Annotated in this window: 46 protein-coding genes and 2 pseudogenes; 21 read left to right on the forward strand and 27 right to left on the reverse strand. The window is 54.7% G+C overall.

Annotated elements, in window-relative coordinates; genetic code table 11:
* The first annotated feature begins 156 nt into the window (after positions 1-156).
* The 3 genes and pseudogenes from PEH01S_RS23285 (at position 157) to PEH01S_RS35555 (ending at position 1,837) form a co-directional block, all read left to right on the forward strand.
* On the forward strand, positions 157-609 hold the full coding sequence (locus PEH01S_RS23285) for a MarR family winged helix-turn-helix transcriptional regulator (RefSeq protein WP_246063046.1): 453 nt from the start codon (positions 157-159) through the stop codon (positions 607-609).
* A gap of 114 nt (positions 610-723) precedes the next feature.
* Positions 724-1,410, forward strand: a pseudogene (locus PEH01S_RS35550) (MFS transporter); the annotation flags it as partial.
* 121 nt (positions 1,411-1,531) lie between these two features.
* On the forward strand, positions 1,532-1,837 hold the full coding sequence (locus tag PEH01S_RS35555; RefSeq protein ID WP_246063050.1) for an MFS transporter: 306 nt from the start codon (positions 1,532-1,534) through the stop codon (positions 1,835-1,837).
* A gap of 94 nt (positions 1,838-1,931) precedes the next feature.
* Here the strand turns inward: PEH01S_RS35555 and PEH01S_RS23295 are convergent, their stop codons facing one another.
* Positions 1,932-3,524, reverse strand: a complete 1,593-nt coding sequence (locus PEH01S_RS23295; protein WP_164827999.1) for a copper amine oxidase N-terminal domain-containing protein — start codon at positions 3,522-3,524, stop codon at positions 1,932-1,934.
* A 172-nt stretch (positions 3,525-3,696) separates the two neighbouring features.
* Here PEH01S_RS23295 and PEH01S_RS23300 point away from each other — a divergent pair, with 172 nt between their 5' ends.
* The 3 genes from PEH01S_RS23300 to PEH01S_RS23310 all read left to right on the forward strand — a co-directional run bounded on the left by PEH01S_RS23300 (position 3,697) and on the right by PEH01S_RS23310 (position 5,437).
* A complete protein-coding gene (locus tag PEH01S_RS23300; RefSeq protein WP_025849591.1) occupies positions 3,697-4,155 on the forward strand; it encodes a cupredoxin domain-containing protein in 459 nt (152 codons plus the stop codon).
* An 89-nt stretch (positions 4,156-4,244) separates the two neighbouring features.
* On the forward strand, positions 4,245-4,559 hold the full coding sequence (locus tag PEH01S_RS23305) for a dehydrogenase (protein WP_127488327.1): 315 nt from the start codon (positions 4,245-4,247) through the stop codon (positions 4,557-4,559).
* A 107-nt stretch (positions 4,560-4,666) separates the two neighbouring features.
* Complete coding sequence (locus PEH01S_RS23310; RefSeq protein ID WP_127488329.1) at positions 4,667-5,437, forward strand: substrate-binding periplasmic protein; 771 nt, start codon at positions 4,667-4,669, stop codon at positions 5,435-5,437.
* Between the two features lie 30 nt (positions 5,438-5,467).
* Here PEH01S_RS23310 and PEH01S_RS23315 read toward each other — a convergent pair whose 3' ends face one another.
* The 3 genes from PEH01S_RS23315 to PEH01S_RS23325 all read right to left on the reverse strand — a co-directional run bounded on the left by PEH01S_RS23315 (position 5,468) and on the right by PEH01S_RS23325 (position 8,581).
* Complete coding sequence (locus tag PEH01S_RS23315) at positions 5,468-6,139, reverse strand: Rossmann-fold NAD(P)-binding domain-containing protein (RefSeq protein ID WP_025849588.1); 672 nt, start codon at positions 6,137-6,139, stop codon at positions 5,468-5,470.
* 87 nt (positions 6,140-6,226) lie between these two features.
* Entirely contained in the window at positions 6,227-6,853 is a 627-nt protein-coding gene (locus tag PEH01S_RS23320) for a DUF3298 and DUF4163 domain-containing protein (RefSeq protein ID WP_127488330.1), read from the reverse strand.
* A 108-nt stretch (positions 6,854-6,961) separates the two neighbouring features.
* Complete coding sequence (locus PEH01S_RS23325) at positions 6,962-8,581, reverse strand: sensor domain-containing diguanylate cyclase (protein WP_025849586.1); 1,620 nt, start codon at positions 8,579-8,581, stop codon at positions 6,962-6,964.
* 135 nt (positions 8,582-8,716) lie between these two features.
* Between PEH01S_RS23325 and PEH01S_RS23330 the strand changes: the two genes are divergently transcribed.
* Entirely contained in the window at positions 8,717-9,478 is a 762-nt protein-coding gene (locus PEH01S_RS23330; protein WP_025849585.1) for a sulfite exporter TauE/SafE family protein, read from the forward strand.
* Positions 9,479-9,569: 91 nt separating this feature from the next.
* Here the strand turns inward: PEH01S_RS23330 and PEH01S_RS23335 are convergent, their stop codons facing one another.
* Positions 9,570-9,860 carry a hypothetical protein gene (locus PEH01S_RS23335; protein ID WP_025849584.1) on the reverse strand — a complete coding sequence of 97 codons (291 nt, stop codon included), beginning with the start codon at positions 9,858-9,860 and terminating at the stop codon, positions 9,570-9,572.
* 159 nt (positions 9,861-10,019) lie between these two features.
* On the opposite strand from PEH01S_RS23335, the gene PEH01S_RS23340 reads away from it, so the two are divergent.
* Together PEH01S_RS23340 and PEH01S_RS23345 are read left to right on the forward strand one after the other, a co-directional pair.
* The gene (locus tag PEH01S_RS23340; RefSeq protein WP_025849583.1) at positions 10,020-10,610 is read left to right on the forward strand and encodes a TetR/AcrR family transcriptional regulator; all 591 of its coding nucleotides are present in this window, start codon (positions 10,020-10,022) and stop codon (positions 10,608-10,610) included.
* Between the two features lie 16 nt (positions 10,611-10,626).
* Complete coding sequence (locus PEH01S_RS23345; protein ID WP_025849582.1) at positions 10,627-10,941, forward strand: DMT family transporter; 315 nt, start codon at positions 10,627-10,629, stop codon at positions 10,939-10,941.
* 85 nt (positions 10,942-11,026) lie between these two features.
* Here the strand turns inward: PEH01S_RS23345 and yyaC are convergent, their stop codons facing one another.
* Positions 11,027-11,587, reverse strand: a complete 561-nt coding sequence (yyaC, locus tag PEH01S_RS23350; RefSeq protein ID WP_127488334.1) for a spore protease YyaC — start codon at positions 11,585-11,587, stop codon at positions 11,027-11,029.
* A 157-nt stretch (positions 11,588-11,744) separates the two neighbouring features.
* On the opposite strand from yyaC, the gene PEH01S_RS23355 reads away from it, so the two are divergent.
* A complete protein-coding gene (locus tag PEH01S_RS23355) occupies positions 11,745-12,977 on the forward strand; it encodes a glycosyltransferase (RefSeq protein WP_127488380.1) in 1,233 nt (410 codons plus the stop codon).
* Positions 12,978-13,036: 59 nt separating this feature from the next.
* Positions 13,037-13,732, forward strand: coding sequence for a copper homeostasis protein CutC (locus PEH01S_RS23360; RefSeq protein ID WP_127488336.1), 696 nt, complete (start codon positions 13,037-13,039; stop codon positions 13,730-13,732).
* A 99-nt stretch (positions 13,733-13,831) separates the two neighbouring features.
* Here the strand turns inward: PEH01S_RS23360 and PEH01S_RS23365 are convergent, their stop codons facing one another.
* From PEH01S_RS23365 to PEH01S_RS23385, 5 genes are all read right to left on the reverse strand, one after another.
* The gene (locus PEH01S_RS23365; protein WP_025849578.1) at positions 13,832-14,251 is read right to left on the reverse strand and encodes an SMI1/KNR4 family protein; all 420 of its coding nucleotides are present in this window, start codon (positions 14,249-14,251) and stop codon (positions 13,832-13,834) included.
* A gap of 219 nt (positions 14,252-14,470) precedes the next feature.
* Positions 14,471-14,911: an SMI1/KNR4 family protein gene (locus PEH01S_RS23370; RefSeq protein WP_127488340.1), complete on the reverse strand. Its 441-nt coding sequence runs from the start codon at positions 14,909-14,911 to the stop codon at positions 14,471-14,473.
* Positions 14,912-14,974: 63 nt separating this feature from the next.
* Positions 14,975-15,526: a hypothetical protein gene (locus PEH01S_RS23375; RefSeq protein ID WP_127488342.1), complete on the reverse strand. Its 552-nt coding sequence runs from the start codon at positions 15,524-15,526 to the stop codon at positions 14,975-14,977.
* Positions 15,527-15,963: 437 nt separating this feature from the next.
* A complete protein-coding gene (locus tag PEH01S_RS23380; protein ID WP_127488344.1) occupies positions 15,964-16,530 on the reverse strand; it encodes a hypothetical protein in 567 nt (188 codons plus the stop codon).
* 3 nt (positions 16,531-16,533) lie between these two features.
* The gene (locus PEH01S_RS23385; RefSeq protein WP_127488346.1) at positions 16,534-17,319 is read right to left on the reverse strand and encodes a barstar family protein; all 786 of its coding nucleotides are present in this window, start codon (positions 17,317-17,319) and stop codon (positions 16,534-16,536) included.
* 443 nt (positions 17,320-17,762) lie between these two features.
* Between PEH01S_RS23385 and PEH01S_RS23390 the strand changes: the two genes are divergently transcribed.
* Positions 17,763-18,467: a hypothetical protein gene (locus tag PEH01S_RS23390; protein ID WP_025849455.1), complete on the forward strand. Its 705-nt coding sequence runs from the start codon at positions 17,763-17,765 to the stop codon at positions 18,465-18,467.
* Between the two features lie 124 nt (positions 18,468-18,591).
* Positions 18,592-19,764, forward strand: a complete 1,173-nt coding sequence (locus tag PEH01S_RS23395) for a TolB family protein (protein ID WP_127488349.1) — start codon at positions 18,592-18,594, stop codon at positions 19,762-19,764.
* A gap of 101 nt (positions 19,765-19,865) precedes the next feature.
* On the opposite strand, the gene PEH01S_RS23400 is transcribed toward PEH01S_RS23395, so the two are convergent.
* The 7 genes from PEH01S_RS23400 to PEH01S_RS34735 all read right to left on the reverse strand — a co-directional run bounded on the left by PEH01S_RS23400 (position 19,866) and on the right by PEH01S_RS34735 (position 29,598).
* Positions 19,866-20,693, reverse strand: coding sequence for a carbohydrate ABC transporter permease (locus PEH01S_RS23400; RefSeq protein ID WP_127488351.1), 828 nt, complete (start codon positions 20,691-20,693; stop codon positions 19,866-19,868).
* Positions 20,694-20,711: 18 nt separating this feature from the next.
* Entirely contained in the window at positions 20,712-21,593 is an 882-nt protein-coding gene (locus PEH01S_RS23405; RefSeq protein ID WP_025849452.1) for a carbohydrate ABC transporter permease, read from the reverse strand.
* 589 nt (positions 21,594-22,182) lie between these two features.
* On the reverse strand, positions 22,183-23,511 hold the full coding sequence (locus PEH01S_RS23410; RefSeq protein ID WP_025849451.1) for an ABC transporter substrate-binding protein: 1,329 nt from the start codon (positions 23,509-23,511) through the stop codon (positions 22,183-22,185).
* A 197-nt stretch (positions 23,512-23,708) separates the two neighbouring features.
* Positions 23,709-25,316 carry a response regulator gene (locus PEH01S_RS23415; RefSeq protein WP_164828001.1) on the reverse strand — a complete coding sequence of 536 codons (1,608 nt, stop codon included), beginning with the start codon at positions 25,314-25,316 and terminating at the stop codon, positions 23,709-23,711.
* The gene (locus tag PEH01S_RS23420; RefSeq protein ID WP_246063048.1) at positions 25,291-27,108 is read right to left on the reverse strand and encodes a sensor histidine kinase; all 1,818 of its coding nucleotides are present in this window, start codon (positions 27,106-27,108) and stop codon (positions 25,291-25,293) included. The genes PEH01S_RS23415 and PEH01S_RS23420 overlap by 26 nt, the downstream gene beginning before the upstream one ends.
* A gap of 102 nt (positions 27,109-27,210) precedes the next feature.
* Positions 27,211-29,187 carry an alpha-amylase family protein gene (locus PEH01S_RS23425; protein WP_127488355.1) on the reverse strand — a complete coding sequence of 659 codons (1,977 nt, stop codon included), beginning with the start codon at positions 29,185-29,187 and terminating at the stop codon, positions 27,211-27,213.
* A 246-nt stretch (positions 29,188-29,433) separates the two neighbouring features.
* A complete protein-coding gene (locus PEH01S_RS34735; protein ID WP_164828003.1) occupies positions 29,434-29,598 on the reverse strand; it encodes a hypothetical protein in 165 nt (54 codons plus the stop codon).
* 139 nt (positions 29,599-29,737) lie between these two features.
* Here PEH01S_RS34735 and PEH01S_RS23430 point away from each other — a divergent pair, with 139 nt between their 5' ends.
* The gene (locus PEH01S_RS23430) at positions 29,738-30,601 is read left to right on the forward strand and encodes a helix-turn-helix domain-containing protein (RefSeq protein WP_127488357.1); all 864 of its coding nucleotides are present in this window, start codon (positions 29,738-29,740) and stop codon (positions 30,599-30,601) included.
* Here PEH01S_RS23430 and PEH01S_RS23435 read toward each other — a convergent pair.
* Positions 30,549-31,235, reverse strand: a complete 687-nt coding sequence (locus PEH01S_RS23435; RefSeq protein WP_127488359.1) for a zinc dependent phospholipase C family protein — start codon at positions 31,233-31,235, stop codon at positions 30,549-30,551. The two genes, PEH01S_RS23430 and PEH01S_RS23435, sit on opposite strands and share 53 nt — an antisense overlap.
* Before the next feature lie 614 nt (positions 31,236-31,849).
* On the opposite strand from PEH01S_RS23435, the gene PEH01S_RS23440 reads away from it, so the two are divergent.
* Positions 31,850-32,809: an ABC transporter ATP-binding protein gene (locus tag PEH01S_RS23440; RefSeq protein ID WP_407669475.1), complete on the forward strand. Its 960-nt coding sequence runs from the start codon at positions 31,850-31,852 to the stop codon at positions 32,807-32,809.
* Entirely contained in the window at positions 32,802-33,746 is a 945-nt protein-coding gene (locus tag PEH01S_RS23445; RefSeq protein ID WP_025849444.1) for an ABC transporter permease, read from the forward strand. The genes PEH01S_RS23440 and PEH01S_RS23445 overlap by 8 nt, the downstream gene beginning before the upstream one ends.
* Before the next feature lie 59 nt (positions 33,747-33,805).
* Here the strand turns inward: PEH01S_RS23445 and PEH01S_RS23450 are convergent, their stop codons facing one another.
* The 7 genes from PEH01S_RS23450 to thyA form a co-directional block, all read right to left on the reverse strand.
* Positions 33,806-34,651 carry an FtsW/RodA/SpoVE family cell cycle protein gene (locus tag PEH01S_RS23450; protein WP_246063052.1) on the reverse strand — a complete coding sequence of 282 codons (846 nt, stop codon included), beginning with the start codon at positions 34,649-34,651 and terminating at the stop codon, positions 33,806-33,808.
* Positions 34,618-35,124, reverse strand: a complete 507-nt coding sequence (locus PEH01S_RS23455; RefSeq protein WP_127488365.1) for a permease prefix domain 1-containing protein — start codon at positions 35,122-35,124, stop codon at positions 34,618-34,620. Before PEH01S_RS23455 ends, PEH01S_RS23450 begins: the two co-directional genes overlap by 34 nt.
* Positions 35,121-35,453, reverse strand: a complete 333-nt coding sequence (locus tag PEH01S_RS23460) for a PadR family transcriptional regulator (RefSeq protein WP_127488367.1) — start codon at positions 35,451-35,453, stop codon at positions 35,121-35,123. Before PEH01S_RS23460 ends, PEH01S_RS23455 begins: the two co-directional genes overlap by 4 nt.
* 122 nt (positions 35,454-35,575) lie before the next feature.
* A complete protein-coding gene (locus PEH01S_RS23465; protein WP_127488369.1) occupies positions 35,576-36,553 on the reverse strand; it encodes a LacI family DNA-binding transcriptional regulator in 978 nt (325 codons plus the stop codon).
* Positions 36,554-36,835: 282 nt separating this feature from the next.
* Positions 36,836-37,153 carry a hypothetical protein gene (locus tag PEH01S_RS23470; RefSeq protein ID WP_025849440.1) on the reverse strand — a complete coding sequence of 106 codons (318 nt, stop codon included), beginning with the start codon at positions 37,151-37,153 and terminating at the stop codon, positions 36,836-36,838.
* A gap of 96 nt (positions 37,154-37,249) precedes the next feature.
* Positions 37,250-37,756, reverse strand: a complete 507-nt coding sequence (locus tag PEH01S_RS23475) for a dihydrofolate reductase (protein ID WP_127488371.1) — start codon at positions 37,754-37,756, stop codon at positions 37,250-37,252.
* A gap of 82 nt (positions 37,757-37,838) precedes the next feature.
* The gene (gene thyA / locus PEH01S_RS23480) at positions 37,839-38,633 is read right to left on the reverse strand and encodes a thymidylate synthase (protein ID WP_127488373.1); all 795 of its coding nucleotides are present in this window, start codon (positions 38,631-38,633) and stop codon (positions 37,839-37,841) included.
* A gap of 157 nt (positions 38,634-38,790) precedes the next feature.
* Between thyA and PEH01S_RS23485 the strand changes: the two genes are divergently transcribed.
* Positions 38,791-40,974: a 5'-nucleotidase C-terminal domain-containing protein gene (locus PEH01S_RS23485; RefSeq protein ID WP_025849437.1), complete on the forward strand. Its 2,184-nt coding sequence runs from the start codon at positions 38,791-38,793 to the stop codon at positions 40,972-40,974.
* A gap of 52 nt (positions 40,975-41,026) precedes the next feature.
* On the opposite strand, the gene PEH01S_RS23490 is transcribed toward PEH01S_RS23485, so the two are convergent.
* Positions 41,027-43,315, reverse strand: coding sequence for a putative bifunctional diguanylate cyclase/phosphodiesterase (locus tag PEH01S_RS23490; RefSeq protein WP_127488375.1), 2,289 nt, complete (start codon positions 43,313-43,315; stop codon positions 41,027-41,029).
* A 308-nt stretch (positions 43,316-43,623) separates the two neighbouring features.
* Between PEH01S_RS23490 and PEH01S_RS23495 the strand changes: the two genes are divergently transcribed.
* The 4 genes and pseudogenes from PEH01S_RS23495 to PEH01S_RS35170 all read left to right on the forward strand — a co-directional run.
* Positions 43,624-44,442: a Cof-type HAD-IIB family hydrolase gene (locus tag PEH01S_RS23495; RefSeq protein ID WP_127488377.1), complete on the forward strand. Its 819-nt coding sequence runs from the start codon at positions 43,624-43,626 to the stop codon at positions 44,440-44,442.
* Between the two features lie 253 nt (positions 44,443-44,695).
* Positions 44,696-46,105 (forward strand): hypothetical protein, encoded by a 1,410-nt coding sequence (locus tag PEH01S_RS23500; protein ID WP_127488378.1) that lies wholly within the window; start codon positions 44,696-44,698, stop codon positions 46,103-46,105.
* Between the two features lie 185 nt (positions 46,106-46,290).
* On the forward strand, positions 46,291-46,713 hold the full coding sequence (locus tag PEH01S_RS23505) for a hypothetical protein (protein WP_246063049.1): 423 nt from the start codon (positions 46,291-46,293) through the stop codon (positions 46,711-46,713).
* 154 nt (positions 46,714-46,867) lie between these two features.
* Positions 46,868-47,083: pseudogene (locus tag PEH01S_RS35170) on the forward strand (hypothetical protein); the annotation flags it as partial.

Raw genomic sequence — 47,083 nt, forward strand, 5'->3', positions numbered from 1 at the left:
CCAAGCCTGTAGCGGACTTTCACCGCCAAGTTATCGCCCATGCCGGGCGCACAACAACAGGTTTCGACACGGACGTTGCTCCGTTTGTCGAAACCTGTTTACTTTTTTACATGTCAGACTTATAATTGTTGTGACAATTAATTCAAAATAAAGGAAGTGCTGCGATTGAATCCTAACCTGCACGAATGGTCGATCGGCTTTATCATCGGCCAAACGCACCGGAAGATGCTGAACGTTTTGACCTCGCGGCTGAAAGAGCACGACATGACGCCGGAGCAGTTTTCGGTGCTGTGCCGCTTGCACGAATCGGATGGCATCAGCCAGAAAGAAATCGCCGACCGCACGGTGAAGGATCAGCCCACGACCGCCCGCATCCTGGACTGCCTGATCCGCAAAGAGCTGGTCCGCAAGCAAATGAGCGAGACGGACCGAAGATCGTTTCTCGTCTATCTGACGGAGCAAGGCCGGCATAAGCTCCAAGTGCTTATGCCGATCGAACGGCAAACGCTCGAAGCTATTTTTTCTTGGATGTCCGAATCCGAGCTCGAAGCCTTCAGACAGGCTCATCTGCGGCTGATCGCCCATCTGGATACTCTACTGAACCCTTAAGACTAGGAGAACCGCTTCATGAAGGAACAACAAGGCATCCCCGCTTCAAAATTATGGACCCGGGACTTCGTCCTGCTTACGGTCAGCAATTTATTTTTGTATCTGAATCTGCAAATGATCACTCCGGCGCTGCCCGCCTACGTCACCGAACGGTTCGGGGCGGGCCAGTGGACCGTCAGTCTGGTCATCAGTCTGTTCGCTTTAGCGGCCATCGTCACCCGGATTTTCGCCGGCGCCTGGCTTAAACGCGGACGGACCGCTCTTATTCTGCTGCTCGGCCTGACCGTCTATATGCTGGCAACGGCGAGTTATTATGCCGCCGGAACGCTGGCTTTATTTCTGCTTATCCGCATTTTGTACGGCATCGGATTCGGCGTGTCCAGCACGGCGTTCGGCACGCTGGTGTCCGACATCATTCCGATCCGGCGGATGGGCGAAGGGATGGGCTACTTCGGCCTGTCGACGAGCCTGTCGATGTCGGCCGCGCCGGTCATCGGGCTGTGGCTGCTCGGCAGCTACGGAATCGGCACGCTGATCCTCGTCTCGTCGCTGCTGGCGATCCTGATCATCCCGCTGTCGCTGCTGATCCGAAGCACCCCGGCTGCTCCTAAGCCGGCGAGCGCTCCTTCCCCGGCCGCTGCTCCGGATACGCGCGGGACATACAAACAGGTGGCGCTGCCCTGCTTTCTGAACATGCTGCTTTCGATTACGTACGGGGGCTTGATCAGCTACCTCGCGCTGTTCGGCAAAGAGGTGCATATCGGGAACGTCGGCTGGTTCTTCCTTTGCAACGCCGGGGCGGTACTGCTCGTTCGCCCGGTCGCCGGCAAAATTTTCGATAAAAAAGGCCATATCGCCGTTCTGCCCCCCGGGCGCGCTCATGGTGGCCGTCGGACTCGTCCTGCTGTCGTATACATCCAGCATGGCCGGACTTCTTGCCTCGGCGTTATGCTACGGCATCGGCTACGGCATTTTGCAGCCTTCGCTGCAAGCCTGGACCGTGAAGCAGGTAAGTCCGGAAATGCGCGGTACGGCGAACGGAACGTTCTACAACTCGATCGATCTCGGGATCGCGCTCGGCTCCCTGCTTCTGGGCGGCATCGCTTCGGGGACAAGCTATTCCACGATGTATCTGCTGTCGGCGCTGGCGATGCTTCTGTTTCTGGCCATCTACGTCTCGGGTACGCTGGTCAAAGGCAAACCCCCGGCCGCTGCGCTGCGCAAATAATGGATTACTGCGGCCACCTGCAAAAAAGGATCGCCTTCCTATTCGGCCAACAGCCGGGAGGGCAATCCTTCTTTTTTTCATGCTTGCCTGTAAGTCAGGAATGTTCTTGGGCGGTCGTCGTCAAACGAATCGAACCGTCGTCCTTGCCAAGCTCCGCTTTCCAGCCCGTCGCTTCGCCGAGAACGCCAATCGGCACCATGACGCGCCCGTCCTGCATGACGGTCGGAGCCTCTCCGGCCGATTTCACCCTCCCGTTGACCTCCGCTTGACCGGAGCCAAGCGGGAACGACGCCTGATGGCCGTCCCAAGCCAAACGCGTTGTGCTCGTCGCCGCGTCCCACGTCACCGTAGCGCCGACGGCTTCTGCGACAACCCGCAGCGGAATATAGACGACGCCCTCTTGAAGCACGGGAGAGACGTCCATACGGATCGTCCTGTCGTTCACGGTCAGTTCCGTTTCGCCGATTTGCATCGTTACGGTTTTCCGTACGAATGCCGGAGCGTCCGGGAACCGGTCGGGATACTGCTCCGAGATTCCCTGCGCCAACAGGTCGGCTATCGTGAACATTTGGGCGTAGGCTTCCTCCATAGTGGCATAAGCGGCTGCGTGCCCGCCCAGTATAGCATGGTCCACGGCCATCGCCATTTGCCCGGTCATCGCGTTCAGAGCGTTCAGCAGCTCCGGCCTGCTCCCATGCTGCGGGTTCGCTTCCGCGAAAAATTGCGCCAGCTCCGCCTGAGCCTTCTCCAGCTTGCCCGCTGCGGTTGTCCGCGCCGACTCGTCTGTGGATGCGGCGGCCTTCGCGTAATCCAAGATGCAGCGGGTACGGGAGGTCCATCCCGTATAAAACGACGCGCCGGCCTTCTCTCCGTACACGGAAGCGATGGCGGCCGCCAGATCCTCCGCGTTCCGATTCAGCGCCGCAGCCGCCTGGTCGAAGTCGCTTGCGCCGTCGATGCCTTTCTGCATCGCAACTACGGCTGTCAGCGCATGCTCGCCAAGCAAGCGGCCGAGCGCCGAGCGCAGATCGGCCTTCCGGGTCTTCATGCCGGACGCGTCGTATCGGTCCGGCGCTTGCGCAGCCATGCCCGCCGCCAGCAGATCGGCGCTCGCCACCGCGTGGGCGTAAGCTTCGCGCCTATGTTGATACGCTGCCGCGTAATCTTTGCCCGCGTAAGCATCGAACGCTTGGAGCAGCAGTTCGGTATGCCGCTTCACTCCTTCTTCCAGTCCCGCTGCTCCCAGATCCGGAAGGAGCCTCGCCCAAAACAGCGTCTGCTCCTTGGCGTAGGCCTCCAAGCCTTTCGCCGCCTGCGTCCGTGCCGTTTCGTCGCCTTCCGCAGCGGCTTGCGCATAGTTCAGCAAAGCCTCGATAGGCGACGACCAGAGCGGCTCAAAGGCTTTGACCGCCTCTTCCCCGTACGCCAACCGCAGCGCGTCTGCCAGCCGTTCGGTATTTTTCCCGAGCAGCGCAGCGGCTTGTTCGTGATCGGCCGCGCCGTCGTAACGTTTTTGCATCGCCATCACAGCCAATAACGCATGCTCGCCAAGCAGAGCTTCCAGTTGAACCCGCAGCTCTGCCGCGGCCTCTCGCGCCGATACGGCTTGTGCGCCTGCCGCGCACGGTATGAGCAGAACGAGGCACAGCCCCAGCAGTGCCGCCAGCCTGGCTTTCCAACGCTTCATGGATCGTCCTCTCCCCCCGGTGTAATTTTCAGATTGCTGCGACGGAATATATGGCGTTCTTTTCCAGCTAAGAACCTTTACCCGGCGCTTCCCGGTTTGAAACCGATCCGGCATGTTCAGACAAGCATCCGAATATACTCGTAGAAACGATCCGAAACCGAAGGGGATGCCGATGACCAAGGTATATGTGCTGAGCCAAAAGGGACTGAAGGGATTGAAAATCGGAGCCGCCGCCGTCCTGCTGGCCGGTGCCGCGCTGCTCTTCTGGGAACGCGAAACGATTCGGGCCGCGATGAGCCCTTCCGGACCCGAACGGACGATCCAGCTTGTGACCGGGGAGTTCAAATCGACGACATCGGACGGCAAAACGATCGAAGCTTACCGCTGGGACCCGGGAACGATCTACATGAAGAAAGGCGAGCGCATCCGGCTCAGCATCTACGGTGTCAACGGCGCCAGCCATCCTTTTATTATCGAAGGCCTTAATATTAAAGGGGAGGTAAAAAAAGGAAAGGAAACCGTCGTTTCCTTTCGCGCCGCCAAACCGGGCGTGTACCGGATCATCTGCCTGACCCATCCCGACATGGCGCACAACGGACCGATGGTCGGCTACCTGGTCATCGACGAGTAGACGCCTCCCTTTTTCAAAAAACATCGTCGCCAGTACCCGCCCGCTCTTCTTCCGCATAGCATAATGGCAGGAAGGAGATGCCGCTATCGATGAATCCAGCAAAACAAATGAAGCATAACCGGCCTTACCCGTCCGCCCGGCAAATTCGCCGCACCTGCAGCCGGGAGCTGTACCGCGCCCGCAAAAAGCTGGGACGTTACGTCCCTCAGCAAGCGGTAGAGCAGGCGGAGGAGCTGTATTACAAGAAGGTGCTGCTGAACCTGCCTTATATTGTGGAGCATGCGGACAACCGCAAGGTGCTCGCGGATTGGTTCGACGAGAATGTCTGCGGCGAAATAGCCGCCTTGTGGGAAGTGGAATCGGACGCTTTGGCCAAAGCGTTCCGGGACTCGTTCGGGGGCTGACGCCAAGCGGGCCCCTCTTTTTTTATCCGCCCCGCCGCCGGATTGCATAACCGTCCCACGGAAGACAAACACTACCTTTGTTTACCTGAAAAGGAGGTACGAAGGCAATGAATGTCGCAATTCGCAGCGCACGGGGAATCGGGCTGCTGGCCGTCCTTTTGACGCTCCTGATCGCGGGATGCGGCGAGGAGAAGCCGGTCAAAGTCGGCATAGAAAGCAACTTCCGCCCGTTCACGTATACGGAGAATGGAGAAAACAAGGGGTTTGAGGTGGAGCTGTGGAAAGCGATCGCGCAAAAAGCGAACTTGCAATACGAGCTGGTTCCGATGTCGCAGGGGGAGCTGAGCAAGGCCGTGAAATCCGGCAAAGTGGACATGGCCATCGCGGGGATGACCGTCAACAAAGCGCGCAAGGATAACTTCGCTTTTTCCGATCCGTATTTTCAGACCGGACTGGTGCTGCTTACCGCTTCGGACAACGAGGAGATTAAGAGCAAGGACGATCTGAAGGGAAAAGTCATAGGGACCAAAAGCGGCTCGACCTCTTACATTTATGCCGGCGGAATCCAAGGCACCAAGGAGGTCCGGGGCTATCCCGATATCTCGGATGCCTACACCGATTTGAAACATAAAAAGCTGGACGCGGTCATTTTCGACGAGCGCAACGTCCATCATTTCCTGCAAAACGACGGGGAAGGCAAAGTGAAGATGGTCGGGGAAGTGCTTAACAAAGAAAGCTACGCCGTTGTCGCCAAAAAGAAAAACAAGCATCTCGGGAGAATCAACGGCGCGATCGAAGCCCTCGCCAAAGACGGGACCTACGAGGCGCTATACGTGAAGTGGTTCGGAAGCAAGCCCAAGAAGCTGCCGGGCCAGTAGTCCTTTCAGGCCGCGATCTGCGGCCTTTTCTCATTGGTAACCGGAAGCCAACGCTTCGATCCGGTCCGACGGGTACACATGGGTCCCCGGGGCGCCGCGGAGCGCCGCTTCGAGCATGCCCTTGGCCACCGTTCGCGCGGCGATCGGCTTATACGGTCGCAGCGGCCCGCGCATGGCAAAGCCGGCGACCCGGGACAGAAGCGCGGCCATGCGCTCCCCGAAGCGGACCTCTTCCCGCTCGCCGAGCAGCAGCGAAGGACGGAAAATATGCAGGGACGGCAGTCCGAGCGCTCTGAGCCCGTCTTCGGTTTCGCCTTTGACCCGGCTGTAGAAAAAGACCGACTGCTTGTCCGCTCCGATGGCCGTGACGATCAGAAATTGCGCGGCGCCCGAAGCGGACGCCAGCCGTCCGAGCTCCATCGGATAGCCGTAATCGACCTTGCGGAACTGCTCCCGCGTCTTCGCTTTCTTGATCGTCGTCCCGAGAGCGCAGAATACGTCGGCGCCCTCGAAGCCGACAGCCGACTCGTCAGCCAGACGGTCGAAGGAAATGACGCGCTGTTCGAGCTTCGGATGCCGGATTCCCGAGCCGGTCCGGACCAGCGTGACCACCCGGTCGTAAGCGGGGTGATCCAGAAGCAAGCTTACCAGCTCGCGCCCGACAAGACCTGTGCTTCCTGCGACGATGGCTTGCTTGGCCATAGTTTCGCCTCGCTTTCCTAAGGTTATCGAGTTGCTGCAAAAAAAGCCGGCGTCCTCCCGTCAGCGCGCCGGCATCCTGAGCACCGTTCAACGGTTGGCCAGCAAGCCGACCGGACCGTTCGGATCGAGAATGTCCGCGACTTCCGCAAAAGGGATTTCAAAGGTCGGAAAACCGTAGGCATACGGCGTATATTCGTACAATTGAAAATAGATCCCGATGGCGCGGTCCGTCAAATAAAAATCTTGATCGGGACGGATCGAACGGAATTCCGCGATCATCGGAATATCCTGCTCCTTGAACCTGCGGCGGATGATGGCCGACAGCCGGCGGACATAATCGCTTCCCGGCTTGAACAAGTCCTTTAATTGATACTCCGTACCGTCCCTCAAATGAAACGTCTGCGAGCTCTGGTAGGTGATGCCGTGCGCCGCTCCCTTAGCATACCCGTAAACGTCGTAAAGCAAGCTGAGCAGGCCGTTTTTATGCAGCTTGACCTTATAGCTGCCCGATACCGTTTTGGTCGGATCCTGCACGTAGCCCTGCTTGCGGATGAGCTTGTAAATGGCGTCCAGAATCGAATGATTGACGATTTGCTGAACAAGCCGGTTTTGAAGTCCCGTCACCTGCGGATATTTCACGTCAAGCCTGGGCTTCGCCAAACGGCGGGTCACGATGCGCTCCCGCCTTGCCCGCTCATAGTCCTCCCATTCCACTGCGTCACTGCCTCCTTAAGCGCCTTAAAGGCGGATGACCCCAGTATATGCAGGCTGCCGCCCGGAGGTGAAAGGCAGGTCCCCGTTCCTTAGCGCAGCGGCATCCGATCAGCCGTCCCTCGACGGACCGGATTCCCATTCGACCCGGTCACGGCCGTGCTGCTTGGCCCGGTATAACGCTTTGTCCCCTTCTTCGATCATTTGCTCCAGCAGCAGTCTCGCGTCCTTCCCTTCGGCGGGACCCGTACACGCTGCGCCGCCGATGCTTACCGTCAGCGCGATGCGTACGCCTTCCGCTTCATAAGGCTCCGCAGCTACGGCCCGGCGGATCGCCTCCGCCAAGGCTCTGGCCTGCACGTCGCCCAAGCGCAGCGCAAGCACCATAAATTCCTCGCCCCCGTACCGGGCAGCCAATTCGTCGCCTCCCGTCTGCCTCTGCAGCACGCCCGCCACATGCCGCAGCACCCGGTCTCCGACCAAATGGCCGTACGTATCGTTGACCTGCTTGAAATAATCGATGTCGATTAACAGCACCGAGCAGGGGTTCCCCCCTTCCAAGGCCCGCAGCAGCCGATGGCTGCCGTTCTGCATCATATACCGGCGGTTGTACAGTTCGGTGAGCGGATCGATCATCGCCGACTCCTCCAGCAGCTTGACTGTCGTTTTCAGCTTACGGCTCATCAGGTTGTACGTATCGCACAGCTCCTGAAGCTCGGCAGGGGCATGCTTGAAGACGGCCGGGTCGATTCGGTATCCGTATTGCCCTTCCTTGATGATCCGGGTGCCCTGCCGTAAAAATTCAAGCGGTCGTTCGATCCGCCGCGTGAGGATGACGATCCCGCTGAAGCTTAGAATCAGCGTGGCCAGCGTTATGGCGATGAAAACGAACATCAGCCCGTACAAATTCGCGTACAGCTCCTTCTTGCTCACTTCGCCCACCAGCAGCCAGCGATGGCCGGCGATCCATTGGTACGAACCGAACACGGTGTCTCCCTTGTAGTTGGCATACGCCTCCTTCGAGACCGACTGCACCGCTGCCCGGCGCGTAATGTCCGTCGTAATCCGCGACGGACTCGAGCCTCCGTCGCCGATAAAGCGCGGCTTCGTTACCGGTACGCCGACACGGTCAAGGAGATAGAAATCCGCCGTTTCCCCGGAATGCAGGGAACCCACTACACGCTGAATCGTCTCCAGCTTGACCGAGCCGAGCAGAAGCCCGGTCCATCGTCCCGCTTTGTCATAAGTAGGTGCAGAGAACATAATGACCGGGGTGCCGGTTGCTTTTCCGATGATCACATCCGACATCGACGCTTTGCCCTGCATCGCAGCCCAATAGTAATCGCGCTCGTTGACTTGGATGCCCGTAGCCGAATAAGTATCCACTTCCGTGATACCGTCTACGTTTACATAAGATAGCGAAGCGAATTCTCTCTGCAGCAGTGTGAAATCGCGGAACATTTTCTCCATCAAGGGCTTGTTCAGCGTTCTGACTGCGTCATCCTCGGTAAGCAGACGCATGTCCAATGCCCGCTCCTGCACCCACCGGTCGATGAACAACGTCTGCAGACTCAGCTTGTCCGACAAATTGCGCAGCGCCTCCGCCTCGGTTTCCCGCTGGTATACGATATAAAAGGCGATGTTGATCGAAAGCCCGAGCATGAGAATGGCCAGCGCAATCCATAGACGAAAACGCTGCTTCACCGTCCGGGGCCGCATGAAGCGAATCATGAACCCTCTCCTCTCCCAAGTAATGCCGCCAAGAATTTAAGATTGTACAAACCTGTAATTTTTTTTATACTTTAGAATGCGTTCATTTCGGTCCGCAAGTATATGACTTGACGTCGTAAGGAGAAATTGCCCGTGTTGGAACTGCCCTCATTCGATATGATCTTGTTTCTCGTTATTGTCGGGTTCGCCGCCGCCTTCATCGACTCCGTCGTCGGAGGAGGAGGATTGATAGCGGTTCCCGCGCTGATGTTTACCGGACTTCCGACCAATATGGTGCTCGGAACGAATAAACTGGGGGGAACGTTATCCTCGTTAACAAGCACCGTCTCCTTTTTATTTTCCGGCAAAATTAACGGCAAGCTGGTGCTGGCTCTGTTTCCTCTGTCCTTGGTCGGATCGGCTCTCGGCACGTATACGATCCATCTGGTGCCCTCCACCTTCTTGAAGCCGCTGGTGGTCGGTCTTCTGATCGTCATTCTCATCTATACGCTGCTTAAAAAAAATTGGGACGGTACGGGACAGCAGGTCCGGTTCACGTTCGTCCGCGGGCTCGCGACGGCGGTATGCGCGTTCGCTTTGGGCTTTTACGACGGATTTTTCGGACCCGGCGCCGGTTCGTTCCTGCTTTTTCTATTTCTGATGCTGGGATTTGATTTCGTTGGCGCGTCGGCCAATGCCAAGGTGCTCAATTTCGCCAGCAACATCGCTTCCTTGGTGTCGTTCTTCTGGTTAAAGTCGGTGCATCTCGGCTACGGTTTGCCGATGGGCCTGGCCATGATTGCAGGCTCCATCGTCGGCTCGCAGGTTGCCATCCGCAAAGGCTCCAAGTACGTGAAGCCGCTGTTTATCGGAATTACCGCCATATTGATCGGCAAGCAAATCTGGGATATGCTATAAACGCCGCAGAGAGGTCGTTACGCCTGAGGAAAACAGGCTTGCGACCTCTCTGCATAGCATTCGACACTTTTCTTCCAAATCCCTTTTTTTCTCATCCGCCAAAGACCATGCAGGTTGACAGATGATCCGTCGGCCATATTTGCTTCTTCTGATTGCTGGCCAGCTCGGCATACGGATCGCGGACCACATGCGGATCGCTCACCGGACGAAGGTCCTCCCATACGCACTCGACACCTTTCCCGCTCGCCTCCCCCGCATACATGCGGCAGCCGCTGCAAAAAGCTTGTTTCTGTTCTTCATCCAGCTTCACGACTCTATTCCGCAGACAGCAGTATACCCGGCCGTCCGGATCGCTTAAATTGACATGTCTCACTTCGCGCACGTGCATGCTCCTTTCCATTGAACGCTAAAAAAGTAATACCCATTATATATGCGGACGAACCGGGATATGTGTAATTTTTTTTGCAGAAGGTTGCCGCGGAAAGAAAGTTGATCTATAATGAGCTTAACCTAATTATCGTTAGTTAGGAAGGTGTAGTCAATGACAGTTAACAAAATTAAGGCCTCCGCGCTGCGGCTCTTCTCGCAGAACAGCTACGACGCAGTGCCGCTATCGGAAATCGCCAAGGAAGTTGGGATCAAGACACCTTCGCTCTACGCGCATTTCAAGAGCAAGGAAGAGTTATTCCTGGCCGTATACGACGATTGTCTGGCCGAGCACGCCTCCCGTGTCCGGCAATTGACCGATCGGCTGACCGGACTCGGCACGGAGCACAAGCTGCGGACGATTCTGCTTGACGTGTGCCGCACCTACTTGCTTAGCGAGGAGTATGCGACCTTTCTCAAACGGACGATGCTGTTTCCGCCGAATGCGCTGCAGGAAGTGCTGCGCGAGCGGTTTGCCGCATCGGAAGAGCAGCTTACCGGGCTGCTGCGGAAGGTTTTTGAGGAAGGCATGGCCTCCGGCGTACTGCGCCGCGAGCGTTCCGAGGATTTGATCGCCTCGTTCTACTGCCTGCTGGACGGTTCGTTCCTGCAGCAGTTCTATTACCGGCCCGACGACTGGGAGCATCGGCTGCAGGCCGTTTGGGGAATCTACTGGAAAGGCATTGCGGAAGACAGAACATCCTAGATGGGAGCGATTTATTATGGCATGGGTTTATTTGACGATTGCAGGAATTATGGAGGTCGTATGGGCGCTCGGCTTAAAATATACGCAAGGCTGGACCCGGTTTTGGCCGAGTGTCGTAACGGTCGCAGGGATGATTGTCAGCTTTTATTTTCTCTCTCAAGCGCTCAAGACGCTGCCGATCGGCACGGCTTACGCGATATGGACCGGCATCGGCGCGTTAGGCACGGTGATTGTGGGGATGTTTTTTCTGGGCGAGCCGCGCGATCTGCTGCGTGTTCTCTTCCTGCTGTGCATCGTCGGCGGCATCGTCGGATTGAAGGTAACGGCATAATCTCATGCGACACACGCCAGACGGCAAAAGAGCCGCTGCTCCGAGAACGGAGCGGCGGCTCTTTTGCTGCGGGGCGGGCTCTGTGTTATGCCTCTTCCCTGATCTGCGGACAAACTGCTTCCTCCGGCGGGAATACGCTGCGGATCGCCGCGACGACTTCTCGGGCCATGTTCATGACGCGGAATAAGGAGGTGCTTTGCAGGATCGCGTATTTTTGCCCCGCATCGACATTGACGATCCCGGCAATCGAATAGTCGCCGACGTGCGGAAGCTGCTTGCCGACCGACTTGCCCGGCTCCAGCGGGCGGTTGGACACCTGATACCAGGCTAAGGAGGCGGCCTGGCCGAGGCAGGCGTCGATCGCAATCACGGTTTTCCCCTGCGGAATTTCAATCAGCCGCTCCCGCATGTTGCTTGCATCGAACGGATGGGCAAGCGTACCGACGACATGCGGATACCCCGCTTCCTGCAGCATCGTGCCGGCCAGCGGTCCGAGGGCGTCGCCCGTCGAGCGGTCGGTGCCGATGCACAGAAACACCAAGTCTTCCGCCGTCAGGCCGCGCGTTCGAATCATACGCAGAAAATCGGGCAGCTCGGCAGCCTTCAGCTTCTTGCGGAATAACGGCTGCGCCTGCTCATTCGTCATTGCGTTTCCCCTTTCCGTTGTTTTTTATATAGTAGCATACTGCATAGGAATACCGCTTTCAATATTTGTTCGAACAGCGCGAGACATGCTATAATTCGGACAAAGCAAGGTGAGCGCAAATACAGCTCAGAACCGGCGGAAGGCAGGGATCAACCCGATGGGGGTCATGGACATATGGGCGCTGGCGGCGCTTGCCTACTGGCTGTTCATGCTGTGGGACACGCTGCGGGCGCGGCAGTGGATGCTGAAGCTTCCCCGCTCGGAGCCGGGACAAGCGGGATGGAGAACGGGCAGAACTCCTCAGGACGGCAAAGAATCCGAAGCGCCTCTCGTCTCGATTATTATCGCGGCGAAGGAAGAGGAATCGTCCATCGTCGAAACGGTGAAGCATCTGCTCGGACAAACGTACCCCCGGATCGAAATCATCGCCGTGAACGACCGGTCGCAGGATACGACCGGACGCAAGCTGGACGAGCTGCGGCGGTGGTCCGAGGGGCGGGCCGGCATCGCGGTGCCGCTGCGGGTCATTCACATTACGTCGCTGCCATCCGGCTGGCTTGGCAAAAATCATGCGCTGTATCAAGGCTACTTACAGGCGCGGGGCAAATATTTGCTGTTTACGGACGCCGATGTGCAGTTCGAGCCGCAAACGGTAGAGGATGCGGTCCGCTTCCTGCAGGAGCAGCAGGCGGATCATGTCACGCTGGCCCCCCGGATGCTTGTCCGCGGCTTATGGCTTCGAACGTTCGTGCAATTTTTCTTTTTTACGCTCAGTCTGTACATCCGCCCGTGGCGGGGGAACGATGATTTCCAGCACCGTCACGGGATGGGAATCGGCGCCTTCAATCTGCTCACAAGACAGGCGTACGAGCGGATCGGCACGCACCGTGCCATCGCGCTGCGGCCGGACGACGATCTTCAGCTCGGCCGCAGGGTCAAGGAAGCCCGGCTCCGGCAGCGGCTCGCTTCCGGCGCGGAGCACATTGCCGTCGAATGGTATGCAAGCCTTGGCGAGGCCATTCGCGGCCTGGAGAAAAACTTGTTCTCGGGCTTCGGCTACCGGTTAAGCTTCGCGGCTCTCGGCGTGCTCGGCCAGCTTGCGCTGTTCTTGTTCCCGTGGGCGGGCATGCTGCTTCTGTCCGGCCCGGCGGCCTGGGGATTCGCTCTGTCGGTCGCGCTGATGCTCGCCGTCTATTTTCTGCTGATCCGCTCGATCACCGGAGAAGGCGGATTCGAGGCGCTGCTGATGCCGCTGACCGTCGTTCTGTTATGCTATATCGTCGCCCGTTCGGTCTGGCTGACCCTGAAGCAGGGCGGGATTTATTGGAGGGGCACCTTCTATTCCTTGAAGGAGCTCAGGCGCATGAAAGCCCGCGATCATTCCGATTGATTCGCGCTTGTTTTTCCGATCCGCATATTTTCCAATTTATATAAAAGGAGCTTGTCAACATGATCTTGGAAGTCATTGCCACGAGCGTGGCCGATGCAATTATTGCCGAAAAAAACGGAGCGGGACGAATCGAGCTCATTTCCGGCATCTGCGAAGGCGGCGTAACTCCAAGCTGCGGACTCATCGAACAAGTTGTCGCTTCGGTCAGCATTCCCGTCAATGTCATGATTCGCCCGCACAGCAATTCGTTCTGTTACGACGAGTGGGACCTCGAAACGATGCTGACGGATATTCGGACGGCGCGGCGTCTGGGCGCCGCCGGAATCGTGACCGGCTGTTTGACGCCGGAGCGCAATGTGGATACGGATCTGCTCGAGAAGCTTCTGGCCGAGGTCGGCGAAATGTCGGTTACCTTTCACCGGGCGATCGACGAGACGGACGATCTGGAGGGCACGCTGCACGTGCTCGCCCAATATCCGCAAATCCACCGGGTGCTGACGTCCGGCGGCAAGCCAAGCGTGCTGGACGCCCGCGACGAGATTATCCGGCTGCAGGCCGCCGAGTTGTCGCGGCCGATCGCCATTCTCGCAGGCAGCGGACTTAACCTCCAATCGCTGGCTTCGTTTATTCAGGATACCGGCGTGCGAGAGGTCCATATGGGCACCGGCGTGCGCCGCGGGAACCGCGCGCAGGATACGGTCGATCCCGAGCTCGTACGGGCGGCGGCGGATATCGTCGCAGGATTTTCCAAGTAAGAGCGCTTCATTCTATGCATCACAGCCGTGCGGCACAAGCCGGACGGCTGCTTCATGTTGTAAATCTTCAAGGCGGCGAATGGCATAATAAATATTACCCTAACTATTTGAAAATCTCTCAATTAAAAACGAAAGAAAATCATCATACTCTTGGGCACCAACACCCTCACCTTGTTCCCAGTCAACAACTGGACACTCACCGTTTACTATTCTGGAGGTATCCAGGCAATATACACCAGCACCATAGTTCTCAATGACAACAAATTCTTCAGGTAATCCATAACCACGCCAATCAACGGTTTCTCTAACACATGTTGGAATTTCCCTCAATCCGCCACCAAAAATCTCTACGCCTATAACTCCGCCAGTTCCATATTCCCGCAAGAACCATTTGTAGCTATCTGGCAATTTCACATTTAACATTTCTTCAATGTTAGATATTTTAGCGTCATCCAAAGCTCCAACAAAAAAACTTTTTTTAGCATTTTTAATTAGCTCAACAACTTGGTTTGTGTTCACAGTGTATATCTCCTAATCTTTTATGGTTTTCCCTCTACTGCCTGTACATGTTTATCATTTTCCTTTTCCTCCTTTGATTTTGGGCATACAAAAATGGCTCATTCCTCCTCATTGTTCAAGTTGGAATAAGCCATTGGAAGTTTATCAAACGTGTTTTCAGTGTTTGGTTTGTTGGTTGTATTATACAATCCTGCTTCTAAAATGTAAATCCGGGATTTTTTAAGGATTCTTTAATCCTTCAATAAATATTTTAAAACTCTCTGAAATCTCAAAAGTATTCTCATCTTCACTTGACTGCTCAAAATGAAATACATGATCCCAATAATAAACTCCTTTAAACTCTGGATCGGTTATTAGCACAATTTTCCCCGAGCCTGGATCATCACCTATTACAATGCTATTTGAAAATAAATCGTCCTTGTATTCATCATACCACTTTACTAGATCAAAAGGTTTCTCTACCCCTAACCCATACATCACATCAAGTGGCATATTTTCGTTTAACTCTTCAACAAAAAAAGTACTGTATCTAACAATTGACGTACCGCCATTATAATCTCGCAGAAATTGTTTATAATCTTCGGGTAACGAAAAACCAATATGCTTCTCAAAATTACTAATCATTTCATCCGTTGCTTTACCAAATCCTTTAATATTCACTTAAATCAATCCCCTACTTCTTTTCTGGTAAGCGGCATCATTGCCAACAAAATAAATAATGTTTTAATAATTTATAGTAATATTTTCGAAAACCTTCTTTCTTCTATCTAAATTTTTATTTTTTACATTTATTTCATAACTATGTGGTTTGTAATAATCGTATAGTTTATACTGTTTATCGCAGGGAACTTCATTCTCAATTATTTCAACTTCTCTTGCATCAATAAAGCACGTAATAACTTCGGCAAATAAAGTTAACATCTCAGCATGGGTGAGATTGCGTAACGTTCCCTCATATACAACATTCTGAAAAGTATCACTTGTTGTATATGTATCTTTTGTGCTTTCATCAATAAACATTAATTCTTCATCTTTTACAAAAATTGAAGTTTGATTTCCATAGAAACTAATAAACAAATCTTGGTTATCTCCATCAAAACATATAAATTGAATTGGTATATTTGACGTGATTTCAACCTCTTGCTCACCATCAGATAAAGTCCTTATAATTACATCTAGATTACCATCAAATTTAGTTATAAGATATTTATAAAGCTCTTCATTAGAAAATTGCATACTCCATGCTGAACCATAATTTACTGTTTCTTCTTGCATTAATCAAAAACCATCCCTTTTATAAATTCATTTACAGAAAACTTTCTCTGGCATCTAGTACATACTGATATAACGGGTCCTGCCTTTGCCTAATCGCAGAAGTCATTATTCTTAAAGTATTTTAATTCTTGCCTGTCAATAGCTTTAAGTATATCCAGCAAACCTAACAAGCCCCGTATATTGCAGTAATTCTAGCCCTTTGCATTTCATGATAGAGGGCCTCCTGAAGCCTGGGCGCAAACCTGGGGTCCAATGATTCACTCATTGCTCCAATTATCTCTAGAGGTAACTCCGTACCGCGGTGCCCTACAAATTTTTCTACTTGTTCCGCAGTAACCTTCACTAGAACATTATTCTCATTATAAACCTGATACACTGCAATACCTCCGCCTGGGTCAAATGTGGTTAAATCGGAACCCGTTTCGTCAGCTAATTATCTACGATATTAATTCCATTTTCCCATCACGATTTCTAACTAAGTTTAAAGCCTCAATACCAAAGTTCAACTCATATTCTACTGGAACATCCTCAAATATTGTTCCAATATATTCGTAGTCACAGTCAATAAATTCTTCCGGAACAGCACCACCTATTTTGGACGAATAATATTTAAGTTCCTCTTCTTCAGGATATATTCCAATACCAACTTCCAATACGTCTGGCTCCATTCCTTCCTCATAATATATGATTCGCTCTTTCAATCGATTAATAGGAGTACCTTCGTTATTACTATTCAATTCTGCACCAACCGGTACTTCTATAATGATTGGACTATCTTGTTCACTAACATGCTGATAAATTTGCCAGCATAAAACTCCTTCTATATCCGGAAATCTCTCTTTATCACAATAGATTTGCATCAGAAATCCATATCTCACATCATCAAAATAAATAGGAAATTCACTCGGTTTATGAGTAGGCACTCCTCCAATTTTGTCAAGATAACTATTTTTTTCATCTCCCGGGACACGCTTTCTTGTTTTCATATAAAATGCACGCTTCATCTGTCACCTCGTGAAATGTAAATCTTTTTGCCAAACCAAGGTTACTTGATTTAAAATTAATAATTCTTGGATTTTTCGTAATTTTTCTCTCTCGGATTCTTTTATTTTATCCCGATGCATTAGCTCGTCAAAATTTCCATTACAAAGGTGAAGAACAAATGGCGGCGTTGCTCCAAAACCCCCGCAAAAACAGTCATCAAGACTGTCCAAAGAAAAACCATAATAACCACCTGGCCCATTCATTGCTTCTCCCAAGGCACAATAAAAGGATACTGAATCTCTTACATGCGTCATATCCAAGAAATAGTTATTATTGGGAATATTACAGTAGGTGGCATGATGCATACGAACAACTTCCAACCAGCCTAATCTTCGTCTCTGTGATAGGCTTGACCATGTATTTTTTATTGTTGGTTTCGAGACCATCCATTTTCTCCAAATTTCCATCGCTTCATAAGAGGGTTCAACCCAAGATGCACCGAATATTTCCATATTAAACATTTCCTGAGGAATTGGATTCTTATGAAAATAATACGGTTTATGTAGAAGAAAGAAAAATGAGCCTATCACCTTCTCATCTTGACTCAACATATTAATACAAATTCTTGCCATTTTGGCTTTGGTAGCCAAGCAATGTTTTATATAGATCTCATTTAACCTCAAACCTACTACAATTAATTCATAGAAATTGCGTGCTCTATATTGTCGACTACCTGAAAGTCCAACTATATTCGTACAATTCCCAATAATTAAATCACTTTCAACATCTACAAGTGAATATTTATACATGTATACTCCTCTACACACGCTTTAAAATGTATACTGTATAGCATTTTACCTATTTATTCATGCTTTTTACAATACTTCTCATAAAAGATGTAACAGGCATGACTTTGTCGTTGGGTAATCGTAGTTCTTCCATAGCGATCACCATAATTTACCTCGTGTGTGTATTCGTTGGCTTTGGCTGCACACCATGACCGTACCCTCGACAAACTGCGACGGCAAGAGCTATTTTTTTCGGATCAGGCTAGTTCGAAGTTACCATTTTATTAGAACCTATTGAAAATATGAATCTCTTCCTGTAGCCTTGAGATGAATAGGAAAATATATCTATTTATTCAATTATTTAGACCATTTAAAATTTTCTCTTCGATTGAACGGGTGGCCACCTTTCAATACATCACAACATGACATGACAAAACGAACTTTTGTCGGAGGTGTTATGTGCCATGGGAAAAAAGGTCGTTAAAGTGTTGTCGTTTGCATTATTGTTAGGCGCCATTACGACGTCGTCGGCGTTTGCGGGAAAGGAGCCGTCGGGAGTGATGATCCATAAGGATGCGATTGGCGGGTCCGTCCTGTCCAACATGCCCGGGGCCGTATACGCGACGCCGGAGGAGCAAGCGCTCCAAAGCCAACAAGCTTCTTTTGAAGCGCTGCTGCCGAACCTGAAGAACAACGGTTTGAATGCGGCTGCCGCAGAACGTCACTACGATACGGAAAACAACCCGATCCTGATCGGTTACTGGAATCCGAACGAGTGCGGCGCCAAGAAGAAAGATACTTACGCCCGTCATACGATCGGCGAGCTGCATAATTCCTCCGGCAGCAAATATTTGCTCAGCTACGGCAGCGCCACTTGGTATAATACGTCCGGAAAAAATGCGCTGCCTTACCGAAACGGCTCCAGCACGACGGGGCAAACTACGGTCGATGTCAAAATGAACATCAACTTCACCATCCGGGATGTGGACAAGAACAAATCGTCGACCATCAAGCGCAACGACTTCGGTCCGAACCAATGCCCGGGCAGCCGCTACGTGAAGGTCATCGCCGATCTGGACAAGACCGTGTTTAAAGATCTCCATGGGAACACGAGCGACGGCGTGTTTTACTCCAGAACCTGGGTGCCCTTGGAAAACTGGAATCCGTAATATTTGACGGGCCGCCGTTCGCGGCCGATTGCAGCATTACCGGTGCTCCTTTCTTGAGGAATGATGGAACAGGAGCACCTTTTTTTCCGAATGTTTACGATTATTTTCAGGCTGAGGTGGAATTATGGGGTCTAAGCAAACGGTAAACCGGTTCCATATTATCGCGTTCATTTTAATCCTCATTGTCGGTCTTTCGTGGATCGTGCACCTGTTGATCGCAAGCAACCAAAGTCAGGACGGGGGTCAAAACTATAAAGGCTGGCTTGCGGGCATTACGGCCGACGGAACGGGAAGCCAGCTTGTCGCTTATCATCCGGAACCGGCAGAGAGCAAAACGATCTTAAAGCTGCCGAACGTGACGCCGGACAATTTCGGGGCGATCAGTTCGGACGGCACTAAAGCCGCCTATACCCAATGGAATGAACAGCAGACGGTCAGGTATCTGGTTGTTCAATCGCTGGCAAGCTCCGAGCAAAACGTATTTTTCGACAACCTTCCCGCGATGAATGAAATCAAGACGATCTCATGGTTCCCCGATAGCCGGAGGATCCTATTTGTGAAAAGCGACCAATCCGCTCATGTCGACCAGGAGATCGGCGTGTTGGATACGAGCAGCGGAAATATCCAAACCTTGGTTAAAGGCGGAATTTGGCTGGTCAAGCAAGCGGAAGAAGAGAACGGGGAAGAACGGATGAAATATTACATGACTCAAGACGAATTGGACCAACTCGTGACAACGTACGGAGGGAAGCCGGTTCCGCTCGATGACGCCGGAGGGTATTTGATGGTCGAGTTTGCCGCGCCGGTCCTTTCCCCCGACGGCAATCGGATCGTGTACAGCGCCACGTTGAACCGCAATTATGCCAAAGGAGAAAATGTTCCGCTATGGCTGGCCTCAAGCCTGTGGGTCTATGACCTCACGAGCGGTAAAAATAAAATGATCTATTCCCCTTCCGACCGTTCGGCCATCGGGAAGGCTATCTGGACTTCGGACGGCAGCCATATTGCTTTTATCAGCTACACCGGAGCCAACGGGGAAGGCGGCGCAATTGAATATATGGACCTTGCGAGCGAGAAGGTTAAAACGATTTTCCCGCCGACCGCCGAGCATCACAATAACGTGAATCTGATTGCGTTGGACCGCAACGAGATTTCTTTTATTTCCGCGCCGAAATCGGGGACCTTCAAGGATGCGAAAAGATGGATTTTGAACCCGGAAACGGGAGAAAAGCGGTTGATGCCGGTTCAACTCAAGGGGCAAAACGCGCTGCTGCGAAATTTTTCAAATGTACAATAAGGGAATTTAAAAATACAAATCGGCTGAAAGCCCCTCCGCCGGGCTTTCAGCCGATCATGCCGGAGCCCCTTCCAGAGAAGGCCGGCCTACATGTGTTTCCCTTACTCCTTCACGGCTCCCGCGCTCAGGCCGGACTCCACTTTTTCCTGAAACAGCAAATAGATGACAATGGTCGGAATGATCGTGAGAATGATGCCTGCGAACGTCGGGCCCATCTGCGAGCTGCCCCGTTCCCCCACGAAGGACATGAGCGCCATCGAAATGTTGAACATGCTCCGGTCATTGACCATAATGACGTTCCAGATCAAATCGTTGTAAATATCGAAGAAAGCCAAGATTCCCGCCGTCGAGATGGCCGGCATAGACAGGGGGGTCAAAATCCGGAACAGCAGCGTCGCCGGACCGCAGCCGTCCATGACCGCCGATTCGTCGATTTCCTTGTTGATTCCTTTCATAAATCCGGTAATCAAAAAAATCGTAAGCGGCAGTTGAAATGTCGCGTACAGCACGATCATGACGAAATAGTTGTTAAAGCCGTTGAACGAGCCGATCATTCGGGAAATCGGAATAACGAGGGAATAGACGGGGATCATCAGCCCCATGATGAAATAAATATATAAAGCGCCGTTCCACCTCAGCGAGATCCGGGTCAGGATAAACGACGCCATGGTTCCCAGGACCAAGGTCAGAAGCGTGCCTGCGATCGCATAAAGGAAGGAATTCCATACGGCTTTATCAATGTGTGCGGTGACAAAAGCGAGCTTGTAGTTGCTCCAGCGCCATACCTCGGGGAGCGAAAAAACGTTATTGTATATTTCCAAGTTGTCCTTGAGCGAAGAAATCACCGAAAAAAACAACGGATACATAAAAACAACAGCGCAAACCAATGAAAACAAATATGCTGGAAGCTTATACGAGCGAAGCGTCATGTTCCTTTTCACCTGCCTTTATTTCATCGTCTTCGTGTTCATCAGCTTGTTGAGCACGACCGTGGATAAGAGTGCCGCTACGATAATGAAGGTGCCGATGGCGTTGCCCATCCCGAAGTTGTTGTATTTAAAGGACTCGTAATAAAGCAGCGTGGTAGGCACATCCGTAGCGCCGTTCGGTCCTCCGCCGGTCATGACGAAAATTTGCCCGAACACGCGAAGCGACTGCGTCACGGCAAGAATCGAGAAAATTTTCAGCGTCTCCTTCATCATCGGCACGGTAATGTACCAGAGCCGTTTGAAGCCGACCGCTCCGTCCATAGCCGCCGCCTCGTACAATTGCTCCGGAATCGCTACCATGCCGCTGGCGAAAATGATCATGTTCAGCCCGCAGTAAATCCAGGCGTTGACCACCACAACGACGTAGATGGCAATGGCCGGTTCGCCGAGCCAATCGTGGGTCAGCGAGCTTGCGCCGATCGCCGAGAGCACCATGTTGACGAGGCCGCCCTCCCCTTTGAGCAAAAACTGCCACATCAAGCCGACAGCCGTGAGCGGAAGCACGGATGGCATAAAGAAGGCAATCTTGAAAAACCGTCTTCCCTTCATCTTGCTGGTGACGATATGCGCCAGCGCAAAAGCGACCGGCAAAATGAGCACGAACGAGGCGAGAATAAACACGCCGATATTTTTGAGCGAACGGTAAAATTCAGGCTTCTGAAACATGGCGGTGTAGTTTTGGAGCCCGACGTATTCCAAGGCGACGTTTTTGATGCCGTTCCAGCTAAAAAAGGACATATAAGCCGTCTGAAAGATCGGCACGATAAATGCCAGCGTATATAACAAGAGCGCCGGCAGCAAAAATACGGCTGCGATAACATAAGGCTTTCGGCCGACCATGTTGTTCCCCTCCTCCAAGTTTTCCGCAAGGAAGCTTTGCGAAGCTTTTTGCAAAAACTGTAGATTGATGAAGGTGGAGTATCCACTTCCGGTCGCTGTTGTCCACAGGAAATTTTTATTAAAATCCGCTTTTAGCGGATATTTCCCGTGGACAAAGGCGAACGCTATCGCTCCTCCAGTGGATACTCCACCCTGCATACATCTTGGTTTGTATAAACCTTGACAAGCCTATGTTTTCCTGAAGGGAAAACTATAATCTTCACTGAAATAGTCTCAAGCTTTCCTTAGGAAAGCTGGCTTCCTCACATTACTTTACTTTTCCGCAAGGAAAACTAGATTTTGTAGTTCGGCAGTTCTCCAATAAATAGTAGGTGGGGTATATCCCGGAAGAGTGCAACGTCCGCCTTTGAATCCCGCGAAAACACCTCTACATTTATTCAACCTTTCGCGGGAAATTGGGGTCCCCGGAAAGTAATCGGAATAAGCTTCGAAGGTCTCCCTTCACTTTCCGGGGGAGGGCAGCGGCTGGAGGGATACACCCCACCGGTCTATGACGGAGAATTTACAACTGCGAAGCTGGTTTTCCTAATCACTTCTTATTCGAATCGACAAAGCTTTGAATCGTATCCGCCGTTTTTTGCGGAGGGTTGCCGGCGAACATGCCTTGGATTTCGTTGCGCACCTTGTCCTGCAGCTGCATGATCGGGCTGTATTCCTCGATCTCGCCTTTGAAGTCTTTCGCGGTGCTTTGCGCCTTGACGTACTCTGCGGTAACCGGATCGACCGGAGCCGAGCCCGAATCCATTTTGACCGGATAGACGCCGCCCTTCGTTTCCTTGAGGAAATACTTGAACGCATCGACGGAGGTCAGGAACTTCAGCAGCTTGATCGTCGCGTCTTTTTTCGCGCCTGTGACTTCCTTCGAGACGGAATAGCCGCCTGCTCCGCCGAACCAGTTGTCCTTGAATTCCGGCTTGTCTTTGTAGCCCGGGAACGGGATAACCCCGATTTTGTCGGCGATCGGAGAGGCTGCGATGGAGGAAATCGCCCAAACGCCTTCGAACATCATGGCGCTCTTGCCGCCAAGGAACATGCTCGTAATCGCGTTGCCGTCGGTCGTGACCATGTTTTTGCCGAAGATGCCTTTATCCTGCCAGTTTTTCATCGTTTGCAGCAAGGAAACCATATCGGGATCGTTCCATTTCGCTTTGCCGCTCATCAGGTCTTCCGTTTTCTGGAAGCCGTATTTTTTCAGCGCCAGATTCGTCAGCAGATGGCCTCCGCGGAAGTTGTCCTTGTCAGCCATCGCCATCGGCACGATGTCGATCGCTTTGAATTTGTCGGCGACCGCCTCGAATTCCTCGATCGTTTTCGGCGGCTCTGCGCCGATTTTTTGGAACAGCTCTTTGTTATAGTAGATCGCGACACTGTAGAACTCGTTCGGCACGCCGTACGTTCCAGGCAGGTCTTTGTATCTCCACGTGTCGAACAGCGGCAGGAACGCGTCGGCCCACGCTTTGTCTTCTTTCAGGACGGGATCGAGATCCATCGCGATATTTTTCGCGTAGTCTTTGAAGGCCACCCCGCCGTAGTTCATCCAAATTTCCGGTACGCTGCCTGTCGCGACGGCCGTCTTGAACTTGTTGTTGAAGGCGGCCTCGTCGTTCAACGATTCGTCGACTACCGTAATATCCGGATTTTTCTCCATAAATTGCTTGAGCAGGTTCTGGAAGGCCACGGACTTCGGATCGGTACCGGAGATACGCGTCAAGATGCGGATGCTGACTTTTTCGCCGGCTTTGCCGTCGCCCTTGGAACCGGTATTGCCTTGCGCGGCGTCATTCGAACCGCAGCCTGCCAGCAGGCTTGAAGCGGCGAACAGCGATGCCAGCCCTAGTGTAAGCGCTCTTTTTTTCATGTGTTAAGCAACCTCCCCGTTTGTGTGCTCTCTGTTTGTCTGTTCGACATAGTGTCATTATAAGGGCCGCCGCCCGCCGCATGAATGCAATATCTTTACGCCACCGGGAATATTTTTAACATTCCGTGAACATTCCGTGCCAAAAAAAAGACCGCACCCGTTCGCAAAGCGGCGTAACGGGGCCGTCCTCGAAAAAGTCATTCGCGGGTATCGTTCCCGGTAAACCGGGATGGCGGGACGCTGAAATGCTTTTTAAAGCATTTGCTGAAGTAATGGGGATCTTTGTAGCCGACGGATTCGGAGACGAACAGCAAATTTTTACACCCGTTCTCCATCATTTCCTTGGCCTTGTTCAACCGCCGCCTCGTCATGTACTCCACGACGGAATAACCCGTCTCATTCTTGAAAATGCGGCTCAAATAGCTGGGATGAACAAAAATGCTTTTGGCAATCGCGTTCAAATCGAGGTCCGGGTCGGCATATTGCCCGTCGATAAACTGCTTGGCCTTATCCACGAGCTTGGCCGGCGTCGACTGCTTCAAGCTGTGCGTCTGCTCCAGCACCCGGCCGAACAGCGCCGCCGCCCAGTCCGCGATCTCCTCCATCCGCTCCAGCTCGTCGACCAGCCGCACCGGATTGAACGTATCGCCCCCATAAAATGTCATATCCAGCTTGCTCTCGGCGGCGTACAGGTTCAGCGTCGCAACGAGCTCGTAGACGGTCATGTACAGCATATCCAAAGACAGCTTCTGCCGCACGATCCCTTCCAGCCATTGCCGCAGCTCCTGCTCCACCGCCGCCTTGTTGCCCAGCCTCAGCTGGACCATCAGCGTCTCCCGGATAAAGGACAGGTCCGCTTTCAGCGCAGGCTTCGGCAAACGGTCGAACGGGATGACCCGGTCGCCCCCGAGAACGGTGCGATGCTTGCACGCCAGCACCGCCTCCTTATACGACTGCGGAAGGCCGCCGGGACCTTGCGCGACATTGCCGATACCGGCCGTCACGGTAAATTTCAAGAACCGGCGCACCGCTTCAACGGCTTCGGTGCCCCGCCGCTCCAGCCACTCCTTCTCCCGGATATGCCCAGCATTCGGATGCACCAGCAGCACCGTTCGATCGTCGTCATCCAGCGTAAGCTCGCACGCCCGAAGGCCGCCGAACAGCTCGCCGACGATATTGAATACGGCGAACCGCTTCCAAGGCGGATGTTCTTTTCCGTCTCCCGGGGATTTGTCAATCGAGAACACCATAACAAGCAGCGCCTCGTCCCGCAGATTCGGACAAAACTGCCGCCATTTGTCCGGGCTTTGCCCGGATCCGACGGGTCCGGTGCCGTCCAGCAGGCCCTGGATGAACGTCCGTCGCAAAATTGTGTTGCTTTCGCGAACGCTCTGCCTGAAATCCTCCTGCTGCGAATGGCGCGCCATGTCCTCCCGAATTTTCGCCGACATCGCGGTTAACACCTGCATCAGCTCCTCCATGTTGACCGGCTTGAGCAAATAATCGGACACGCCTGCCTGCAAAGCCGTTCTTGCATAGTCGAAGCTCCCGTAGCCGGTGAGGATAATGATGCGAAGCTCGGGAAACCGATGCTGCGCCGCCTTCGCGAACGCCAGGCCGTCCACGATCGGCATGTTAATATCGACGATCGCCAGCCGGATCGGCGCATGCTCGAGCAGCAGCAGCGCCTCCTCCCCGTTCTCGGCCTCTCCGGCGATCTCGAAGCCGAGCTCCTGCCAGTCGACACCGACCTTCAGCCGTTCCCGGATCAAATATTCGTCATCGACGATCATCGCTTGAATCATGCGGTATCCCCCCGTTCTCGATCGCCGGCAGCGTAATGCGGACGGTCGTTCCCTCCTCGGGCACGCTGTCGATCTCCAGCCCGTATTCATGGCCGAAATAAAGCTTGATACGCTCGTCGGTGCTCTTCAGCCCGAAGCTTTTCGTCCGATAATGCCCAGGGTCCGGCTTCAAAATTTGCCGCAGCCGCTGCGGCGCAATGCCTGCGCCGTTATCGCTCACCTCGATCCGCACCCTGCCGTCCAAGACATGCGCTTGGATGCGGATCAGCCCTCTTCCCCGCTTGTTTCGAAGCCCGTGATGGATCGAATTTTCCACAATCGGCTGCAGCAGCAGCTTGATCGTCGAGTACTTGTAGACGTTATCGTCGATCTCGAACCGGACATCGATCCGGTCGCCGAAGCGCACCTTCAAAATTTCCAAATACGTTTGCGTAATGATGATTTCGTCTTCCATGGAGATGATGTGGCTGCCCTTGCTGAGCACGCCCCGGTAAAACAGCGCCAGCTGGTTTACAATATTGACGATATCCGCATTCCGCTTCAAATCGGCAAGCGCGCAGATGCTCTCCAGCGTGTTGTACAAAAAGTGCGGGTTGATTTGGGACTGCATGACGGCGAGCTCGTACTCTTTTTTCTTCTTCTGCTCTTCCACCATGTTATCCATCAGCGTTTTGGTGCGGACGACCATTTTGTTGAACTCTCTGGCCAGGGCGCCGATCTCGTCGCGCTCCTTCAGTTCGAGCCAGACGTCGAGGTTGCCCTCCTGTACGCTTTTGACCGTTTTTTTGATTTGATTCAACGGCCTCGTAATCGATCTGGCGATCAGAATCGTCAAGAGGATGGCCGAAACGACGAAAATGAGGCTTAAATAAAAGGTTTTTTCCATCAAAATCTGATTATCGCGGGTAATCTCCTTAATCGGCACGATTCCGACAATAATCCAGTTCAAGCGCGGATAGGTGCGGGCAACGACCAGATGGTCCTCGCCGTTCAAGCTGAACGTCCGGCCGCCCTCATGCCCGATCACCCAGGAATAATAAGGCTCCTGCCCGATGGAAGCATAGAGCCGGCTCTTGTCGCTGTGCGAAGCGACCGTGCCTTGCTTGTTGACGATAAAAATTTGACCGCTGTGCCCGATATTGATATGGGCGTATTGATCGGCAATGTACCGCTCGGCGATGGATAGTTGGATCACTCCCAAGGGACTCCCGTCCTTGGCGGTGTTGAATTTCTGAAGGAGCGATACGACAGGCTGCGCTGTCCCTTCCTTCTCGTAGTTGCTTTTGGCCGTATCCTTCCATACGGGACCGTAAGCGGAGCCTGTGAATGCCCGGACATATTCATCGTTGACATTCCGGACGTTCTTGAGCCCGCCGGAATCGTACAGGTGGCCGTTGCGGTCGTAAATGAGCATAGCGTCCACGAACGTCTTGGAATCGACGATATCGGCGAGAGCGTTCGAAACCTCGACCGAACGGTTGTAATTTTCCAGCGGGTCCGAGGTGGGCGGGGCGCTCAGGTAGCGCTGCACGCTGTTGTTCGTAATCGCGATTTTGGAGTAATTTTCCGAATTGTCGAGGATGATCTCCAGCTTCTCCGAGACCAGCCGCAAATTTTGCTCCGTGTTCTCCACCGCCTTGTCGATCAGAATCGCGGACGAGACGCGGTACGTAAAGACGGACAGCAGAATCAGCAGCAAGGATAGGGCGGTCATAAACGAGAGGGTGATCTTTTTATTAACGGAAAGCGAGTAATAATAGTCCGATACGCGGTTTTTCATAGCTGTCAGCAAGCCCCGTCACCTCTCCCGCAGTAAGCGCTATCAGAGTTTCATTATAGGACAAAACGGAGGTGCATTGGAACACCTCCGAATTGGTAAAACCTTGCAGTTGTCTTAATTTTGCAGATCGATGACGACCATCTGGTGGCATTCGAGCTCAGGCAGCGTGTATTCGATGCCTTCGGCGACCGGTCTGTAGTCGAGCGGCGTGCCTTGCGGGGCTAAGTACACGCCTTTAACTTGTCGTCCCGGCAACCGCAGCTTCACGTCGACGTTATAGAGCGGTACGATGTCCTCGATGATCTCGACACCGTCCCCACGCTTGACCGGCACCGCGTACAGCAGATGATTCACGAGACGACGCTCGCCCGGCTGCTCCTGCAGCGTGACGACCCCTTGGGCGGGCAGGCTCGTTGTCAGCGTCTTGTCCGGCAGCAGCCGGTCCAGCGCGTAGAGCACGGTTTCCTTCAGGAACAGGCTGCCCTTCGTCGCGTAGTCCTCGAAGACGTTCCAAGCGATGTAAATGCCGCTGGCGCCTTCCACCATTCCCGGGCCGCCGTCGTTCATCGAGCTGGGCGTATGCTGGTGCGACGAGAACGTGAAGACTTCCCGGTTAAAATAAGGATCTTCGCGCCGCCCCAGCTCGGCTCCGCCATCCAAAGCGATCTTCTGCCCCGCGGCGTACATGACGAACGACGCTTCGCCAAGGCTCCGCAGCGGAAACTTCGGGCGAAAATAATCCGGCTTGAACGGATTGTCGCCGACCCGCCGCACGCCGAAATCGATGGCGAAATCGCGCTCCTCCGCGTCCAGCCCGGATTTGCCCGAAGCGAGCAGCTTCCCGCCCTGCCGGAGAAACGTCTCCAGTTTCACGCGCAGCCCGTCCGAGATCAGCACGTAATCAGGCAGGATAATGACTTTGTATTGTTCGAAATCGGCATCCGGATCGATCACGTCGAACAAAAGCTTGCCTTCCAGCAGCATTCGTACCGCCCCGGCATCGGAATTGCCCGTGAACATGGCGCCGCCCATTTTGTCCACGCCGACCGATTCGACGGACAGCAGTCCGATATCCGCGATGGCCTTCGTATCCGCGCACCACGCTTCCTTCCGCTCGACCTCGGCGTACGCCTTGCCGATCAGCTCGTAGGTGGCCGGGTCCATCAGCCCCTCGGGATGCAGCTGGTCGCCGATGGAGCAGCGCGCCCCGTTCGCCAAGCTGAGCGCCGTTTCGTAGCGCAGCGCATTCGGATGCTTGTAGCCGCCGAACTCGCCCCAGAACGTGTGGAATTTGCCGGTCATGCCGAGGAAATCCATGCCAAGCGGCTGCACGTAGCGGGCCGACAGCGGAAAATGATCGTAGCCCCAGCCGCCGGTCGGCAGCGATTCCAGCTCCAGGTGCGTGTTCATCGCCGCCAAGTCCCGGCGCCCCTGCGAGATATGCCCCGCGTTATGGAAAATCGGCATCTGCGGCTTAATCGCATAGATCGCTTCGCGAATCCGTCGCGTATAATTCGCGTAAATCCGCTCGCCCTGCTCGACGACGTGCCGCTTCTCGCGGGGGTCTTTTCCTTCCCCGCGCAGCATGGCCACGCACGTATGACAGTAGCAGGTGCGGACGCCGACGATATCGAGAAAAATGCCGTCGGCATCGTACTTGCGCACGACCTCCTCCACCTGGCGGACCATCAGATCAAGATAAGGCGAATTCAAGCAAAATTGATGATATCCCGGCGTCATGAACCCTTTGACCCAGTTCGTCTGGTCGTTCTCGTCCCGCATCAGCCATTCGGGATGGACACGCGCCAGCTTCTCGTCGAAGCCGACCGACAAGTAGACCGGAGTCTTCACGCCGATTTCGTGCGCCGCTTCAATCTGCGCGCCGAGCAGGTCGAAGTCCAGATGCGGGTGAATCTCGTTCGTTTCGGATGGAAAATACGCCCACCCATGGTGGCATTTTGCGAAGACGGTAATCGAGTCGACGTGCCCCCGCTTGAGCATTTCCTGAAACTGCGGCTTGGAAAACTTCCGCCCGATATGCGGGATCATTTCAGAGGTGTGGAAATCTAAGTGTACTTGCCGGAATCGCATCGTATGGCGACCTCGCTTTCTTGGGTTAGGTGTGTAAGCCGCTGTGCAGCTTGATTTATCGGATTGTCCAAACGGCGTGCTCCGTCTTCTCCAGCAGCCAGTCCAGTAGGGTGCCTACCCTTTTTGGATACCGCCAGCTGCGTCTAAAGCGCAAAAAAATCTTGATCGGTGAGCCCGCGGAACAGCTCGGCGAGACGCTTCGGAAACGGACGGTCCTCCGGTTTATCCCGGGTCATGTCCGCTCGCTTACAATTCATCCGAAATCATGGACGCCTTTGCCGCCAAGGCCCCCCCGGGCGGCAGCCATCTCCTCCGCGGGGAGCAAGTCGGGCAGCACAGATACCCTTCCTTCTCGCTGCGGTCCAGCTGCTCTTGTGTCAGACTTCCGCCTGTCCGTTTCCGCTCCTCCATCGCCTTCCGGCCTCCTGCGCTTTTTCTTTTGTCGGGGTTATTGTATCATTAGGACGTTGGGAAAGTATTTGAAAGGCCTTCCATCGATTTGCACAAAATTCCGCTATTCGCGAAAACCTGGCGCCCGGAGGAACCCGAGATGAAGGATTTGGCAGAAATCGCTCCGCATGTGCGTTCGGCGGCTCCCTACACGTATAACGGCGGCGAGCATGAAGGAACAAGAGTCGGCTATACGTTCGCCTATCACCTGTTTTTGGACGGCCGGGGAGATATCGTTGTGGATAATGTCACGTATTCCGTGGAAAAAGGCACCTTGATGTTCATCCGCCCGGGACAGGTGCATTCGTTTCATCATAAGCCCGGCTTTCCGCTCGATTCCTATAACATTTATTGCGATTTGTGGGAGCGGCACCCGATTCCGGAGCCGCGCTTCGCCTTTTATCCCGATCCGCCCGACCGGTCGATGCTGACCCGGCAGGAGCCTTGTCCCGGACTGGACGAATTTCCGACCAAAACGTCGCTGAGCCCCTATCCGCATCTGATTGAATTGTTCGTGCAAATCGCCAGATCGGAGGACGCTCCTTATTATGCGGAATCGATTACGGGGGCGCTGATGCGCGCGTTTCTGCTGCGCTGGTACAACAGCATCAAGAGCGCTGCGCCGAACGATTACCGCATCCTGCAAATTATGGAGGAAATGGAGCGCCATCCGGAGCGCCGGTATTCGTTCGAGGACTGGTGCCGCAAATGCCGGCTGAAAAAATCGTACTTCTACAAGCTGTTCAAGCAGGAGACCGGCATGACCCCGAAGGAGTATCTGCTGCGAATGAAGATGAAAAAGGCGGCTAATTTGCTGCTGGAAAGCCGGCAGTCGGTCACGTCCATCTCGGACAATCTTGGCTACGATTCGATCCATTATTTTTCCAAGCAGTTTGCCGCTTTTTACGGGATCAGTCCGACGGCTTTCCGCAGCCGGAACAGTCTGCCGCGGGATTCGGGCTAGCGGCCGACCGAAGTGCGCCAATTTCGGGCTTCATCACGTGCTCCAGCAGGAACGCCATACATCGGTTGACCGATACTCCGATATAATCAAAAACCTCGTCGCGCCGCAGAAACTCCAGCGGCTCGCACGCCGTCATTTCGTCGAAATGGAAATCTTTGTCCAAATCGTCGAGCAATGACGCAACGGACTTCGCACTGATTTCGTCCATGGCCACTTCGGGAATCGGGTGCGGGCTCCGTTGCAGCCCGTATCGCGCAATAATGACACCGTTGAGTCTCCAGAAGTCTCTGTAGCTCATGTTCCGCGCTTCGCTCCGTTCCTCCGCCGACAACGACCGAACCTTTTGAAAATACGTATCCTCTGACCACAAATCATCCGAAAGCAAATGACATAAATAGCCGCTATAAAAAGGCTGGCGTATCCGTTCTTTATATTTTTCCATAAACCTCCAATAATTAATGCGGCGTCCCCCCATTGACTCTCTTTCGACAAAGTGGGTAACCTCTTTGGAATGGTTCATTTCATGAAGACCGTCCGGCGCAATTCCGCCGAGCAAAAAATCGCTGCGGTTTTCGATGGAAAGCTTTTGTGCAACCAGACTGGATATGCAGTAGTGCATGATTCTCGAGCCCATGCTCCCTCTCTCCTTCTCTATCGTCTATAAAGCTATCGTCTCCTTTTCTTCCAATTACTTCAATTGCAATCGGCTGATGAATCGCTGATAATTAAATTACTTAACTATTCACCTTGCCGCTATGATTCAGGCAGACAATCGGACGGGTAATGACAACTATCTACGGCCTGACGGCTAAGGGACCGCTAGACGCGTCGTTACAAAATCTTAACACCAAGCCCTATTGTCCTGCGTTACAATGAATCTCACAGGCTAGGAAAGGGAGGGAAGCTCATGAATTTCACACTGAAGCAACTGAAGTATGCGCTCGTAAGTCTGCTGCTCACGTTCGCTCTGATTGTGACCTACCAGCATGTGCAGCCGCTCTGATTCCGATACATTACACATTAAACCGTTGATATAACTTGAAAAGGACCGGGCGGTCCTTTTTTTCGTCGTTGCATCTCCCCTGAATTTAAGATGTTGTTAAGAATTTCCTCCGCTAGTTATTAAGATGTCCCGGCTATACTGAGCTTCGAATGCAGGATATCGTACGGAGGGGATAAGGATTGAACTGGCAGGCAGAGCATGCTGTGGAAAAAAAGCATCCGACGGAGCAAGCAGATTCCGGGGCCTTGAGGGACCAGACGCCCGTGGTCCAGATTCGCAGGCTTACGAAGACGATCCGGGGAAAAACGATCGTCAACCGGCTCGATCTGGAGGTGCGGTCCGGAGAAATATTCGGCCTTCTCGGTCCGAACGGCGCAGGGAAAACGACGACGATCCGCATGATCGTCGGTCTCATCGGAATGTCCGGCGGGGAAGTGCTGATCGACGGGATTAGCATCAAGCGGCAGTTTGAAGACGCCATGAAGCGTGTCGGGGCGATTGTCGAAAATCCGGAGATGTACAAGTATTTGTCCGGTTACCACAATTTACTGCACTTTGCGAGGATGCACGAAGGCGTGACGAAGGCCAGAATCGACGAGGTCGCCGAACTGGTCGGCTTGAAGGAGCGGATTCGCGATAAGGTGCGTACCTACTCTCTCGGGATGCGCCAAAGGCTGGGCGTCGCTCAAGCGCTGCTGCACCGTCCGAAGGTGCTGATCCTCGACGAGCCAACCAACGGTCTGGACCCGGCAGGAATCCGGGAGCTGCGCGATTATTTGCGGCGGCTGGCCCGGACGGAAGGGCTGGCGATTATCGTTTCCAGCCACCTGCTGTCCGAGATGGAGCTGATGTGCGACCGGGTCGCCATCATCCGCCAAGGCGAGCTGATCGCCGTTCGTCCGGTACGCGAGCTGGCTGCCGATACCGTACACGCCGTACGCCGCGTCGTATTCGAAGTGAACGAACCGGCAAGCGCGCAGTTGCTGCTCGCTTCTTCTTGGCCGGAGGCGGGCTTTAGGCAAGCCGATCCGGAATCCGGCGAAGGGGCCGAGTCGGCTATCGAGGGCAAGCTCGATAAACGGGCGATTCCCGCCGTCGTACGCACGCTGGTGCAGGCCGGCATTGAGGTGTTCGGCGTCCGAAGCTCAGGCCGGACGTTGGAAGAACAATTTTTGGCGTTGACGGGAGGGGAGCGGCATGCTTAGGCTGATGCCTTTGGTGCAGAACGAATCGATGAAAATTTTCCGTCGATGGCGAACCTGGCTGATGGCTGCGAGCTTGATCGTATTTATGACGCTCCTGTCCACCGTCCAATTTATGGATAAGCCGCTCGATCAGCGGGACTGGAAAACCCGGCTCGCGGAAAATATTCAGCAGACGGAGCAGATGATGAGCGACGCGCGGTTGGGCGACGGACAGAAGCAGCGTCTTCAGGAAAGCATTCTCCGCGACCGGTATGCGCTCGAGCATGGCATCCCTATCAATGAACGCAGCATGTGGACTCCTGTCACGCTGGGAACAAGCCTGATCACGCTGATCACGATCTTTACGATCGTCGTAGCGGCAGACAACGTCGCCGGGGAGTTTTCGGGAGGTACGATCAAGCTCATCCTGATCCGGCCGGCCAAACGGTGGAAGGTGCTGCTGAGCAAATATATCGCCTCCCTCGGATTCGCCTTGTTTCTGCTGGTTTCGGTTTTTGCCGTAAGCTGGCTTCTCGGCATCGGCTTCTACGGACTCGGCGCGCTTCATCAGCCCCTTCTCGACGTAAGAGACGGCATGATCGTCGAACAAAGCATGGTCGCTTCTCTGCTTCAAACGTATGCGCTGAACAGCGTTTCCCTCGTCATGATGGCGACGTTCGGATTCATGATCTCCACCGTGTTCCGGTCGAGCTCCTTCGCCATCGGCGGGTCCATTGCCCTGCTCTTTGTCGGAACGAGCATCGTACACGGGCTGCGCGAATACCCTTGGGTCAAGTATGTGCTGTTCGCCCACCTCGATCTGACGCAATATCTGAAAGGGAAGCCGCTGATCGAAGGGATGACCCTCAGCTTCTCGGTTACGATGCTGCTCGCTTATTTTGTGCTGTTTATGGCGCTGTCGTTCTTCATCTTCGGCAGGCGGGATGTAGCCGCTTAGACATGCAAAAAGACGCCAGCATCCCGCTGTGCCGGGTGCGACTGGCGTCTATTTTGCCGTCAGGAGGTTCTGCTGAGGCGTATCATGTCCTTACGCCGGTAAATGCCGAGAACGAGGCCGATAATCGCCATCTCGACTATTATATGGGTGCCGCCATAGCTGACGAACGGAAGGACAACCGAGGTAATCGGCAGCAGGCCTAGCGACATACCGATGCAGTAGCCGAATTGTGCCACGATGAGGGAAGTTGCGGCCACGATCAGCAGTTTGCCATACGTTTCGCGGACTTGCCCCATCGAATGAAACAGCCGAGTTACGAAATAAACGGCAGCGCCTGCAACCGCGATACCGACGCCCCAACCGAAGCTGTAGACAAGATAAGTAAAAATCAGTTCACTATGAACATACGGCAGCTTCGGATTGACGGCCCCGAATCCGTGGCCCCACCAGCCGGCGCTGTTCAGAGCCTCTCTCATCTGGATGTACATATACCCCGCGCCCGAAGGATCTCTATCGGGATTAAGAAAGGCTAACACTCGCTGACTCAAGTAATACCGGATCAAGAACGCTCCACCCAGAAGAAGCAGTGTTCCTCCCGTTTGTAGTAGCGTAAGCCACCATTTACGGGTAACGACGCTGCATAATATCCCGTAGCTTACCAGATAAAACAGAATCGTCGGTAACGAAGGCACCATAATATAGAGCATGACCGGTACGAGAACAAAAGCAAACATCGATTTCAGCCAAAAATTACGCTTCTGCCCCCGCCAATCGAGGAGCAGGCCAGCCGCCGCAGCCATAAATAAATAGGAGCTGATAACCGTCCAATCCACCGCGAAACTTCCAAACGCAATATAACTTCTCGCCCCATTCACCATCTGCCCGAACAGCGTAGTACAAACCATACCAACGCCGGCAACCCATACATAAAGAGCGACCAAGCCTTCAGCTTCCGGTAATCCATAAAATAAAACAGCAATAAAACCGGCAGTCCTAGCGCGATGAAAAACATTTTACGGATTGCGAAACCAACTCCGTCGAGGGCGTTGGAACGCATCGCCGCATAGCTGGACTCGATGCTGTACATCGCAAAGACCCCCAGCCCCAGAAAGGCGATCAAGCCGAGCAGCAAGCCCCAATGCATCCGCGGCTTGTGAATGCGATGCAGCTCCCGGCCGACCGTTAACGGGTCGCCCATCTGCCGGATCGCCCAGGCGACGGCTTCCTCCCGGCTCGCGCCTTCCGCTTCTTTCTCGATTACCAGCTCCTCCAAGTGGCTTTCCAGCTCGCGCCGGATATCCTTATGCAGCTCCCTCACCCGAATCTGCGAGCAAACGCTGCTCAAATAATTCCGCACGTCCTCGTGCTCGCGGATCATGCTCTTCCCTCCCCCAAGACGAGATCGACCGCGTCGCGGAACTGCTTCCACTCCGCCGTTTTCTCCTGGAGATGCCGCTTGCCGGCCTCGGTGATGCGGTAATATTTGCGCTGCCGTCCTTGCGCCTCTTCCCAATACGCCTCGACCCAGCGTTCCGCCTCCATGCCGTGCAGAATCGGATACAGCGTCCCTTCCTTCAGCGAAAATATCCCGCCCGAGCTCTTCTCCAGCTCCTTGATCAGCTCGTACCCGTACATATTGCGCCGCCCGAGCAGCGTAAGAATCATCGTGCCGGTGCTTCCTTTCAGCAGTTCCTTGCTTAGCTTCATAGCAAAGCGCCTCCTTTCCTAGCTTATGCTGCATTCGAATTTATGCATCGCAAATCTATGTATCGTAATTCTAGGTATTAGTATAGCGGGTATTCCTGTGCTTGTCCAGCTTCCCCCGCGCTTCAAACCGTCAACCGCTCCACCAGCCGGACCGGCAGCTCCTGCTTCTCCGGATCATACCGGTCTTCCGCAATATAGCGGTGCAGCATTTGAAAAGCGGCGCGGCCCACATCCTTGTTCGACTGCTCCACCGCCGTAATGTCGAGCAGTTGTCCAAGCGTATGGTTATCGAAGCCGATCACCGCCAAATCGTCCGGTACGCGAAGCCCGAGCTTGCGCGCTTCGGTGACAAGCCCCGCCGCGGTCTGATGCGTGCCCGCCAGCACCGCCGTCGGGCGCGGGTTCATGCCGGACAGCCGATGCACGACCTCCATGCCCGCTTCCATCGATAGCGCGTCGTAGAACATCCACTCCGGCCGCAGCGGCTCCCTCACGGCAGCGAGCGCTTCGCGGACGGCGCGTTCCCGCGCCAGGCTCGTATTGCTGTTGCGCCTGCCGATGCAGCAGGCGATGTGCCGGTGTCCCCGAGCCGTCAAATAGCGCAGGCCCGTTTCAAAGCTGCGATAGTGGTCGATATAGGCGCAGGACAGCGGCTCGTCTCCTGCGTCCTCGCAAACGACGATCGGACCGTAAGCCAAATAAGGCTTGATCACATTCCACGCGTTCGTCCGCGACGTAATAATGACGCCGTCGACCTGCTTCATTCTGAGCATTTCGAGCACGTTGAGTTCTTCCTCGGGGCGGTAGTTCGTCTGGCAGAGGACGACCCGGTACCCGCGCCGGTTCGCTTCGCTCAAGATGCCTTCCACCGGCGAGCTCAAGTACGGATTATCCACATAAGGGAGCACGACCGCGATCATCGACGTCTTGCCTTTGATCAAATGCACGGCGTTCAAATTTTGCACATAGTCCAGCTTCCGCACCGCCTCCAGAACGGCCGCTCGTTTATCCTCGCTAACGTACGGGTGGCGGTTCAGCACGCGGGAAACCGTCGTAACCGAAACGCCTGCCATGCGGGCAATTTCTTTAATGTTTGCCATAGCCGTCCGCCTCCTCGCCTTTATTAGCCTTATTGTAGCACAGTGCTTTTCATAGAAAAAAACGCTTGCTATGAAATGCATTCCATACATTACACTTAGTTCAAGGGATCGTTTCTACCGGCGTGACGGCACATTGCTGGCGTAACGGTTAGCGTCCCGATGATGAGTTCGAACGGCTCCAAGTTCCACAACATACAAAAAGCACAAGCTCTGCCGCATCTCTACGGCTGGCCTGTGCTTTTTTTCAGTTAATTGATTCGTGGCGCACGAACCTGCATCCGGTCAGCGAATTTGCCTCGGCTGCTCGGTGTTCGATGCGACCACATCCAAGCTTTGCTGCGCCTGATCCAACTGGTTCTGCACCTGAACAAGCTCCTGTTCGTGATGCTCGTGGTCCTGCGCCGCCATCTGGCTCTGCGCCTTCGCCAGCGCTTGCTGCGCCGACTCCAGCTCCGCGAGCGCTGCGGACAGCTTGTGCGGGTCGGACTGAAGCTGCGCGTGGCGGACGGCCATTTCGGCGTCCTTGGCCACCTGGATCGCCTTCTCCGCGTTGTCGATCACATGCCGGATCGGCATTTGGTGCTGGTTGACCTGTGTCATGTTCGGCATCTTCCTCTCAATCATGCTGGATGTGCACACGGTTCAACCTTTAAGATGCGCGAAAAACTCCGGCTTCATTCCTTTTTTGGAGAAACGTTACATTCCGATTCGCTCGTATACAACAAAATCGTAGTCATACGGGTTTTTCTCGTCCTTCACACCCCGCTGTCGCGACACCTCACGCCATTCGCCGGGCGTAAGCTCGGGAAAAAACGTATCGGCTGCGAACCGGTGCGCGATCTCGGTAATATACAGCCGGTCCGCGAACGGAAGCAGCTGCCGGTATACCTCCGCGCCGCCGATGACGAACAGCTCCTCGTCGGCCCGGCTTCCGCCGCGGCCGTAGTCGGCAGCCGCCTCCCGCGCCGAATGGACCACCTCGCAGCCTGGCGCAGCAAACCGCTCGTCCCGGGTCAGCACGACATTGCGCCGTCCGGGCAAGGGCTTGCCGATGGAATCGAACGTCTTGCGGCCCATCAGCACCGTATGTCCCTTCGTCGTTTGCTTGAAATAAGCCAAATCCGCCGGCAAGCGCCACGGCAGCGTATTGTTGATGCCGATGCCGCGGGCTTCGTCCATCGCGAGTATGAAAGAAATCGTCACGCCAACCTCTCCTTGCGTATAGTATGCCGCTTTGCTAATCGCAAACGACCTTTTTGCCTAATGATGCCACCGTACGCTCCCGTTATACCGCGATCGGCGCTTTAATCGACGGATGGCTCTGGTATCCGATAATCTCGAAATCCTCGAACCGGTAGTCAAACAGCGAATCCGGCTTCCGCTTGATCACCAGCTGCGGCAGCGGATACGGCTCGCGGGTCAGCTGCAGGTTGACCTGCTCCACATGGTTGGCGTAAATATGCACGTCCCCGCCCGTCCAGATCAGCTCACCCGGCTGCAGATCGCACTGCTGCGCCACCATATGCGTCAGGAACGCATAGCTTGCGATGTTGAACGGCAGCCCGAGAAACGTATCGACCGAACGCATGTTGAACAAGCACGACAGCTTGCCGTCCGCGACGTAAAACTGGAACGCATAATGGCAAGGCGGCAGCGCCATGTTGTCCACTTCGGCAGGATTCCACGCGCTGACCAGATGCCTGCGCGAATCGGGATTCCGCTTGATCTGCTCGATCAGCTTGGCGATCTGATCGATGCTCCGTCCGTCCGGCGCCGGCCACGAACGCCACTGCGAGCCGTAAACCGGCCCGAGATCGCCGTTCTCGTCCGCCCACTCGTCCCATATCGTGACACCGTTCTCTTGCAAATAGCGGATATTCGTGTCCCCGCTCAAAAACCACAGCAGCTCGTGCAAGATCGAGCGGATGTGAAGCTTTTTCGTCGTTAGCAAAGGAAAGCCCTCGGACAAATCGAACCGGAGCTGCCGCCCGAATACCGAGATCGTCCCGGTTCCGGTACGGTCCTCCTTGCGCACCCCGTTCGCCATGATGTCCTGCAGCAGATCTAAATATTTTTGCATCGGTCGCACCTCGATCGTTCGTGATCGTTCTATTATAGCAAACTTTCAAGGCCCGCTTCATCAAAAAAAATATGAATCGCGTTCACACCCCGATGACATTTATCCGATATAATAGATTTGTTCCCATATATCACCATCGGTTGAGGAGGAAAATCATTTGACCAAGCATTCGTCCCACTGGAAAAAAACCGCCATCCTTTCGGTGCTCTCCGCCTCGCTGCTGGGCGCGCCCGGGTTCTCCGGCGTCCCTTACGCGCTGGCGGCCGAACCGGCGACGGGGACCAAAGCCGCCGCTTCGACTCCCGCCAAATCGGACATGCAGCTGGCCTTCGAGAAAGGAGCGGTAGAAGGGTATCCGAACGACACCGACCTGCGCGGCAGCCGGCCGGTCACCCGCGCGGAGCTCGTCACCATGCTGAACCGGGCGGCCAAGCTCGCGAAGAGCGACAAATCGGCGCAGCCGTTCCCCGACTTGGAGGCATGGCAGCTGGAAGCCGTCGCCAACGCCGTCGCGGCCGGCATCGTATCCAAAGGCGACAGCGGCCTCTTCGAGCCGAACCGTCCGGTGACCCGCGAAGAGCTGGCCGTTCTCGTCGTGCGCGCACTCACCAAAGGCCAAGCGCCGAAAGTAAACCAGAACGTGCTGAGCTACTTCAAAGACGCCTCCTCCATCAGCGAGTCGTCCCGTCCGTATGTTGCGTACGGGGTGCTCGCCGGCCTGTTCGAGCCAAAGCTGGACGGCAATTTCGATCCGAAGGGCTCCGTGACTCGCGACGAAGCGGTCAAAGCACTGAAACCGGTTCTTTTCCAAGTTATCGATATTCTTACGACGAACGACATTCACGGCCATATCGAAGTGGGCTTTGACAAGAAGCGCAACCAGGCGCAGGGCGGCATCGAAACGCTCGGCGGCATCGTCGACGACTTCCGTTCGGTCAACCCCGGCGGCACGGTCGTCGTGGACGGAGGAGACGCGTGGCAAGGAACGCTCATCTCCAATACGACGAACGGCCAATCCGTCATCGATTCGATGGCTCAGGTCAAATATGACGCCGCCGCCATCGGCAACCACGAGTTCGACTTCGGCCGGGACACGCTGATCGACAATATCAAAAAAGCGAAGTTCCCGATTCTCGGAGCCAACATCATCGAAGATAAAACCGGCAAGCGCGTCGACTGGACGCAGCCTTATACCATCGTAGAGAAAGGCGGGCTGAAGGTCGGCATTATCGGCCTCGCCACGCCGCAGACCAAGACGACGACCAAGTCCACCAACATCGAAGGCTTGACATTCGCCGATCCGGTTCCGTACGCGAAGGAGCTGTCGGCCGAGCTGCGCGCCAAAGGAGCCGACATCGTCATGGTGACTTCTCACCTGCCGGGCGAGCAGGACGCCAAATCGCAGCAAATTATGGGCGAGCTCGTCGATCTGGCGAACGGAACAGGCAACGGCACGCTGGACGCGATCGTCGGGGGCCATTCCCATAAGCGCGTAGCAGGGATCGTGAACCACATTCCGGTCGTCGAAGCGCAAAGCTGGCTGTACGCCGTCGGCCACATTCAGCTATATGTCGATAAAGAAAGCAAAAAAGTCGTTTCCTCGAACGCCAGCCTGCTGGAAACGTACACGAATCTGACGACCGCAAACAAAGACGTGCAAAAAACGGTCGCCGACTACCAGGCGAAAATTGCCGAGCAAACCAATAAGCAAATCGCCGTAGCCGCCGAAAAATGGACGACCCGCTCCTACCGGTACGACATCAACGGCAATCAGGTGCGTGACGGCGTGACGCCGATCGGCAACTCCGTTACCGATGCGATGCGCTGGGCCGAGAAGTCCGATATCGCCTTCACGAACATCGGCGGTCTGCGCGCGGATATCGAGCCGGGCAAAGTCACCTACGGCATGATGTTCGAGGTGCTGCCGTTCGGCAACTACAACCGCACCGGCACGATGACCGCCGCCCAGATCAAGACGCTGCTTGAGGTGACGGACCAATATTCCAAGCTGCCGGCCATGCAGTTCTCGGGTCTGAAGGTCGAGTGGGACAATACGAAGCCGCAGGGCCAGAAATACAGCAAAATTACGCTTCTGGACGGCACCCCGATCTATGTCGACGGGAAGCTGAACGACAGCCGCACCTTCAAAGTGACGACCAACGACTTCATGTCGACCGGCTCCGGGGACGGATTCACGACGTTCGCGGAAGTGAAGGACTGGAAGGACGGCATGATCATGCTGGACGCCTGGGTTGATTATATGAAGGAGAAGGGCGCTGCCGGCCAGCCGCTCTCCCTGCCGAACGACGGCCGCGAAATCCGGCTGGATCTAAAAAAATAACGCCGCTGCACAAGGAAACCCGCAGGCCCTGGCTCGTTCAGGTCTGCGGGTTTTATTGCTTCACCTTATCCCGTAAAGCGGAAAAATCTTCAGGCAGCAGCGGTTTATAAAAGTAATAGCCTTGAATCGTACAATCGCCGATCGCTTGTAGCAGCTTCACCTGCTCCTCCGTCTCCACGCCTTCCACCACAACCGATAAATTCAGGCTCCGGGCCATCGCCATAATCGCTTTGACAATTCCGGCATGTCCTTCGTTCTCGGCCATTTCCCCGACGAACGACTGCGCGATTTTGAGCGAATCGACTTGGAAGGTCCGCAAATAGCCGAGCGACGAATACCCCGTACCGAAATCGTCCATCGAGATATGCAGGCCCAACGCTTTGAGGCGCAGCAGCGTATCGGTCGTTTCCTTCGTATTCTGCAGCGCGACGCCTTCCGTAATTTCGATAATCAGCCGGCCGGAGGCCATTCCCGTTTCCTTCAAAATACCGGCCACCTTGTCTACGAAGCCGTCCTGCACAAGCTGTCTGGGCGAGACGTTAACCGCGATTTTCAGCGGCGGCCTCCCTTCCCGCTCCCATTCGACCGCCTGCCTGCACGCCGTCCGAATGACCCAATCGCCGATCGGCACGATCAAGCCGGTATCCTCGGCAAGCGGCACAAAGTCGGAAGGCGGCACCAGATGCCCGTCCGCATTCCTCCAGCGCAGCAGCGCTTCCGCCCCGACGATCGCCAAATCTTTGGAGCTTACCTGCGGCTGGTAGCACAGAAACAGCTCGTCATGATCCAGCGCATGCCGCAGCGCGCGCTCCATCAGGATGCTTCTCAGCATGCCGTCCTTCAGCGACGGCGTAAAGAACCGGAAACGGTCCCCGCCGAGCTCTTTGGCCTGATACATGGCCGCATCCGCATGCTTCATCAGGTCGGCTTTGGTCAAGCCGTCCTCCGGGTACACCGCGATGCCGATGCTGGTTGAAGTCTGAATCTCGTGAACCCCTACCTTGAAAGGCTCGGCGACGGCCCGAAGAATCGACTCCGCCAGCGACTGCGCTTGCCTGGAGGAGGCAAGCGGTTCGGTCAGAATTGTAAATTCGTCGCCTCCTTGGCGCGCGACGAGGCATGTCTCCGGAACGATTCCCCGAATCCGTTCCGCCACTTGACGGATTAATTCGTCGCCCGTTACATGGCCAAGGCTGTCGTTTATGTATTTGAAGCGGTCCAGATCGAGAAACAGTACCGCAAACGGCTGCCCGTCCTGCGAGGCGTTCTCGATCGCTTCCTGCGCCTTTCGCTCGAATAAACGCTTGTTCGGAAGCCCTGACAAGTCGTCATGGGATGCAAGAAACTCGCTATTTTCGAGCATTTGTTTGAGCCGGGTGACCAGTCTTTCATTCTCCAGAAGCATGGAGATTTGGCGTACCAAGATCAGGGCGGTCACCATGACTGTTCCTGTCACAACAGCGTCCAACTGGTCGATGCGGTGAAGCATTAACAAGAATAAGATCGCGAAGCCGGCATAAGGAAAAAGCAAACGCAGCAGACGGGCGCCGGAGAAGAACCGCGCCTCCGCCGCAGGCCGGTCTTGGGGATGGGAAGCATACCAGCCCGCGAAGCCATAAGCAAACAGACCCGCGCTCCACAGCAGATCGTACCACTGCCCTGCCTGATAGTTCCCCGAGATCACGTCGAGCACATAAATCATGTCTCCGGCGATAAAGACGACGAAACCGAAGGTGATCAAGACAAGCACCCGCCGATCGAACAAAGGCGTATAGGCGAAATGAAGAACGAAGAGGCATAGCAAGATCCCGAAATCCGTTATCGGGTAAGACAGCACCGCCGCCTGACCGAACCCGTCGGGATGGGACAGCATCGCCTGCAGGTTGGGCCGGATGACGAATTCCCAGCTGACCGTACCGACGATCAGCAGGATCATGATACAGTCGAAGAGAAACCGGATGCCTTGCGAGATGCTTTTTTCCCGGAACAACAAGTAAAACAAAGCGGCAAAAAACAACCCGGTTTGCAGGTTCCAGAACAGGTCGGCTAAACTGATCGTCGGTGGACGGACAACCAGCACCCAGGCATAGAAGGCCCAGATCAACTGCCCGAGCAAATAGAAACAGGCGCCCGCGGTCATCAGCATCCAGAACGCTCCCGCGCTCCCCCGGTGGGCCTGATAAGTCCGCAGCAGCATGGCAAACGAAGCCGCTGGCGGAATAACCTCCCACAACAAGAAAAAGCGCTCGCCCGCCCCAAAGCCCCATTTTGCTGCGGCGAATACCGCAAAGTAGACCGCTATCAACGCGATCATCGGTTTACGCCAAGCGATCCAGTTCATAACCCATCCGCCCCATCTCATTGTGGTATCACGTGTTGATGCCAAGGGAAGCGCTGCACAAGTTTAAGCCCTCGTATAACTAAATGAATTATAAATTAATCATCGGGCAATTCGGACTATTTTTTTAGTACTAATTACTCACAGAAATCAACATGCCTTACCAGCTGTATCGAAATCGGTGGGCTTGGCCGCTCTTATCCCTTCCCTTTCGTCGGCCCGGCTCTCCGTTTGCAGACAAAAAACTTGAAAATTATCCGCCGTACGTTATAATGAGGGCAATTTGACTTTACGGGAGTGGAGAACGCACCATGTACAAGATGCTTGCAATCGACATCGACGATACGCTGATTAACGACGAGAAACAGATCACCGAAGGAACCAAGGAGGCGCTCGCCGCAGCGTTGGCCGAAGGAGTGATCGTTACGCTGGCCACCGGGCGGATGTACGCCTCGGCCAAGCAGCTTGCCGGTCAGCTGGAACTGAACGTGCCGCTGATCACATATCAAGGGTCGCTCGTCAAAAATTCGATCGACGGACGCGTCTTGTACGAACGGACCGTGCCCGCCGACGCGGCTCAGCTCATATTCGATTTTTGCGAATCCGAAGGATTGCATTTACAAACGTACGTGAACGACGTACTGTATGTCAAGGAAGACAACGATAAAGCGAAAGCGTACGCCGCGCTTTCGAAAATCCCTTATACCGTCTACCCGAACTTCGGAGAGCTGGCGGCACAGCCTTCGATGAAGCTGCTGATCATCGACGAGCCGGAGCTGCTTGACCGCGTCGCGGAGCGGCTCCGCGGCTTGACCGGCGGGCAGGTGCACATTACGAAATCGAAGCCGCATTTTCTGGAAATCGTGCATATCGAAGGCACCAAAGGACATGCGCTTGCGCATCTGGCCGAGCATTTCGGCATCGGGCTCGAGCAGGTCATCGGTATCGGAGACAGCTGGAACGACCGCGAAATGCTGGAGGTGGCAGGTCTTGGCGTCGCGATGGGCAACGCCGTCGAATCGTTGAAGGAAATCGCCGATTATGTGACTTTCAGCAATAATGAGGACGGCGTCAAGCACGTCGTCGAGAAATTCGTGCTGCGCCGCGAAGAAGCAGGGAGCCGCAGCTAAGGGGTTAGATGCCGGATGTAAACTGGCGGATGTCCTGGTTTTTTAGCGGACAAGCCTGTTTGGCAAGCTTTGAAAAATTGCGCAGACGTTGAGGCTGCAACGGACGGACCGCTCCTGGAGCGGTCTTTTTGGCGTGCTCCGCCCCGGTGACTGGTCCGCCGGCAAAAGCAGAGCATGTTCTCACCCTTTTCCGCTGTCCGCATACGCTGGTAGTACAAAGGCGTTAGGCTTTTGTCCAGTGGAGGTGGGATGTTTGGGTATCGCACTAATTTCACTGCATTACGCGTATCTGCTGTTCGTTTTGTTGATTATCGGATTTATGGTGATGCGCCGGGATACGACGATCGTCTGCATTACCGGCATCGTGCTGATCGGGATGCTCTCGACGGGATCGCTTCATGCTTCGGTCAGCGGCGTATTCCACAGCTTTATTTATGCCATGAAAGAGCTGCTCGGCACGATCCTGATCATTTGCATCGTCGTGGCGATGAGCAAGGTGCTGGAGAAAAGCGGCGTGGGCGAGACCATGATCTCGCCGTTTGCCCGGTTCATCCGGACTCCGGCGCTTGCTTTCTGGATCATTGGCCTTCTTATGATGTCCATGTCGTGGTTTTTCTGGCCGTCCCCGGCCGTTGCGCTCGTAGGGGCGGTCCTGCTTCCGGCAGCTTTAAGAGCAGGCTTGCCCGCGATCGGTGCAGCCATGGCGATGAACCTGTTCGGCCACGGCATCGCGCTGTCCGGCGACTATGTCATCCAGGGCGCGCCGAAGCTGACGGCCGATGCGGCCGGCATCCCTGTTGCCGCCGTGATGGAGGCCAGCGTGCCGCTCGTTCTTGTCATGGGCGCCGTGTCGACAGTGACCGCCTTCTGGATGCTGCGCCGTGAGATGCGGCAAGGACGGCTTACGCCGGGCGACGGCAGCGCAGCGGCGGCATATAAGGCAGGAGTCGGCAAAACGGAGGCAAAAGCCTCTCAGCTGCCGCGCGCGGGCCGGATTGCGCTGGCGTGGGTCATTGCGCTGCTGTTCGCCGCCGATGTGGCCGTCATGTTCGCGTTCAAGCTGCAAGGCGGCGACGCCACTGCGCTTGTCGGCGGAACCGCGCTGCTTGCGATGCTCCTTGTCTCATTGCTGACACACCGAGGGCACGGGCTGGAGCGGGCGACCGGCTATTTGGTCGACGGCTTCCTGTTCGGCTTTAAGGTATTCGGACCGGTCATCCCGATAGCCGCGTTCTTTTATCTCGGCGACTCGGCGCTTACGGACATTTTCGGCAGCGTACTGCCCAAAGGCTCGCACGGTCTTGTCAACGATCTCGGCTATGCACTCGCCCACGCGGTGCCGCTCAACCAGGCGATCGGCGCGGTCACGTTGACGGCTGTCGGCGCCATTACCGGTCTCGACGGCTCCGGTTTCTCCGGCATTTCGCTGGCCGGCTCGATCGCCCGTCTTTTTGCCGCTGCCATCGGTTCGGGGGTTGCCACGTTGACCGCGCTCGGGCAGATCGCCGCGATCTGGGTCGGCGGAGGCACGCTTGTGCCGTGGGCGCTTGTCCCGGCAGCCGCCATCTGCGGCGTCGATCCGTTCGAACTGGCGCGGCGCAATTTGAAGCCCGTCATCGCGGGGCTGATCGTTACGGCGATGGTGGCGATGTTTTTGAGTTGAAAGCGGGTTCGAAAATCCGTCAACCCGCCTGCGGGAACTTACTTTATAAGTTGAAGCATAGCATACAGGCACCGGAGGAATATTTGTACGGGATCTCCGTTTCGACGCTCCCGCCAGGTCCTGACTTTGGTTCAAGCTCTCCCCTCCAGGTTAAGAAGAGTTAGTTTTCTTAACGGGAGGGGATTATGGTGCTCAAAAAAAGGTATTACGTTTCCGTCGGTACGGGTACGATCGAGGATGCGCAGACGCTTGCGGATCTCGGAGACTACTCCTATGAATATGCGGTTGAAGCCACCGATCAAGAAATTCGGGAGCTGCGGTGGCTTATGAGCAGTTACGAGGCCGAAACGGAGAAGACGTTCGCCCGCGCCGGAGTGCCTTACAAATCGGCGGATCATGACGAAGCAACCGATGAGTACAACGCCCAAGTACGGGAGCTGTATGCTATGATCTATCGGCTGGGAACGCCCGAAACACGCGGACATATCGAAAAAATGCGGATCATGGAGAAGCTGGGCAACCCGGATTACAGGCAGCCGGGCTACGGTAAACATAATGCCGAGGAAGCCATTGAAGTGGATAAGAGGGAGCGGGTTGAGCCAAAGTAAATTACCCGCCGTTCTTCTTTGTGAAAAAAGAAACAAGCCCTCCCTTTTTTCCGGTCACGTTTGGGCTCCCGTCTCATATACTTGGTAAGGATTATAGGCATTAGCATAGTACATATAACGTATGCTTCCTACCAAGTAAAAGGGAGAGGGTACCATGAGTTACGAAGAGATTCCTTACACCGATTCGTACGATGAGTTCTTTTCGGAGACGCCGGACGATGAGGCACCCCTGGAAAGATATCCTGACGAACGCGGGGGCCCCGGTATATATGGAGGCCCTCAAGGAACGGGCTATCAAGGCCCGCCGACTGGCGGGGCAGGCGCCGGCGGCTACCAAACCTGGCCGGGACACACTACCGGCACGGGCTAT

The organism is Paenibacillus ehimensis NBRC 15659 (assembly GCF_004000785.1).
GTDB lineage: Bacteria > Bacillota > Bacilli > Paenibacillales > NBRC-103111 > Paenibacillus_G > Paenibacillus_G ehimensis.

What these genes read in the sequence shown, in the direction of transcription:
- PEH01S_RS35555 (WP_246063050.1), top strand. Translation starts at nt 1,532, where the DNA reads ATGGCCGGACTTCTTGCCTCGGCGTTATGCTACGGCATCGGCTACGGC.
- PEH01S_RS23295 (WP_164827999.1), bottom strand. Translation starts at nt 3,524, where the DNA reads ATGAAGCGTTGGAAAGCCAGGCTGGCGGCACTGCTGGGGCTGTGCCTC.
- PEH01S_RS23300 (WP_025849591.1), top strand. Translation starts at nt 3,697, where the DNA reads ATGACCAAGGTATATGTGCTGAGCCAAAAGGGACTGAAGGGATTGAAA.
- PEH01S_RS23305 (WP_127488327.1), top strand. Translation starts at nt 4,245, where the DNA reads ATGAATCCAGCAAAACAAATGAAGCATAACCGGCCTTACCCGTCCGCC.
- PEH01S_RS23310 (WP_127488329.1), top strand. Translation starts at nt 4,667, where the DNA reads ATGAATGTCGCAATTCGCAGCGCACGGGGAATCGGGCTGCTGGCCGTC.
- PEH01S_RS23315 (WP_025849588.1), bottom strand. Translation starts at nt 6,139, where the DNA reads ATGGCCAAGCAAGCCATCGTCGCAGGAAGCACAGGTCTTGTCGGGCGC.
- PEH01S_RS23325 (WP_025849586.1), bottom strand. Translation starts at nt 8,581, where the DNA reads ATGATTCGCTTCATGCGGCCCCGGACGGTGAAGCAGCGTTTTCGTCTA.
- PEH01S_RS23340 (WP_025849583.1), top strand. Translation starts at nt 10,020, where the DNA reads ATGACAGTTAACAAAATTAAGGCCTCCGCGCTGCGGCTCTTCTCGCAG.
- PEH01S_RS23345 (WP_025849582.1), top strand. Translation starts at nt 10,627, where the DNA reads ATGGCATGGGTTTATTTGACGATTGCAGGAATTATGGAGGTCGTATGG.
- yyaC (WP_127488334.1), bottom strand. Translation starts at nt 11,587, where the DNA reads ATGACGAATGAGCAGGCGCAGCCGTTATTCCGCAAGAAGCTGAAGGCT.
- PEH01S_RS23355 (WP_127488380.1), top strand. Translation starts at nt 11,745, where the DNA reads ATGGGGGTCATGGACATATGGGCGCTGGCGGCGCTTGCCTACTGGCTG.
- PEH01S_RS23360 (WP_127488336.1), top strand. Translation starts at nt 13,037, where the DNA reads ATGATCTTGGAAGTCATTGCCACGAGCGTGGCCGATGCAATTATTGCC.
- PEH01S_RS23375 (WP_127488342.1), bottom strand. Translation starts at nt 15,526, where the DNA reads ATGCAAGAAGAAACAGTAAATTATGGTTCAGCATGGAGTATGCAATTT.
- PEH01S_RS23380 (WP_127488344.1), bottom strand. Translation starts at nt 16,530, where the DNA reads ATGAAGCGTGCATTTTATATGAAAACAAGAAAGCGTGTCCCGGGAGAT.
- PEH01S_RS23385 (WP_127488346.1), bottom strand. Translation starts at nt 17,319, where the DNA reads ATGTATAAATATTCACTTGTAGATGTTGAAAGTGATTTAATTATTGGG.
- PEH01S_RS23390 (WP_025849455.1), top strand. Translation starts at nt 17,763, where the DNA reads ATGGGAAAAAAGGTCGTTAAAGTGTTGTCGTTTGCATTATTGTTAGGC.
- PEH01S_RS23395 (WP_127488349.1), top strand. Translation starts at nt 18,592, where the DNA reads ATGGGGTCTAAGCAAACGGTAAACCGGTTCCATATTATCGCGTTCATT.
- PEH01S_RS23400 (WP_127488351.1), bottom strand. Translation starts at nt 20,693, where the DNA reads ATGACGCTTCGCTCGTATAAGCTTCCAGCATATTTGTTTTCATTGGTT.
- PEH01S_RS23405 (WP_025849452.1), bottom strand. Translation starts at nt 21,593, where the DNA reads ATGGTCGGCCGAAAGCCTTATGTTATCGCAGCCGTATTTTTGCTGCCG.
- PEH01S_RS23410 (WP_025849451.1), bottom strand. Translation starts at nt 23,511, where the DNA reads ATGAAAAAAAGAGCGCTTACACTAGGGCTGGCATCGCTGTTCGCCGCT.
- PEH01S_RS23415 (WP_164828001.1), bottom strand. Translation starts at nt 25,316, where the DNA reads ATGATTCAAGCGATGATCGTCGATGACGAATATTTGATCCGGGAACGG.
- PEH01S_RS23425 (WP_127488355.1), bottom strand. Translation starts at nt 29,187, where the DNA reads ATGCGATTCCGGCAAGTACACTTAGATTTCCACACCTCTGAAATGATC.
- PEH01S_RS34735 (WP_164828003.1), bottom strand. Translation starts at nt 29,598, where the DNA reads ATGGAGGAGCGGAAACGGACAGGCGGAAGTCTGACACAAGAGCAGCTG.
- PEH01S_RS23430 (WP_127488357.1), top strand. Translation starts at nt 29,738, where the DNA reads ATGAAGGATTTGGCAGAAATCGCTCCGCATGTGCGTTCGGCGGCTCCC.
- PEH01S_RS23435 (WP_127488359.1), bottom strand. Translation starts at nt 31,235, where the DNA reads ATGGGCTCGAGAATCATGCACTACTGCATATCCAGTCTGGTTGCACAA.
- PEH01S_RS23445 (WP_025849444.1), top strand. Translation starts at nt 32,802, where the DNA reads ATGCTTAGGCTGATGCCTTTGGTGCAGAACGAATCGATGAAAATTTTC.
- PEH01S_RS23450 (WP_246063052.1), bottom strand. Translation starts at nt 34,651, where the DNA reads ATGGTTTGTACTACGCTGTTCGGGCAGATGGTGAATGGGGCGAGAAGT.
- PEH01S_RS23455 (WP_127488365.1), bottom strand. Translation starts at nt 35,124, where the DNA reads ATGATCCGCGAGCACGAGGACGTGCGGAATTATTTGAGCAGCGTTTGC.
- PEH01S_RS23460 (WP_127488367.1), bottom strand. Translation starts at nt 35,453, where the DNA reads ATGAAGCTAAGCAAGGAACTGCTGAAAGGAAGCACCGGCACGATGATT.
- PEH01S_RS23465 (WP_127488369.1), bottom strand. Translation starts at nt 36,553, where the DNA reads ATGGCAAACATTAAAGAAATTGCCCGCATGGCAGGCGTTTCGGTTACG.
- PEH01S_RS23470 (WP_025849440.1), bottom strand. Translation starts at nt 37,153, where the DNA reads ATGACACAGGTCAACCAGCACCAAATGCCGATCCGGCATGTGATCGAC.
- thyA (WP_127488373.1), bottom strand. Translation starts at nt 38,633, where the DNA reads ATGCAAAAATATTTAGATCTGCTGCAGGACATCATGGCGAACGGGGTG.
- PEH01S_RS23490 (WP_127488375.1), bottom strand. Translation starts at nt 43,315, where the DNA reads ATGAACTGGATCGCTTGGCGTAAACCGATGATCGCGTTGATAGCGGTC.
- PEH01S_RS23495 (WP_127488377.1), top strand. Translation starts at nt 43,624, where the DNA reads ATGTACAAGATGCTTGCAATCGACATCGACGATACGCTGATTAACGAC.
- PEH01S_RS23505 (WP_246063049.1), top strand. Translation starts at nt 46,291, where the DNA reads ATGGTGCTCAAAAAAAGGTATTACGTTTCCGTCGGTACGGGTACGATC.